General features: G+C 66.0%; 55 protein-coding genes and 1 pseudogene (2 of these 56 only partly in view). 32 read left to right on the top strand and 24 right to left on the bottom strand.

Translation table 11 applies throughout. The features are described from left to right. Positions 1-888: the 5' portion of an MFS transporter gene (locus AC5RU7_RS08755; RefSeq protein ID WP_494051919.1), read on the bottom strand. 477 nt of this gene lie to the left of the window's left edge; only the first 888 of its 1,365 coding nucleotides appear in the window; the start codon lies at positions 886-888; the stop codon falls past the left edge of the window. A 261-nt stretch (positions 889-1,149) separates the two neighbouring features. Further along, entirely contained in the window at positions 1,150-1,992 is an 843-nt protein-coding gene (locus tag AC5RU7_RS08750; RefSeq protein ID WP_494051918.1) for an ACT domain-containing protein, read from the bottom strand. A gap of 170 nt (positions 1,993-2,162) precedes the next feature. On the opposite strand from AC5RU7_RS08750, the gene AC5RU7_RS08745 reads away from it, so the two are divergent. Then, the gene (locus AC5RU7_RS08745) at positions 2,163-3,227 is read left to right on the top strand and encodes an FUSC family protein (protein ID WP_494051917.1); all 1,065 of its coding nucleotides are present in this window, start codon (positions 2,163-2,165) and stop codon (positions 3,225-3,227) included. Positions 3,228-3,301: 74 nt separating this feature from the next. Here the strand turns inward: AC5RU7_RS08745 and AC5RU7_RS08740 are convergent, their stop codons facing one another. Continuing rightward, a complete protein-coding gene (locus AC5RU7_RS08740) occupies positions 3,302-3,838 on the bottom strand; it encodes a TetR/AcrR family transcriptional regulator (RefSeq protein WP_494051916.1) in 537 nt (178 codons plus the stop codon). A gap of 55 nt (positions 3,839-3,893) precedes the next feature. Here AC5RU7_RS08740 and AC5RU7_RS08735 point away from each other — a divergent pair. Together AC5RU7_RS08735 and AC5RU7_RS08730 are read left to right on the top strand one after the other, a co-directional pair. Next, positions 3,894-3,959: pseudogene (locus AC5RU7_RS08735) on the top strand (hypothetical protein); the annotation flags it as partial. 394 nt (positions 3,960-4,353) lie between these two features. Further along, positions 4,354-4,947 carry an FAD-dependent monooxygenase gene (locus tag AC5RU7_RS08730; RefSeq protein WP_494051915.1) on the top strand — a complete coding sequence of 198 codons (594 nt, stop codon included), beginning with the start codon at positions 4,354-4,356 and terminating at the stop codon, positions 4,945-4,947. Here the strand turns inward: AC5RU7_RS08730 and AC5RU7_RS08725 are convergent, their stop codons facing one another. The 4 genes from AC5RU7_RS08725 to AC5RU7_RS08710 form a co-directional block, all read right to left on the bottom strand. Then, on the bottom strand, positions 4,948-6,768 hold the full coding sequence (locus tag AC5RU7_RS08725) for an ABC transporter permease (protein WP_494011503.1): 1,821 nt from the start codon (positions 6,766-6,768) through the stop codon (positions 4,948-4,950). Beyond that, positions 6,765-7,832 carry an ABC transporter ATP-binding protein gene (locus AC5RU7_RS08720; RefSeq protein WP_494011504.1) on the bottom strand — a complete coding sequence of 356 codons (1,068 nt, stop codon included), beginning with the start codon at positions 7,830-7,832 and terminating at the stop codon, positions 6,765-6,767. Before AC5RU7_RS08720 ends, AC5RU7_RS08725 begins: the two co-directional genes overlap by 4 nt. 61 nt (positions 7,833-7,893) lie before the next feature. Beyond that, entirely contained in the window at positions 7,894-8,967 is a 1,074-nt protein-coding gene (locus tag AC5RU7_RS08715; protein ID WP_494051914.1) for an extracellular solute-binding protein, read from the bottom strand. A 372-nt stretch (positions 8,968-9,339) separates the two neighbouring features. Then, entirely contained in the window at positions 9,340-9,843 is a 504-nt protein-coding gene (locus tag AC5RU7_RS08710) for a GNAT family N-acetyltransferase (RefSeq protein ID WP_494011506.1), read from the bottom strand. A gap of 154 nt (positions 9,844-9,997) precedes the next feature. Here AC5RU7_RS08710 and AC5RU7_RS08705 point away from each other — a divergent pair, with 154 nt between their 5' ends. The 3 genes from AC5RU7_RS08705 to AC5RU7_RS08695 all read left to right on the top strand — a co-directional run bounded on the left by AC5RU7_RS08705 (position 9,998) and on the right by AC5RU7_RS08695 (position 11,788). Beyond that, a complete protein-coding gene (locus tag AC5RU7_RS08705) occupies positions 9,998-10,513 on the top strand; it encodes a MarR family winged helix-turn-helix transcriptional regulator (protein WP_494051913.1) in 516 nt (171 codons plus the stop codon). A 73-nt stretch (positions 10,514-10,586) separates the two neighbouring features. Beyond that, on the top strand, positions 10,587-10,859 hold the full coding sequence (locus AC5RU7_RS08700; RefSeq protein WP_494051912.1) for a hypothetical protein: 273 nt from the start codon (positions 10,587-10,589) through the stop codon (positions 10,857-10,859). Further along, positions 10,856-11,788: a serine/threonine-protein kinase gene (locus AC5RU7_RS08695; protein WP_494051911.1), complete on the top strand. Its 933-nt coding sequence runs from the start codon at positions 10,856-10,858 to the stop codon at positions 11,786-11,788. The genes AC5RU7_RS08700 and AC5RU7_RS08695 overlap by 4 nt, the downstream gene beginning before the upstream one ends. Here the strand turns inward: AC5RU7_RS08695 and AC5RU7_RS08690 are convergent. Together AC5RU7_RS08690 and purB are read right to left on the bottom strand one after the other, a co-directional pair. Beyond that, positions 11,785-12,462, bottom strand: coding sequence for a histidine phosphatase family protein (locus tag AC5RU7_RS08690; protein ID WP_494051910.1), 678 nt, complete (start codon positions 12,460-12,462; stop codon positions 11,785-11,787). The two genes, AC5RU7_RS08695 and AC5RU7_RS08690, sit on opposite strands and share 4 nt — an antisense overlap. A 125-nt stretch (positions 12,463-12,587) precedes the next feature. Next, on the bottom strand, positions 12,588-14,030 hold the full coding sequence (gene purB / locus AC5RU7_RS08685; RefSeq protein WP_494051909.1) for an adenylosuccinate lyase: 1,443 nt from the start codon (positions 14,028-14,030) through the stop codon (positions 12,588-12,590). A 167-nt stretch (positions 14,031-14,197) separates the two neighbouring features. Between purB and AC5RU7_RS08680 the strand changes: the two genes are divergently transcribed. Continuing rightward, entirely contained in the window at positions 14,198-14,497 is a 300-nt protein-coding gene (locus AC5RU7_RS08680) for a hypothetical protein (RefSeq protein ID WP_494051908.1), read from the top strand. Between the two features lie 17 nt (positions 14,498-14,514). Continuing rightward, a complete protein-coding gene (locus AC5RU7_RS08675; protein ID WP_494051907.1) occupies positions 14,515-15,867 on the top strand; it encodes a hypothetical protein in 1,353 nt (450 codons plus the stop codon). Between the two features lie 14 nt (positions 15,868-15,881). Here the strand turns inward: AC5RU7_RS08675 and AC5RU7_RS08670 are convergent, their stop codons facing one another. After that, complete coding sequence (locus tag AC5RU7_RS08670; protein ID WP_494051906.1) at positions 15,882-16,310, bottom strand: phage holin family protein; 429 nt, start codon at positions 16,308-16,310, stop codon at positions 15,882-15,884. Positions 16,311-16,375: 65 nt separating this feature from the next. Here AC5RU7_RS08670 and AC5RU7_RS08665 point away from each other — a divergent pair, with 65 nt between their 5' ends. The 5 genes from AC5RU7_RS08665 to AC5RU7_RS08645 all read left to right on the top strand — a co-directional run bounded on the left by AC5RU7_RS08665 (position 16,376) and on the right by AC5RU7_RS08645 (position 21,985). Beyond that, the gene (locus tag AC5RU7_RS08665) at positions 16,376-17,494 is read left to right on the top strand and encodes a histidinol-phosphate transaminase (RefSeq protein ID WP_494051905.1); all 1,119 of its coding nucleotides are present in this window, start codon (positions 16,376-16,378) and stop codon (positions 17,492-17,494) included. Between the two features lie 148 nt (positions 17,495-17,642). Then, positions 17,643-18,884 carry a pyruvate dehydrogenase (acetyl-transferring) E1 component subunit alpha gene (gene pdhA, locus AC5RU7_RS08660; RefSeq protein ID WP_494051904.1) on the top strand — a complete coding sequence of 414 codons (1,242 nt, stop codon included), beginning with the start codon at positions 17,643-17,645 and terminating at the stop codon, positions 18,882-18,884. Next, positions 18,884-19,864, top strand: coding sequence for an alpha-ketoacid dehydrogenase subunit beta (locus AC5RU7_RS08655; protein ID WP_494051903.1), 981 nt, complete (start codon positions 18,884-18,886; stop codon positions 19,862-19,864). Before pdhA ends, AC5RU7_RS08655 begins: the two co-directional genes overlap by 1 nt. A 7-nt stretch (positions 19,865-19,871) precedes the next feature. Then, on the top strand, positions 19,872-21,362 hold the full coding sequence (locus tag AC5RU7_RS08650) for a dihydrolipoamide acetyltransferase family protein (protein ID WP_494051902.1): 1,491 nt from the start codon (positions 19,872-19,874) through the stop codon (positions 21,360-21,362). A gap of 5 nt (positions 21,363-21,367) precedes the next feature. After that, positions 21,368-21,985, top strand: coding sequence for a phosphatase PAP2 family protein (locus AC5RU7_RS08645; protein ID WP_494051901.1), 618 nt, complete (start codon positions 21,368-21,370; stop codon positions 21,983-21,985). Here AC5RU7_RS08645 and AC5RU7_RS08640 read toward each other — a convergent pair. From AC5RU7_RS08640 to AC5RU7_RS08620, 5 genes are all read right to left on the bottom strand, one after another. After that, positions 21,964-22,311 carry a hypothetical protein gene (locus tag AC5RU7_RS08640; RefSeq protein WP_494051900.1) on the bottom strand — a complete coding sequence of 116 codons (348 nt, stop codon included), beginning with the start codon at positions 22,309-22,311 and terminating at the stop codon, positions 21,964-21,966. The two genes, AC5RU7_RS08645 and AC5RU7_RS08640, sit on opposite strands and share 22 nt — an antisense overlap. 154 nt (positions 22,312-22,465) lie before the next feature. Next, positions 22,466-22,894: a universal stress protein gene (locus tag AC5RU7_RS08635; RefSeq protein WP_494051899.1), complete on the bottom strand. Its 429-nt coding sequence runs from the start codon at positions 22,892-22,894 to the stop codon at positions 22,466-22,468. A gap of 45 nt (positions 22,895-22,939) precedes the next feature. Next, on the bottom strand, positions 22,940-24,229 hold the full coding sequence (locus AC5RU7_RS08630; RefSeq protein WP_494051898.1) for an aminotransferase-like domain-containing protein: 1,290 nt from the start codon (positions 24,227-24,229) through the stop codon (positions 22,940-22,942). Between the two features lie 65 nt (positions 24,230-24,294). Further along, positions 24,295-25,116, bottom strand: a complete 822-nt coding sequence (locus tag AC5RU7_RS08625; protein ID WP_494051897.1) for a GerMN domain-containing protein — start codon at positions 25,114-25,116, stop codon at positions 24,295-24,297. A gap of 173 nt (positions 25,117-25,289) precedes the next feature. Beyond that, positions 25,290-25,847 carry an NAD(P)H-dependent oxidoreductase gene (locus AC5RU7_RS08620; RefSeq protein WP_494051896.1) on the bottom strand — a complete coding sequence of 186 codons (558 nt, stop codon included), beginning with the start codon at positions 25,845-25,847 and terminating at the stop codon, positions 25,290-25,292. A 123-nt stretch (positions 25,848-25,970) separates the two neighbouring features. On the opposite strand from AC5RU7_RS08620, the gene AC5RU7_RS08615 reads away from it, so the two are divergent. The 6 genes from AC5RU7_RS08615 (at position 25,971) to AC5RU7_RS08590 (ending at position 34,013) form a co-directional block, all read left to right on the top strand. Continuing rightward, entirely contained in the window at positions 25,971-26,579 is a 609-nt protein-coding gene (locus AC5RU7_RS08615; protein ID WP_494011523.1) for a TetR/AcrR family transcriptional regulator, read from the top strand. A 264-nt stretch (positions 26,580-26,843) separates the two neighbouring features. Next, complete coding sequence (locus AC5RU7_RS08610) at positions 26,844-27,827, top strand: ABC transporter permease (RefSeq protein WP_494051895.1); 984 nt, start codon at positions 26,844-26,846, stop codon at positions 27,825-27,827. Positions 27,828-27,829: 2 nt separating this feature from the next. Next, positions 27,830-28,834 carry an ABC transporter permease gene (locus AC5RU7_RS08605; protein ID WP_494051894.1) on the top strand — a complete coding sequence of 335 codons (1,005 nt, stop codon included), beginning with the start codon at positions 27,830-27,832 and terminating at the stop codon, positions 28,832-28,834. Then, positions 28,831-31,074, top strand: coding sequence for an ABC transporter ATP-binding protein (locus tag AC5RU7_RS08600; protein WP_494051893.1), 2,244 nt, complete (start codon positions 28,831-28,833; stop codon positions 31,072-31,074). Before AC5RU7_RS08605 ends, AC5RU7_RS08600 begins: the two co-directional genes overlap by 4 nt. 40 nt (positions 31,075-31,114) lie before the next feature. Further along, the gene (locus tag AC5RU7_RS08595; RefSeq protein ID WP_494051892.1) at positions 31,115-32,833 is read left to right on the top strand and encodes an ABC transporter family substrate-binding protein; all 1,719 of its coding nucleotides are present in this window, start codon (positions 31,115-31,117) and stop codon (positions 32,831-32,833) included. A gap of 118 nt (positions 32,834-32,951) precedes the next feature. Then, positions 32,952-34,013: a Gfo/Idh/MocA family protein gene (locus tag AC5RU7_RS08590; protein WP_494051891.1), complete on the top strand. Its 1,062-nt coding sequence runs from the start codon at positions 32,952-32,954 to the stop codon at positions 34,011-34,013. 9 nt (positions 34,014-34,022) lie between these two features. On the opposite strand, the gene ald is transcribed toward AC5RU7_RS08590, so the two are convergent. Next, positions 34,023-35,141, bottom strand: coding sequence for an alanine dehydrogenase (gene ald / locus AC5RU7_RS08585; protein ID WP_494052014.1), 1,119 nt, complete (start codon positions 35,139-35,141; stop codon positions 34,023-34,025). Positions 35,142-35,373: 232 nt separating this feature from the next. Between ald and AC5RU7_RS08580 the strand changes: the two genes are divergently transcribed. After that, positions 35,374-36,591: a PucR family transcriptional regulator gene (locus tag AC5RU7_RS08580; protein ID WP_009357948.1), complete on the top strand. Its 1,218-nt coding sequence runs from the start codon at positions 35,374-35,376 to the stop codon at positions 36,589-36,591. On the opposite strand, the gene AC5RU7_RS08575 is transcribed toward AC5RU7_RS08580, so the two are convergent. Then, complete coding sequence (locus AC5RU7_RS08575) at positions 36,588-37,034, bottom strand: helix-turn-helix domain-containing protein (RefSeq protein WP_494051890.1); 447 nt, start codon at positions 37,032-37,034, stop codon at positions 36,588-36,590. The two genes, AC5RU7_RS08580 and AC5RU7_RS08575, sit on opposite strands and share 4 nt — an antisense overlap. 48 nt (positions 37,035-37,082) lie before the next feature. Between AC5RU7_RS08575 and AC5RU7_RS08570 the strand changes: the two genes are divergently transcribed. Beyond that, positions 37,083-37,865 carry an alpha/beta fold hydrolase gene (locus tag AC5RU7_RS08570; RefSeq protein ID WP_494051889.1) on the top strand — a complete coding sequence of 261 codons (783 nt, stop codon included), beginning with the start codon at positions 37,083-37,085 and terminating at the stop codon, positions 37,863-37,865. Here the strand turns inward: AC5RU7_RS08570 and ptsP are convergent, their stop codons facing one another. Continuing rightward, entirely contained in the window at positions 37,866-39,551 is a 1,686-nt protein-coding gene (gene ptsP / locus AC5RU7_RS08565; protein ID WP_494051888.1) for a phosphoenolpyruvate--protein phosphotransferase, read from the bottom strand. It lies immediately after the preceding gene. 160 nt (positions 39,552-39,711) lie between these two features. Between ptsP and AC5RU7_RS08560 the strand changes: the two genes are divergently transcribed. The 4 genes from AC5RU7_RS08560 (at position 39,712) to AC5RU7_RS08545 (ending at position 44,460) form a co-directional block, all read left to right on the top strand. Next, positions 39,712-40,437 carry a TetR/AcrR family transcriptional regulator gene (locus AC5RU7_RS08560; protein ID WP_494051887.1) on the top strand — a complete coding sequence of 242 codons (726 nt, stop codon included), beginning with the start codon at positions 39,712-39,714 and terminating at the stop codon, positions 40,435-40,437. Positions 40,438-40,534: 97 nt separating this feature from the next. Next, positions 40,535-42,568, top strand: coding sequence for a PTS mannitol transporter subunit IICBA (locus AC5RU7_RS08555; protein WP_494051886.1), 2,034 nt, complete (start codon positions 40,535-40,537; stop codon positions 42,566-42,568). Next, positions 42,568-43,731: a mannitol-1-phosphate 5-dehydrogenase gene (locus AC5RU7_RS08550; RefSeq protein ID WP_494051885.1), complete on the top strand. Its 1,164-nt coding sequence runs from the start codon at positions 42,568-42,570 to the stop codon at positions 43,729-43,731. The genes AC5RU7_RS08555 and AC5RU7_RS08550 overlap by 1 nt, the downstream gene beginning before the upstream one ends. Positions 43,732-43,938: 207 nt before the next feature. Further along, positions 43,939-44,460, top strand: a complete 522-nt coding sequence (locus tag AC5RU7_RS08545) for a GNAT family N-acetyltransferase (RefSeq protein WP_494051884.1) — start codon at positions 43,939-43,941, stop codon at positions 44,458-44,460. A 55-nt stretch (positions 44,461-44,515) separates the two neighbouring features. Here the strand turns inward: AC5RU7_RS08545 and AC5RU7_RS08540 are convergent, their stop codons facing one another. From AC5RU7_RS08540 to rraA, 3 genes are all read right to left on the bottom strand, one after another. Beyond that, a complete protein-coding gene (locus tag AC5RU7_RS08540) occupies positions 44,516-45,955 on the bottom strand; it encodes a sugar porter family MFS transporter (protein WP_494051883.1) in 1,440 nt (479 codons plus the stop codon). Between the two features lie 199 nt (positions 45,956-46,154). Then, complete coding sequence (locus AC5RU7_RS08535; RefSeq protein WP_494051882.1) at positions 46,155-47,813, bottom strand: MDR family MFS transporter; 1,659 nt, start codon at positions 47,811-47,813, stop codon at positions 46,155-46,157. A 96-nt stretch (positions 47,814-47,909) separates the two neighbouring features. Further along, positions 47,910-48,407 (bottom strand): ribonuclease E activity regulator RraA, encoded by a 498-nt coding sequence (gene rraA, locus AC5RU7_RS08530; protein ID WP_494051881.1) that lies wholly within the window; start codon positions 48,405-48,407, stop codon positions 47,910-47,912. Positions 48,408-48,523: 116 nt separating this feature from the next. On the opposite strand from rraA, the gene AC5RU7_RS08525 reads away from it, so the two are divergent. From AC5RU7_RS08525 to AC5RU7_RS08505, 5 genes are all read left to right on the top strand, one after another. Continuing rightward, on the top strand, positions 48,524-49,810 hold the full coding sequence (locus AC5RU7_RS08525; RefSeq protein WP_494051880.1) for an MFS transporter: 1,287 nt from the start codon (positions 48,524-48,526) through the stop codon (positions 49,808-49,810). A gap of 139 nt (positions 49,811-49,949) precedes the next feature. Further along, positions 49,950-50,558 carry a TetR/AcrR family transcriptional regulator gene (locus AC5RU7_RS08520; protein WP_494051879.1) on the top strand — a complete coding sequence of 203 codons (609 nt, stop codon included), beginning with the start codon at positions 49,950-49,952 and terminating at the stop codon, positions 50,556-50,558. 291 nt (positions 50,559-50,849) lie between these two features. Further along, positions 50,850-52,049: an NAD(P)-dependent malic enzyme gene (locus AC5RU7_RS08515; protein ID WP_494051878.1), complete on the top strand. Its 1,200-nt coding sequence runs from the start codon at positions 50,850-50,852 to the stop codon at positions 52,047-52,049. 92 nt (positions 52,050-52,141) lie between these two features. Further along, a complete protein-coding gene (locus AC5RU7_RS08510) occupies positions 52,142-52,645 on the top strand; it encodes a DUF456 domain-containing protein (RefSeq protein ID WP_494051877.1) in 504 nt (167 codons plus the stop codon). Positions 52,646-52,685: 40 nt separating this feature from the next. Further along, positions 52,686-53,060 (top strand): nuclear transport factor 2 family protein, encoded by a 375-nt coding sequence (locus AC5RU7_RS08505; RefSeq protein WP_494011542.1) that lies wholly within the window; start codon positions 52,686-52,688, stop codon positions 53,058-53,060. Positions 53,061-53,070: 10 nt separating this feature from the next. Here AC5RU7_RS08505 and AC5RU7_RS08500 read toward each other — a convergent pair whose 3' ends face one another. After that, positions 53,071-53,277 carry a hypothetical protein gene (locus AC5RU7_RS08500; RefSeq protein ID WP_494051876.1) on the bottom strand — a complete coding sequence of 69 codons (207 nt, stop codon included), beginning with the start codon at positions 53,275-53,277 and terminating at the stop codon, positions 53,071-53,073. Between the two features lie 113 nt (positions 53,278-53,390). Here AC5RU7_RS08500 and AC5RU7_RS08495 point away from each other — a divergent pair, with 113 nt between their 5' ends. Next, positions 53,391-54,368 (top strand): hypothetical protein, encoded by a 978-nt coding sequence (locus tag AC5RU7_RS08495; RefSeq protein WP_494051875.1) that lies wholly within the window; start codon positions 53,391-53,393, stop codon positions 54,366-54,368. On the opposite strand, the gene AC5RU7_RS08490 is transcribed toward AC5RU7_RS08495, so the two are convergent. Then, positions 54,355-55,011, bottom strand: coding sequence for a LysE family translocator (locus tag AC5RU7_RS08490; RefSeq protein WP_494011545.1), 657 nt, complete (start codon positions 55,009-55,011; stop codon positions 54,355-54,357). The genes AC5RU7_RS08495 and AC5RU7_RS08490 overlap by 14 nt on opposite strands. Positions 55,012-55,117: 106 nt before the next feature. On the opposite strand from AC5RU7_RS08490, the gene AC5RU7_RS08485 reads away from it, so the two are divergent. Then, positions 55,118-55,573, top strand: coding sequence for an Lrp/AsnC family transcriptional regulator (locus AC5RU7_RS08485; RefSeq protein WP_494011546.1), 456 nt, complete (start codon positions 55,118-55,120; stop codon positions 55,571-55,573). A 7-nt stretch (positions 55,574-55,580) separates the two neighbouring features. Here the strand turns inward: AC5RU7_RS08485 and AC5RU7_RS08480 are convergent, their stop codons facing one another. Further along, positions 55,581-55,609, bottom strand: the 3' portion of a protein-coding gene (locus AC5RU7_RS08480; RefSeq protein WP_494052013.1) for a hypothetical protein. The gene runs 634 nt beyond the window's last position; only the last 29 of its 663 coding nucleotides appear in the window; the start codon falls outside the window, past its right edge; the stop codon is at positions 55,581-55,583.

Genomic DNA, 55,609 nt, shown 5'->3' with positions numbered 1-55,609 from the left:
ATCGAAGCCCTTTGCCTGTGCCAGGTAGAGGGGTCCCCAGGTCAGCAGGCCGTAGAACACGCCGTTGAACCCCAGCCATCCCAAGCACATGGCCCAGAAGGAACGGAATTTGAGGTAGGGGAGCAATGCGCGCTTGCCCTGGCTGCCATCCAGTTTTGCCTCGGCATCCTCTTCGGCGTGGGAGGCCTCGATGTAGGCAGCCTCGGCCTCGTTGACCCCACGGTGCTCCCGGGGATTGTCGCGGACGTACCACCAGACGGCCACGCCCATGAGTACCGTGGCGGCGCCGGCGATGACGAACGCCCAGCGCCAGCTGCCGGTGGCCGCGATGAGCCCGGCGATGATGATGCCGCCGAGCCCGGCACCCAGGGGAGCGCCGGCGTCGAGGATGGTGGCACCGCGGCCGCGTTCGGATTTGTGCATCCAGATGGCGTTGAGTTTTCCGCCGGCGGGCATCACGCCCGCCTCGGTGACGCCGATGCCCATCCGGGCGATGAACATGCTGAGGAAACCACCTGCCATGCCGGATGCGGCAGTGGCCGCACCCCAGCCGACGCATGAGGCGGTCATGACCTTGCGGGGTCCGAACTTGTCGATCAGCCAGCCAACCGGAATCTGCATCAGGGCGTAGGTCCAGAAGAAGGCGGAGAGCAGGAGGCCCACCAGTTCAGGAGCGAGATTGAACTCCTTTTGGATGATGGGGAGGGCAACCGAGATGGAGCCCCGGTCAATGTAGTTGACGGCAACGAGGACCAGCAGCAGGAGGAAGAGCTTCCAGCGGACGGAGGTGCGCCGTTGCACGCCGTCCTTGCGGGTCTCGCCCGGGGTCTGGTCTGGGGAAGTATCGCCGGCGGACGCCGCCGTTGTCTCGGTGTTTGGAATGGACACAGCTTCTCCTTCACGGGGAAGTATACGGATGGGGAAAGTGCGGGATGGGCGGGCCGGCTCTGAGATGGCGGGTTCCGCGGAATCAGGGGCAACGCGTCGGCCAGCGATCCGGAGCGCCGGCTGTTCAGTTTTGGGATCCCGCTTTGGGATCCCAAAAACAACGGTAGGAGTGACCCGCACCACTGTCAAGGACTTTCCCGAAATCCCCGCCGGAAACTGCTGCAAACGGATTGTGACCGCCGCGGAGCCGGGCTGGCAGTGCTATTCCGGTGGCGCGGGCGACCGGTATGCCAGGATTTCGGCGAGTTCTGCGAGCCGGTGGGCCCGGGCGGACTCTGCCGGTGTGAACGGTTCGCCGGGCCGGGCGAAGGTGATGGGGCCGTGCCATGCGGTGGGGATCTTGAGCCGGGTGCCGGCGTCGTTCGCGGCGGGGGCCGCAGCCTCTTCGGCCGGGGTGAGGATCCGGGCCCGCAGCAGTTCCGCCACGGCAAGCGGCAGTTCATCAGGTGCATCGGCGATCCGCGCGGCAAGGCTCAGCGCGCGGGTCTGTCCGTCAGCCATCGCCAGGCTGGTTGTCGGCCACACCTGCGGGGCGGAGCCGCCGGCGTCCCGTAATGCGTCCAGAAGCTCGCGCTCGCCGATGCCGCCGGGTGCCGCAAGGACAAACTCGTCCAGGACGCCGCCGGGCACCGGATGCACGTGGATGCTCAGGATGTTGGTACCTGTCCGGGCCAGCGCCCTGGTGACACGCTGCAGCGAGCCGGGCTCATCGCGCAGGACGGTGCGCGCCCGCCACAGCGCGGGTGCGGTGCCCAGCTTCCTGCGCAGCCGCAGGGCGGGAGCGTGCAGCCAGCCGCGCAGGATCCTGCTGGCCGAGGGTTCCGCCACCCAGATGACCAGGACAGTGGCGGTGACCGCCAAGGCCAGTACTTTTGCCAGGTATGGAAGCTCGGTGCCCACCACCAGAGCATGCACCAGGAGTTCGATCGGGAGCATCACGGCCACGTTCGCCAGGGTCAGCCGCGCCTTAGTCGGCTGGGGCATCAGGCCGCAGACTTCACAGCTCAGTTCGGCCGCGGGGGAGTTCCGTGCACTGGGCTTCATGGCATAAGCATCACGGGCCGCTGTTTCAGTCGCATTGCCTCCTCGTTCCATTCAAGGGAACGCGCCGGATGGTTTCCGGTGTGTGCCCCTTAGGATTTAGCAGGAACGTCAGCGCGGCCGCCCGTAAGAAACCTCCTCCCGGAAACTGCAGGAAAGGCGCCACTGTCCACGTGAAGATGCTCGCGGAAATGTTCAGCATTGCCCCTGGCAACAAGGACCACCACCCTGCCCTGAGGTGCGCTGTGGGAGTCTTCGTTCCACTGCTCACCCTGGTGCTCCTGGGACGGCTGGACCTGGCGATCTTCGCTTCCTTCGGCGCCTTCACCGGGATCTACGGCCGCGGCGAACCCCATGGCGTCCGCTTCGGGCTGCAACTGCGGGCCGGCCTGCTCATGCTGCTGGTCATCCTCCTCGCCTCGCTGGCCGCGAGGATGCAGGCGGCGTGGGGGCTGGACACCGCAACCACCACCTGGCTCCTGGTGCTCGCCACCACCGTCGTGGCCGGCGCCTGCTCGATGGCCATCTCCTGGTTCCGGCTGCGGCCTGCCGGCTCCCTGTTCCACATCTTCGCCTTCGCCGCCATCGCATCCATCCCCAACCAGCCCCCGCTCTGGCAGGGGATGCTGGTGTCGGTCCTCACCACGGCGCTGTGCCTGCTGATCGGGATCTCCGCGAGGATTCTGCCCTGCCACCGCACCCCCTGGACCCGCCCCCGGCCCATCCGCCGGACCACCGACGAAAAGCGAGCGGCCTGGCTGGAGGGCCTCGGCTACCTGGTGGCTGCCGGACTCGCCGGAGCGCTCGCCACCTGGGCCGGGGAGCGGCTGGGATTCGGCCACAATTACTGGGCCATGGTGGCAGCTGTGGTTCCCCTGGTGGGGCACACCACCCGCCACCGTATCCGCCGCGGCATCCAAAGGATCATCGGCACCATGCTGGGCCTGGTGATCCTTGCCGGCGTCGTGCTCCTGGAGCTGCAGCCGTGGCAGACGGTGCTGGTCATGGCACTCTGCCAGTTCGGTGCGGAGATGTTCATCATCCGCCAGTATCTGCTGGCCCAGGTCTTCGTGACACCGCTTGCCCTGATCTCCACGCTTCTGGTGGTCCCGTCCTCGCCGGCCATCCTGCTCCGCGACCGCATCATTGAAACGGTGATTGGAGCCGCCGTCGGCATTGCCGTGGTGCTGGCCCCGGTTGCCTGGCGCCGGTTCCGGGAACGGACGACGGCGGGCTGACCGCTGCCCGGTACGCTGGGTGCCGGACCATTGGCGTACTTCGCGGAGGCCTACACGGGGTGGCCGGGCGCACGCTAGCCGATCAAGCGCCCTATGGCGGCCGCAACGGCGGCCGCGTCCGGCTCGTCGTCGCGCCGTACGGTCAGCAGGTGGAGCAGGAGGCCGTCGCCATAGTCCGCCACATCCCGTGCCCGGGACGGTGCGTCCGGGACGCCCATCGCCACCAGCATCTGTTCCAATCCGCCCACCAGAAGCCGATGCCCGGCCATCACGGCCTCGGGGTGGTCCAGGGAAAGGGCCATTCGGGCGCGGGTCAGCCCGGTGTGCTGCCTGGCCAGGCCCAGTACCATCGCGGCGAGTTGTCCGGCCAGTTCGGCGATGTTCGACGGCGGGCCGGCCGGGCCGACGTTCCGCAGGAGTTCGGCATCCAGTTGCAGCAGGCGGTTGAGGACTGCATCAACCAGGGCTGCGCGGTTGCGGTAGTAGTTTGACGTTGTCCCTTCCGTCAGTCCTGCTGCGGCATCCACTGCCCGGTGGGTGAGGCCCTTCATCCCCTTGTCCGCTACCACGGTCAGTGCGGCATCGAGCAGTTGGGTGCGGCGGTCCGGCATGAAGCCAGTCTAGTGACCCGCTCCGGTTCTACTACAAAAGTAGTAGGATTTGCGCATGGAAACGATCTCGATCGTCGGAGGTGGCATCGCCGGGCTGGCGCTCGCGGCCTGCCTGGATCAAACCCGGTTTCGGGTCACTGTCTATGAGAAGCGGCCGGAACTGCCCGCCGTCGGGACTGTGCTGGCGATGTGGCCGAACGCCCAGCGTGCCCTGGCCCGCATTGGCATCCTAGCGGAGGCGCGGGCGGCCAGCCCGGTGATCGGCAGCGGTTCCGTCCGTAACGCTGCTGGACAGCCCTGGGTCACGGTGGACGGCCGCGGGATGTTCGGCATCTCCAGGACCCATCTGCTCCGGTTGCTTGATTCGGCCATGCCGGCAAGCGTCCGCCGCAACACTGCGCACGTCCGGCATCTTCCGGCGGAGGGCGGCCTGGTGGTGGGTGCCGACGGTGTTCACAGTGTTGTCCGCCGCGACGTGTGGGGCGGGGCCAGCAATGCCCGGCTTATGCCCTACCTTGCCGTACGCGGCACGGTCCCTTCCCGTCAATCCCGGGGACGTTGGGGAGTACTGGGGGCGCGGCGACCTGTTCGGAATCGCGGCCGCGCCGGGCGGCACCAACTGGTACGCCAGCTGGTGCTCCGGGCTCGGCCCGACCGGGATCGACGTGGCAGAGGCACTGGAGCAGGCACGGCAGCGTTTCGCCGGGCATGCGCCGGCGATCCGCCAGGTGCTGGCTTCTGCCGTTCCGGACTCCTCCCTTGCCCAGAGGATCTGGACCACTCCGCCGCTTCGCAGCTTCGTCCGCGGCCGCGTTGTCCTCATTGGGGACGCGGCGCACGCAATGACCCCCAACCTGGGCCGCGGTGCCTGTGAGTCGCTCGTGGACGCGGTGACACTGGCAGACCTGCTCAACAGCCTTCCGCCAAGTCAGGCACTCGCCTTGTACAACAGGCAGCGACGGCTGCGCACCCGTGCCCTCAGCATGGGGTCGATGGCATTGATGCGGCTTGCCCTGGCAGACGCTGCCCAGCCCTTCCGGGACCACCTGCTGAACCTGGCCCGATGGCGGAACGGAAGGGCCGCCGTCGGAAGCGGCACAGCGGCCTGATCAGGGCACGGGCGCGGCTGGAAGCTTGCTGTCCTCCCCTGAGGCGGACGCGGCGGCCGGTGGCGGCTCTGCCCCGGGGGAGGCTGGAGCAACTGCAGGCAGGCGCTTCTTTCCCGCTCCTCGGCGGCCGGACCGCCCGTACACCAGGTACATGGTGATGCCGGTAATCACCATCAGGAGCACCGTGTAAACGAAGGTGTTGGCGATCCCTTCCACGCCTTCGGCGCCGTCGGTGTTGGCCTTGATGACTAGGCCCAGCGGCTGGACGAGCGGGTGTGCCAGGAAGATGGCGGTGTCGTAGTCGTCCAGCAGGCTGTTGAAGTTCAGTGCGGTGATGGCGGCGGCCGCGGGAAGCACCAGCGGCAGGAGGATCCTCCGGAACACATAGAGCGTTTTTGCCCCCATGATCGCCGCGGCTTCCTCCAGCGAGGAGTTCACCGACGCGAAGGACGCCTTGAGCATGCGCAGCGTGAAGGGGATCTTCACGGTGACGAACGCGATCAGCAGGATCACCGTGGTTCCGGTGAGAACGGCACCGCCCACCAGCGGATTCGGGTGGTCGTAGCTGATGATCAGGCCCAGGGCCAGCAGTGCCGAAGGAAGGATCCAAGGGATGTGGAGCAGGTATTCGAAAACTGAAGACACCCAGTTCCTGTACCTCTGAAGCAGCCGGGCCACGAACAGCAGGCCGCCGACGGCGATCAGGGCAGCCAGGGCACTGTACACAACACTGACAATGAAGGGCCGCAGCCCGGACTGCTCGGTCAGGACCCGGACGTAGTTGTCCAGGGTCAGGCTCCCCAGGGAGAGCTGACCGGTCTGGATGGCCGCTCCGTCGGCGAACGAGTACAGCACAATGAGCACCACCGGAAGGGTGTACACCGCAAACAGCAGATATGCCACCACATGGACGGCGGCGTTCGCCAGCGGGTTGGTGATCTGCTGCTTCTGCAGCGCCGAGGACACCTTGGACACCGAAAAGTACGTGCCGCCCTTCTCCATGCGGGTCATGACGGTAAGCATTAACACGGTAGCCAGGCCCAGGATCACAGCCAGCAGTGCGGCAAGGTCACGGGAAGTGGGGCTGTTGGTGAACGTCAGGATCATCGGGGTGATGGTCTGGAAGTCCCGGCCGCCCAGCACCTGCGGGGCGCTCAGGGCACCAAGGCCGGTGAGGAAGGACAGGATGGTCACCGCGAACAGCGTGGGCTTGAGCATGGGAAGCACGATGCGCCGCAGGATGGTCCAGGTGGATGCACCAAGGTTCCGCGCTGCCTCGATGGTCTGATAGTCGACGCCCTTCAGCGCGTTGGCCACGAACAGCATGTGGTTGGTGGTGGTGGCAAAGGTCATGACCACCAGGACGGCAAAGAAACCGGAAAACCACGCAGGATCCATGCCCGGGAACACTTTCACCAGCAGCGAGGTGACGATTCCCTTGTCGCCGTAGATGAACTTGTACCCGGCCGCCAGCACGATGCCGCCGTAGATGAACGTGGAGGCGTAGCCCAGGAACAGGATCCGCGAACCCCGGATCCGGAAATAGTGGGTTACCAGAACTATGAAGATGCCCACCACATTGACGGTGATGGAGAGTGCCACCGCCAGCAGGAAGCTGTTGCCCAGCGCCTTCATGGCCCGCTCCGATGAAAACAGCTTTTCCGCCGCCCGTCCGGAAAAGCTGCCGTCGGGAAAGAAGGTGGCCATCAGCACGTTCACATTGGGCCAGACCAGGAAAGCGGCTATGAACCACGTGAGCACCACGCCCACCACCAGCACGAACGGGGAGCGGGCCATGCCACGGACGGACGTGCTGCTCATGGCAGGGCTACCGCAGCATCCTGCTGCCGCAGGGCAATCCCCGTTTCCGGGTGGTACTGGAGGACGTGGGCCGGCTGGAGGTAGATGGTGGTTTCGGTCCCGGCCTCGGGGTGCGCTCCGCCGTCCTCCCTCACCAGCAGGCGGATCTCCGTGCCGTAGCTTCGCACCACGTACCGGCTGTGCAGGCCGTGATAGGTGCGGGATACCACCTTGCCGGAAATCCCGACGCCGGCGCCCCCGTTGGCAGGAGCGTCCAGGGACGCCTTTTCCACCCGGAGGTAGGACTTGGCGTCCGTGCTGAGCCCGGCCCCTGAGAGCCGGTTCAGCTCTGCGACAAATTCCGGTGTAAGGGCCGAGCTGTCACCAATGAAGTTGCATACGAACTCCGTGGCGGCATGGTCGTAGATCTCCTGTGGCGTCCCGACCTGTTCCACCACGCCCTTGTTGAACACTGCCACCCGGTCGCTCATCGCCAGGGCCTCATCCTGGTCGTGCGTGACATAGACGGTGGTGATTCCGAACTCGCTCTGAAGGTCCTTGAGCTGCTGCCGGAGCTGGTGGCGGAGCTTGGCGTCCAGGTTGGACAGCGGCTCGTCCAGCAGCAGGATCTTGGGCCGCAGCACCAGTGCCCGCGCCACGGCCACGCGCTGCTGCTGCCCGCCGGACAGCTCCGCCACGTTCTTGGCCAACTGCTCGTCGCTCAGCTCCACCCGGCGGGCAATGTCCCGCACCAGGCGGTCGCTGTCGGCCGGCTTCTCCTTTCGGACCCGCAGGCCGAAGGCAATGTTCTCCCACACGCTCATGCTGGGGAAGAGGGCGTAGTTCTGGAACACCATGCCCACCTGGCGTTTGTCGCTGGGAAGCCGGGTGACATCCTTGCCGTCCACCCTGACCGTTCCCTTGGCCGGCTGGATGAAGCCGGCCAGGGTGCGCAGCGCCGTCGTCTTCCCGCATCCGGAGGGCCCCAGCAAGGTGAAGAATTCACCCGGCTGGACGTGCAGGTCCAGGTTGGGAATGGCGGTGAAATCGCCAAAGGTAACTTCGATGTTGTCCAAGCGGATCATGGCAAACCTGTCTGGTGGAGCGGCCCAAGCGGAACGGAACGGAAAGCTGCCGATAACCGGACTACGTCATGTACTCCAGTTCAATCTTTTCCACCCAGGCGCCCATGTTTTCCTGCACGAACTCCCAGTCGATGTCCTGCTGCTTGAGGTCAGCGAAGAAGTCCACCACCTCGGGGTTGGCCTGGGCCGCGGCACCTTCGTTGACCGGCATGGAATTGAACTGTTTGGCGAACTGGCCCTGAACGTCCGCGCTGCCGAACCAGTCAATGAACTTCTGGGCCTGGTCCTTCTTGTCCGTGCCCTTGACGAGGGCAATCTGTTCGACCGCGAGCGGGACACCCACGGAGGGGATCACCGTCTCAACGTTCACATTGAAGGATTTTTCGCGGTCCGCGATGATCGAGGACGGCATCTGCCCCATGTCCACCTCGCCGGAGGCAATGCGGGCAAAGAGGTCGGTCTTCGCCACCGCGGGACTGCCGTTCTGGAAGTACTGTTCCACCTGCTTCCAGCCCTCATTCGAGATGCCCAGGTCTCCGGAATCGTCCCGGTAGCGGCTGAGGATGCCGGCGAATACGAGCTGCGCGGTGGCGGTGCCCAGGCCTGTCACGCGCTCGTAGCGCTCCTTGAACTCGTCCTTGGTCCACAGGTCCGTCCAGTCCTGCGGGGCAGCATCCTTGGAGATCTTGTCGGAGTTGTACCCCAGCAGGATGGCCTGCTTGACCAGCGGCCAGTACGTCTCGCCGTCGGCCAGTTCCTCGTCCACCTCGCCTGCCCAGGAGGGCTCATAGGGTTCCAGCACGTCCTCGGCCTTGATCTGCGAGAAGTACATGTTGTTCAGCCCGAACGCGACGTCAGCGATGGGATTGTTCTTTTCTGCAATGAGCTTGTTGGTGGCGTCTGCACCACCGGCGCCAACGATCTCGATCTTGAACCCGGCCTCGGCGGCTTTGGTTGTCACCCATTCGCCGCGGCCTTCGCCGTTGGAGTTCGTGTACACCACCAAGGTTTCGCCGGAACCGTCGGCAGGGGAGGAAGCTTCGCCGGAAACGCCCGGGGAAGGGGCACCCCCGCCGCATCCGGCAAGGAGGGTGACGGCGACGGCGGCGGCAACCAAAGTCTGCAATTTACGCACGATCAGGACTCATTTCTGCTGGAACCGGAGCATGTCCGCACAGCCTATAGCCGGGCATGCGGAATAAGGGGCTGTTATTGCTATCGATTCGATAAACAGCCCGGCTGTCCAATGTGGTCCAGTCGAGAGAACTGATGGAAGCGGCGGGGTGAACGCCGGATGAAACGTCACTCCTGGCTGACGGTCTCCGTCAGGTGGTGCGTGGGAATGCGGACCCGGTCGTAGGTGAACTCCGTGTGGCCGGAGATGTACTTGCGGCGGCACGGCCGTTGCCCCGTTGGAGAATGGCGTAGATCTCCGCTTCCTCGTCGATCCACTTCAGCAGGCTGCCGCCAAACAACGTCCCGTTCGCATTCAGGTCCGCGGCCGCTCTTACGCCATGGCGGTATGGGCGGCGCTGCGCGCGTGGATGCTTTTGGCGTAGCAGTAGGAATGCTCCAGACCAACATAAGGGCCGAAATTCGGTACCGGCTCGAACCCGGAATTCTGGTAGAAGTTCCGGCCGTCCGGCTGCGCGGAGCCGGCTTCCGCCTTGATTCGCGTGATTCCCTGCTTGAAGGCCTCCGCCTCCAGTGCCGCAAGGATGGAGCTGGCCACGCCCGAGCCGCGCGTGTAGGGGACCACATACAGCCGTTTGATCTCTGCGGTGGTCGGGTCCAGGAGTCGCAGGCCCCCGCACCCCACGGGTTGGCCCGAGCCTTTGTCATAGGCGACGATGAAGACGGCGCAGTCAGCGCTCGACGGCGGTGTGCCTGGTTCGTGGTCCGTGGTGCCGAAGCGGGCGTCAAGTTCCGCCTGCTGCGCCCGGCGCAGGTCTGCCCCGACGGGATTCGACCAGGAAACCTGGCGGATGTTCAGCCTTGGATTGGTCTGCATACGTGCCTCGTTTCGCCGGAGGGTTATGCACTAAAAAACTAGAAGCATGTGGTTACGCTGGTGTTTCTTCCGGGTAAGGGGCTGGATAACACCGAGGGCTAGCAATAAGCAGGTTACTTGGCGGTCTAGTTATCAGGCAGTCTAAACTATTCCTATGGTTTCCACAGGTAACGAAGGCTCCGGCTACTGGTACGGTCCGGACGGGCAGCTGGACTACGGCGCTGCCGTTTTGAAGTCCCTGCGCGATTACCGCTCGGCAGAAACCACCATGCGCCGTTCCACCAGGGATTCCATGGGGATGGGGGAAACCGACCTCCTGGCGCTGCGGTACCTTCTGCGGGTGCAGGCCTCGGGCGAGGCCGTGGTGCCCAAGGACCTGAGCCAGTTCCTCGGCATCACCAGCGCCTCCACCACCTCGCTGATCGACCGGCTCGTGGCGAGCGGCCACGTCCGGCGCGAGGCCCACCCGTCGGACCGCCGGTCCGTCGTGATCGTCCCCACGGTGGAATCCGACAAGGAAGTGCGCGAGACGCTGGGTGCCATGCACCGCAGGATGATGGCCGTGGCGGAAAGCCTGACCGCGGAGGAGGCGCGCGTGGTAGTGGAATTCCTGAAGCGGATGACCGAGGCGGTCAGCGCGCAGGAGGCCAGCCATGCAAAAAGTAGCTAGTTGGACTAGCTAGCCTGACTAGTAATATGTAAGCTTACGATCGGTCCTTTGAATGAAACTGCCCGATGGAGTCGTGAGCCTGTTGATTACTTTTACCGAAGTTTTGCCGCAGCAGAGCAACGGAATGCACTGCGGTATGCCCATGGAACTGGTGACTCCTGCCATCCGGGGTGGCGCCGCGGTCTACACCTTCGAACCGGAAGGACCAGGAGCGGTGGAACTGCCGCCGGTCTGGCGCTGCCAGTGCGGTTTCCAGCTTGACGCCTGGCAGCCTTCCACTTCCTCCGACTGGCACGCCACGGCGGCGGCCACTCCCGTCGAGGCCGCTGCGCCGTACGCCGCATGAACTCGCCCGCCCTTGCACCCCCGGTTCGTGGGCGCCGCGAAACGCTTCCTGCCGCAGACGGCGTCCTCGCCGGACGGTACCTGCTGCGGGAGCGCCTTGGACGCGGTTCCGGTGCGGAGGTGTTCCGGGCTGTTGACATCAACGGCGGGCCGGATGTTGCGGTCAAGCTGGCAGTGGAGAACTCGGACAAGCAACACGGGCGCATCCGGAACGAAGCGGCTGTCCTGGCAGCCCTTCATCACCCGTCCATCATCAGGTTCATTGCACAGGGCCTCATGCCGTCCGGCGGGCCGCACGGCGGACTGCCGTTCGTTGTGGAGGAGCTTGCACTGGGAACCAGCCTTGCAGAGGCCGTCCGCAGCAACAGCAAACAACCCGGGGAGGTAGCCGGCTGGGCGGTCGGGCTGTTCGGCGCGCTCGCCCATCTGCATGGCCGTGGGCTGGTGCACCGCGACATCAAGCCCGCCAACCTGATGCTGAGCGGAGTGCGGCGGAGTCCGGTGCGGATCATCGACTTCGGGATCGCTGCGGCGGCGGGGTCGGCGCCGGAACCCGGCATATCCTCCGGCACCGTGCACTACATGAGTCCAGAACAGGCATCCGGCGGGGAAAGCGAACCGTCCTGGGACGTTTACTCGATGGGGCTTGTCCTCTTGGAACTCCTGACCGGGGCCGAGGCATTTCCCGGGACCGCCATCGAGTCACTGGTGGCCCGGACGCTCCGGAGCCCCCATATTCCGGACTCGCTGCCGCCCGCCTGGCAGTCCTTCCTCCGCTCCCTGACAGCGATGGACAGTGCAGAGCGGCCGACGGCGGCAGAGGCCGCGCGGATGGCGTTCCGGCTTCTCCCCGTACCCGCCCCTGAGGCCATCAGCCCCTGCCGCAGGACGGCTGTTTTTCCTGCCCGCAGCATCCGACAGCTCGTCTAGGGGCCGGTTACGTCCCTGCCCATGGGGTCTTCCGCCGTCGGGTCTGCCAGGGCCAGCCCGCCGATCGGGCTTCCATCCCAGTGAATCAGCTTCCAGCCGGCATCGGGATCGCCTTCGAGGGCCACGATTCCCGTGTTGGCCAGCACATGGCGGGCAGCGAATTCATGGTCGGCGTCCTCGGCACGGCGGCCCGCCCAGGTTCGGATCGCGGCGCCATGGCTTACCAGCGCGGCGGTTCCATGCTTGCCCCGGAAGGCACGTTCCACTACCTGCTTGATAGCGGCGTCAAAACGTTCAAAGAAGGCATGGCCGTCAGGTCCCCCCGGCATGCGCCGGCCAAGGTCGCCGGCGGCCCAGGAGATGACCGTTCCCATATACCGCTTGTGCGACTCGTGGTCCGTAAGTTTCTCCAGCGAGCCGGCCTCGATTTCATGCAGGCCATCCAGCACTTCGACGTCAAGGCTGCGCAGCCTGCCCAGTGGAGCAGCTGTGATTTGGGTCCTGATCAGCGTGGACGCGTACAGGGCACCAATTGGCTCATTGGCCAGGGACCGCGCCATGGCTTCGGCCTGCCGCTCACCGAGTTCTGTCAGTCCGGGCCCCGGATGGGCGGTATCCAACTGGCCGAGGACGTTGCCGGGGGTCTGTCCGTGGCGGATGAGCAGCAGCTTCATGCTCTCCAGTTTCGCACCCCGGGGACCTGGCTGCGGACCCGTCAGCTGCCCCTGATAACGCGAAGGCGCCGGGCCTTTCCAAGCCCGGCGCCGCCGTCGTAATTCTCCTGCGCCCCGCGGCGGACCTACTTGAGGTGGTCCACCAGCTGGTCCGCGATGCCCGTGTACTTGCCCGGTGTCAGCGCGAGCAGCCGTGCCTCCGCATCGGCGGAAAGGCCAAGGCTCTGCACGAACTCCCGCATGCGCGCGGCATCCACGCGCTGGCCGCGGGTGAGGTCCTTGAGCCGCTCGTAGGGGTTCTCCATGCCCTTGACGCCGGCAACGGCCTCGGCACGCATGACCATCTGGATGGCTTCGCCCAGCACTTCCCAGTTCGTGTCCAGGTCGCCGGCCAACACGTCCTCGGCAACGTCCAGGCGCTCAAGGCCCTTGGCCACGTTGGAGATGGCCAGCAGCGAGTGCCCGAACGCGACGCCGATGTTGCGCTGGCTGGAGGAGTCCGTGAGGTCGCGCTGCCAGCGGGAAGTAACCAGTGTCGCCGCCAGGGTGTCCAGCAGGCCGTTGGAGATCTCCAGGTTCGCTTCGGCGTTCTCGAAGCGGATCGGGTTCACCTTGTGCGGCATGGTGGAGGAGCCGGTGGCCCCCGCAACCGGGATCTGCGCGAAGTAGCCGATGGAGATGTAGCTCCAGATGTCGGTGCAGACGTTGTGCAGGATGCGGTTGAAGCGGGCCACGTCGGCATACAGCTCCGCCTGCCAATCGTGGCTTTCAATCTGGGTGGTAAGGGGGTTCCAGGTCAGTCCCAGACCCTCTACGAAGGACCTGGAAACCTGCTGCCAGTCGGCGCCGGGAACGGAGGCAACATGCGCGGCGTAAGTACCGGTGGCGCCGTTGATCTTGCCGAGGTACTCGGTCCTTGCGATCCGGTCCAGCTGCCGGTTCAGGCGGTGAGCGGTGACCGCGAGCTCCTTGCCCAGGGTGGTGGGCGTGGCCGGCTGCCCGTGCGTCCGCGAGAGCATGGGGACCGAACGGTTGTCCTCTGCCATCTTGCTGATCTGGGCCACCAGGGCGCGGGCGGCGGGGAGCCACACGTCCTCCACAGCACCCTTGACGCCGAGGGCGTAGGACAAGTTGTTGATGTCCTCCGAGGTGCAGCCGAAGTGCACCATGGCCGTCAGGTTTTCGATGCCGATGCCGGGGAGGCGCCTGCCGATGTAGTACTCCACGGCCTTCACGTCGTGAACCGTCACGGCTTCGATTTCCGCGAGTTCGGCCACGGAAGCGGCATCGAATTCGGTGACGATGGCACGGAGCTGATCCTGCTGGTCCTGGCTGAGCGCGCCGGCGCCGGGGAGCACGTTGTTACTGGTCAGGTGGATAAGCCATTCAACTTCGACAGCCACACGGTCGCGGTTCAGGGCAGCTTCGGACAGGTAATCCACCAGCGGCGCGACGGCGGACTGGTAGCGGCCGTCCAGGGGACCGAGGGCGATCTTTTCCTGTGACGCGGCGAGGGCCAGGCGTCCTGAGGGCGTACGTGTATCAGCTGTGGCGGCAGTTTCAGGCATGTGCTGATTCTTTCACGAACTCCGTTGGCCCCCGAAGCGTGCCTGCCCACGTTACTTGTCCACATAGCCGACGGCGGTGCTGGGGATGGTGCCGGGCTTTCCTTAGCGTTGGCGCATCAGTAAAGCGATGCGGGCCGGCGGGAGCTGCCCGGGATGGGGAATGTGTCATGGGGAACGTGTTGGGGGACGGCATGCCGGGAGCTGCAGACCATGTCGCCGCCGATCTCATGCCATTGGCCGGGCGGCTTGCATCCTGCGTGGCAGGAGTCGAGGAAGTCATAGCCGGACTGCGTGAGATCCAACTGCTCGACTGGCAGTCGCCGGCCGGCCAGGCTTACCGGAACACCGTCGCCCGGCAGGGTGCTGCCCTGCGTCAGGCGTCGGACTGCCTGGAGGAAGCCAGGGCCGCCGTTGCACGCCACGTCCAGGAGAGCTTCACGGCTGCCCTTGCCAAAGGCCAGCTGTAACGCACGCCGGACAATCCATGGACAACGACCGCATCCAACTGTTCGGCCCTGGCAGGGACGGACACCTGACGATCCGGGGCGGCAGCAGTGGCATCAGCGTCCAGCTCGAAGAGCTGACGGCAGGCGCGGAGAAACTGGATGCCCTTGCCCGGGACCTCGTTGCCGTGGAGCAGGAAGCGGGACGGATCCTGGACCACCTCTGCTGGGTTGACCGGCAGCCGGCGTGGTCCGGGTCCGCGCACCTTGCTGCCGTCCGGAACAGTCAATGGCGCGTCCAGGCCGCCAGGGCGGAGTTGCAGCGCATCAGCAGCCAGATTCGTGCCTGCCTCCGCGACTACGAGGACGCCGAGTGGCGTGCCAACGTGGGACGGTTCTTCGGCATCACCAGGGTGGAGGAGTTCAGCAGCTCGTGGGACACCATGGCGGCAGCAGGAGTCCCGGACCGGCGAACCACGGAATCCATCATCACCATGCTGGGACTGGCGGCTCCCGACGTCCGGGCAAGAATTGACCAGGAACCCTTCGTCCGGGACGCCCTGATGTTCCTCGTGGCAAATTACGTCCCGCGGCCTATCGCTGTACGGCCGGAAGAACCCGTCCGGGTGGAGCTGGATACGTCGCCCGCCGGCCTTCTGGAGCGGATCCGGGACGTAGATGCCCGCGGTCCCGGACACGTTGAGGTGCTGGAGGTGGAGAACGGCGGGGAGGCGACGTACGTGGTGGTCCTTCCCGGCACCCAGGCGTCAGGAAGATACGCGGGCGGTGACAACCCCTTCGACGAAGCCGGCATTCTGGAAGGAATGCTGTACGGCTCGGAGGAACTGAACCAGGCCGTCCTTGATGCTTTGGCATTGGCCGGGGCGGAACGTGGCGCGGCCGTGGTCGCGGTGGGCTACAGCCAGGGCGGAATCCATGCCATGAACCTGGCTGCCGATTCCCGCGTCCTGGAACGGTACGACGTCAAGTATGTGCTGACGGCGGGCTCCCCGGTGGCCGGAACCAGGCCCGGAGAGGAAGTCAGCGCACTGCATCTTGAGCATGAAGCCGACTGGGTGCCTGGAAGCGATGGTGTGGCCAACCCGGAAACCCGGAACCGGGTCACCGTCTCCACGTCCACGCCTGTCTCGTCCCGGGAGGATAAGGGGCTGGGCCCTGGCCACAGCTTCGATGGGTACCAGGAAGCCGCGCGCCTCGTGGCGGACAGTAACGATCCGTCCCTGGTGCACTCCACAGCGGTGCTGGCCGGCGTCCTCGGAGCCGGCGGTACGGCTACGGCCACCCGGTTCTCCCTGTCGCGCACGAAGGGCCCTGCGCAAACGCTCACCCCGCAGGACCCCCGCGCCCATGAGCGGGGACACGGCGGTCGCTAGCCCCGGCGCCGCGGCTAGCGCTTCCGTGCCCCAGGCAGCACGCCGGCCACAACCGAAACCAGCGAGATGATGATTGCGGCCAGCACAGCGGTCCAGAAGAAGGAGTCGATGGTGAACTCCACCGGTGTGTAGCTGCTGATCCAGGACGTCAGGTAGAGCATGGCCGCATTGATGATGATGGTGAACAGCCCCAGGGTCAGGATGGTGATGGGCAGGGCGAGGAACCTGACCAGCGGCCTGACGAAAGCGTTCACAATGCCAAAGAGGGCGCCAATGAACAGGTAGGCCAGGACAAGCCCGACGGCGTCGGTGCCCGCCGTGACGCCGCTTTCCGCAACGGCTTCGGAAGCGGCGGAGCTGGAGATTTCCAGTCCCGGCAGAAGCCAGCTCGCCACCCACAGCGCTGCGGCGTTAATGATGATCCGAAGAATGAAGGAGCCCATTGACCCATGCTTGCACAGGGCCTTGCACACGGGAGGGCGGGACGGAGAGAAGTAGGCTGGGTTGCATGACGTCTTCAGATGCCCTGGCCGGCGGGATTCCGCCGCGCCCGGTGGTGGGCCGGCTGCCCCGCTATGCGGCGGGGAAGCCGCCAGTCGCCGTCGAAGGCTTGGCCAGCTACAAGCTCTCCTCCAATGAGAACCCGCTTCCGCCGCTCCCCGCCGTCGTTGAGGCCATCGCGCGCCAGCAGGACTTCAACCGCTATCCGGACCCGCTCAGCAGCCGGTTGCGGGCGGCCCTCGCCGAATTCCTGGACGTCCCGGCGGATGACATCGTCACCGGAGCCGGCAGCCTGGGCGCGCTGAACCAGGTCCTGGCCACGTTTGCGGGCCAGAATGACGACGGCAAACCCGATGAGGTCATCTACGCGTGGCGGTCGTTCGAGGCCTATCCCATCAGCGTCGGACTGGCAGGCGCCGAGAGCGTCCCGATCCCGGTCACCGCCGATGGCCGGCACGATTTGGCAGCCATGGCCGCCGCAGTCACCGCCCGCACCAAAGTGATCCTCCTGTGCACGCCCAACAACCCCACCGGTCCTGCACTGGCAGCAGCCGAAACTGAAGCCTTCATCCGCTCCGTGCCCTCCAACGTAGTGGTGGTCATCGATGAGGCGTACCAGGAGTTCGTCCGGGCAGCTGACGCGGTGGATGGCCTGGTGCTCTACCGCAAATACCCCAACGTGGTGGTGCTCCGCACGTTTTCCAAAGCCCATGGTTTGGCAGGGCTCCGCGTGGGCTACAGCGTGTCGAATCCGGGGCTCACGCAACACCTCAGGGTGGCCGCCACCCCGTTCGCCGTGTCGCAGATCGCAGAAAAAGCCGCAATGGTTTCGCTGCAAAATTTTCCGCAGGTTGTAGAAAGGGTACAAACGCTCGTGGATGAGCGGACCCGGGTGGAAACCGGCCTGCGGGACCTGGGCTGGGCCGTTCCCGATGCCCAGGGAAACTTCGTCTGGTTGGCCCTGGGTGCTGACAGTACACGCTTTGCAGACCTCGCCGCCGCACGGGCCCTGTCCGTCAGGGCGTTCCCAGGGGACGGGGTCCGGGTCAGCATCGGAGAGCAGGAGGCCAACACCCGGTTCCTGCAGTTGTGTGCGGACTATACAAAGCCCTCAGGTGCTTCCTAGCGCTTAACAAGTACCCCCGCGCCTACCTACTGAAGATAAAGTTAGGATCAGTAAGCCAATGTATATGCCGCAAGAGGAATGTATTCCCTAAGAGGCATATATCCCAGCGACATGCATTGCATCCGGATGCGGCAAGCAAGGAGACGGTATGGGCACACATCTGCCTTCCACCGAGTTTGACGGAACAGCGGTAGACGACCAGCGGGAAGCTGATGCGGAGGCCGTCATGGGCGAGCCCGCGGCGCAGATGGTGCAGCTGCTGGGACCTGATGGCAAGCTCGGCGCCGACCCGATCTACAGCAAGTACGCGGACAAGCTGACGCCGGACCGCCTGCGCGGGCTGTACGCGGACATGGCCGCGATCCGCCGGTTCGATGTTGAGGCCACCGCCCTCCAGCGGCAGGGGCAGCTTGCCCTGTGGGTTCCGCTGACCGGACAGGAAGCAGCGCAGATCGGCTCGGGCCGGGCGAGCCAGCCGCAGGATTACATCTTTCCCACCTACCGGGAACACGGCGTCGCACTGACCAGGAACGTGGACCTTGCGGAACTGCTCCGCCAGTTCCGCGGAGTGTCCAATGGCGGCTGGAACCCGAAGGACACTAATTTCCACCTGTACACCCTGGTGCTCGCCGCCCAGACACTTCACGCGGTGGGCTACGCCATGGGCATCCAGCGGGACCAGAAGCTGGCCGCGACGGGCGGCGCGGCCGGGCAGGAACCGGACGCCGCTGTGATTGCCTACTTCGGCGACGGCGCCAGTTCCGAAGGCGACGTCCACGAGTCCATGGTCTTCGCCTCCTCCTACAACGCCCCCGTGGTGTTTTTCTGCCAGAACAACCACTGGGCGATTTCCGTCCCCACCAACGTGCAGACGCGCGTTCCGCTGTCCAACCGGGCTAAGGGCTACGGCTTCCCGGGCATCCGCGTGGACGGCAACGATGTGATCGCGGTGCACGCCGTCACCGAGTGGGCCCTGGAGCACGCCCGGCAGGGCAAGGGCCCTGTCCTGATCGAGGCCTTCACCTACCGCGTTGGTGCGCACACCACCGCTGACGATCCCACCAAGTACCGCCATTCGGCTGAAGAAGAGGCCTGGCGTGCCAAGGATCCGCTGCTCCGGCTGGAGAAGTACCTCCGTGCCGAGGGCCTGGCGGATGATGATTTCTTCGCCAGGGTCAAGGCCGACGGCGACGAACTCGCGGCCTATGTCCGGCGCACCACCCATGACCTAGAGACTCCGGACATCCGCTCCGCCTTTGCCAACACCTATGCTGAGGCCCACCCCCTAGTGGCCGAGGAACTGGCATGGTTCGAAGAATACGAGGCCGGGTTTGCCGGTCTGGACTCCTCGGCGGAACAGGGACAGGCAGCAGCAAAGGCAGGCCACTGATGACCACCATGACCATCGCCAAGGCGATCAACCAGGGCCTGCGTGCCACCTTGGCCGGCAATTCCAAGTCACTCCTGATGGGCGAGGACATCGGTCCCCTCGGTGGCGTGTACCGGGTGACCGACGGGCTGATCGGCGAGTTCGGCCCGGACCGGGTGGTGGATACCCCGCTGGCTGAGTCCGGCATTATCGGCACCGCCATCGGCCTGGCCCTGCGCGGCTACCGGCCGGTCTGCGAGATCCAGTTCGACGGGTTCGTCTTCCCCGGCTTCAACCAGATCACCACCCAGCTGGCCAAGATGCACGCCCGCAGCAACGGCAACCTCACGGTGCCGGTGGTCATCCGCATCCCTTACGGCGGCGGCATCGGGTCCGTGGAGCACCATTCAGAATCGCCCGAAGCGCTGTTCGCCCACACCGCAGGGCTCCGGATCATCACCCCGTCCAATCCCCACGACGCCTACTGGATGATCCAGCAGGCCGTGGACTGCCAGGACCCGGTGATCGTCTTCGAGCCCAAGCGCCGCTACTGGCTCAAGGGCGAGGTGGACACCCACGCACCTGGCCACGCTGCCGACCCCTTCAAGGCCCATGTCCTTCGCGAAGGCACTGACGCCACCGTCGTCGCCTACGGGCCGCTGGTCCCCGTCGCCCTCGCGGCCGCCAACGCCGCCGAGGAAGACGGCCGCAGTGTGGAAGTCATTGACCTCCGCTCCATCTCGCCGCTCGACTTTGACACCGTCACCGCCTCCGTCCAGAAGACCGGCCGCCTGATCGTCGCCCACGAGGCGCCCACGTTCGGCGGAATCGGCGGCGAGATCGCGGCCCGCATCAGCGAGCGGGCCTTCCATTCGCTTGAAGCCCCCGTCATTCGCGTGGGCGGCTTCCACATGCCGTACCCCGTCGCGAAGGTGGAGGAAGACTACCTTCCGGACATCGACCGCATCCTGGAGGCGCTGGACCGCGCCCTCTCCTACTGAGGACCCCATGACTCTCAACAAGTTCAACCTGCCCGACGTCGGCGAGGGCCTGACCGAGGCCGAGATCGTCTCCTGGAAGGTCAAGCCCGGCGACGCCGTTGCCATCAACGACGTCCTCTGCGAAATCGAAACGGCCAAATCCATCGTGGAACTGCCGTCCCCCTTCGCCGGGACCGTCACCGAACTGCTGGTTCCGGAAGGGGTGACCATCGACGTCGGCACGGCCATCATCAGCGTCAGCGACGAGGTGGAAGGCGATCCAACGCCCGCTGACGTGCGCGCCCCGGAAGTGCCCCTGCAGCCGGTGTACGGCACGCTGCCGGCTGGTGAAGAGGGCGCGGAGGACGACGCCGGCGCCCAGGACAATGCCCCGGCCGGCGGTCCGCTGGTGGGTTCCGGCCCCAAGGCCGACGCCGTCAAGCGCCGCCCGCGCAAAACGCAGCCCTCCGCCGCCGTGACCGTCAACGCCCCGGAGGTGGAACCGGTCCAGCCACGCACGCCGGCTGAGGTCGTCCAGTCCCCGCGCCCCGCCGCTGCGTCCCCGGCAGGAGGTATCGACAACCGGCCTACCCTGGGCGGCACCATCACCGGGCTGGTCAACCGTGTCCTGGCCAAGCCTCCCGTCCGCAAAATCGCCCGGGACCTGGGCATCGACCTGGCGGATGTGGTGGCCACCGGTTCCCGCGGCGAGGTGACCCGCGAGGACCTGGTGAGCTACCAGGCCCAGCGCGACGCCGAACTGGACAAAGCGGACGGATTCTGGGGCAAGGTGGGCAAGCCGCAGGACCAGCGGATTGAACGGATTCCGGTCAAGGGCGTCCGCAAGGCCACGGCCAGGGCGATGGTGGAGTCGGCCTTCTCCGCTCCCCATGTCAGCATCTTCGTGGACGTCGATGCCAGCCGGACCATGGAGTTCGTCAAGCGGCTCAAGTCGTCACGGGACTTTGAGGGCATCCGGGTTTCGCCGCTGTTGATCCTGGCCAAGGCCGTCATTTGGGCTGCCGCACGGAATCCCAGCGTCAATGCCACATGGGTGGACAACGCCGACGGCAGCGACGCCGCCGAGATCCACGTCAAGCACTATATGAACCTGGGCATCGCCGCAGCAACACCGCGCGGCCTGATGGTCCCGAACATCAAGAACGCCCAGGACCTCTCACTCAAGGAACTGGCCCTCGCGCTGAACAACCTTGCCACCACGGCACGGGCCGGCAAGACCCAGCCCGCTGAAATGCAGGGCGGCACGCTGACCATCACGAACATCGGGGCACTGGGCATCGACACGGGGACGCCCATCATCAACCCGGGCGAGGTGGCCATCGTGGCGTTCGGCACCATCAAGCAGAAGCCCTGGGTCCTTGACGGTGAGGTCATCCCGCGCTGGATCACCACCCTCGGCGGCTCCTTCGACCACCGGGTGGTGGATGGTGACCTGTCCGCGCGCTTCATGGCCGACGTCGCTGCCATCCTGGAAGAGCCGGCGCTGCTCCTGGACTAAGGGACGTGGTTGTCAACAGCAATACCATCCGGGCGAAGAACAGGACAGCCAGGTGGCTGACCGAGGCGTTCCAGCCGCCTGTGGTGGTCAGCGTCCAGCTGCTGATCAGCCCCCTGACGGAGGACGGGTTCCCCGGGACCATGGTGTACGGGGCGCTGGCAGCCCTGTTCGTCTGCGTGCTCCCGCTGATCCTGCTGCTGGTCCTGGTGCGGCTTGGAAAGGTCACCGACCACCACGTCAGTGACAGGAGGCAGCGTGCGCCGGTCCTGCTCATGGCGCTGGTTTCGATCCTGGCCGGGCTGCTGGTCCTGGAGGTGGCCGGGGCGCCGCGGAGTGTTGTTGCCATGGTCCTCGCCGTTGTGGGCGGGGTGGTGGTCCTGGCCGCTGTGAGCCCGTTCTGGAAAATGAGCGGCCATGCCGCCGCCATCTCCTGCTCCGCCGTTATCGCCGTCCTGATGCTGGGGCCGGCGTGGGCGCCGCTGCTGCTCCTGGTGCCGGCGGTCGGCTGGTCCCGCGTGGTGCTTCGCGCCCACACCGTTGCTCAGGTGGTGGCAGGCTCACTATTCGGCGGGGTGGTGATGGCGGGCATCTGGTGGATGCTTCAGGGCCTGATGGCGCCGTAGGACATCGTGGTGAACATCTCGAGGGCGGCCGGATCGGCGGTGTCCCCCAGGGCCACAGCCGCTGCCGTCAGCAGCACACCCATCGCGGCCGCTATTCCGGCCCACGCGGTCAGCAGCTTCCAGTCCTCGCGCAGCACGCTGCCCACGGTTGCGGGAAGCTGCAGGTCCGGGGCGATGAGGTTAGGGGCGCTGTCAACGCTGCCGTCATCCAGCAGCGCCACAACGGTGCCGTTGCTGCGGTCAACCCGCATGGAGCAGATGTGGTTTCCGTGGCGGGCCAGGAGGATGTCGTGACCTACGAGCTGGCGGCGCTGGAGAGTGATCAATGGTGCCCCTTGATAGTGGTGTCTGCGTTGTCCGCACCGTTGGGGCCTGATCCGATTTTATCCTTGCGCTCAGGGCTTAAATGGCGTAGAGGGGGTGAGAACGAACACCCCCCGGCGCGACGTTGGCCACCAGGGGGAGTGTCCGCGGTAACTCCTAGTCGGCGTCGTAAGTGTTGGCGATGTAGACATCGCAGGGCGCGTTGTGGGCCACGCTGTTCGCCACACTGCCCAGGACCCGGCCGATGCCCTGCATCCTGCGGTTTCCCACTACGATGATGCGGGCCTCCATCCGGATGGCCTCCTTGATCAAGGCGTCAGCGGGCCGCCCGCGGGCAGCCGAATACGTTACCTTCCCGCCGCCCCCCAGTGATTCAGCCACTGTCCGCGCCACGTGCTCGGCAGCATCGGCATCTGAGACGATCCACTGGTCGCTGCCGCTGCCAAACACCTCTGTCCTGTCACTGTCGAAGGCGCTAACGACGTGGAGTGAGGCATCCAGGGCCAAGGCCAGGTCCCGGGCAGACTCTGCCGCCTTCTTTGCGGTTCCGCTGCCGTCAACTCCCACAACGATGATTCCGCTCATATGTTTGCTCCTTTGCTTGGTTCCGCGGCACTGGTGAGGCCAACGCTACAGCGCGGCGATGGCTTCCTGAAGCACCGGGGCCAGCCGGCGCACGCCCTCGGTAATTGCCTCGGGCGGCACGGCGCTGAAGGCGAGACGCAGCTTGTTGGACGGATCGTCCGACGGCGTGAAGGCGGCACCGGGTATAAAGACCACGCCCGCGTCAATCGCCTTGTGCAGCAGCGGGTAGGTGTCCAGTCCTTCCGGCAGCGTCACCCAGACAAAGAAGCCGCCCTCCGGGCTGGTCCAGCTAGTCCCCGCGGGCATGAACTCCTTCAACGCGGCCAGCATCGCCTGGCAACGGTCCGCGTACAGGCTCCGGTAGGTCTGGATCTGGCCCTGCCAGTCGTATTCGCGGAGATAGGCGGAGACGAGCATCTGGTTCAGGGTTGGCGGGCACAGCGTGACGGATTCGGCGGCAAGGTAGTACCGGCGCTGCAGATGCTCCGGCACCAGGGCCCAACCGATGCGCAGGCCGGGAGCGAAAATCTTGGAGAACGAACCCATGTAGATGACGTCGTCCGGGTTTCCCGCACGCAGCGGTGGCAGGGGCTCGCCGCTGTACCGCAGCAGGCCGTAGGGGTTATCTTCGAGGATCAAAATATTCGCGTTGCGACATATGTCGACCACCTGCTGGCGGCGTTCCTTGGCGAGGGTGATTCCGGAAGGGTTGTTGAAGTTGGGGATGGTGTAGAGGAATTTGATGCTCTTGCCGGACAGCTGGAGCGCCGCGATCTTCGCTTCCAGCACCTCCGGGACCAGGCCGGATTCGTCCATGTCCACTGTTTCCACCTGGACCTGGTACGACTCGAACGTGTTCAGTGCTCCCACATAAGTGGGATCTTCCACCAGCACCACGTCACCTGGATTGCAGAAGACTTTGGTGGCCACATCCTGGGCTGACTGGGAACCGGCGGTGATCACCACGTTCTGAGGCAGGGCATCCAGGATTCCCTCGGCGGCCATCACCTCGCAGATTTGTGTCCGCAGCTCCAGGGTCCCCTGGCCGGTCCCGTACTGCAGCGCGGTCAGGCCGTCCTCTGCAATGATCCGGGCCGTCGTGGCCGCGAGCCGGTCCAAGGGCAGGGACTGCAGGTAAGGGCTTCCGCCGGCAAGGGAGACCAGGCCCGGGCGCATGGAGATGTCAAAGACGTCGCGCACCGCCGACTGCCGGATATTCGCGGCCCGGTCCGAGAATAGTTCCTCGTGCCGGTGGGCGGACGTGGCGGCCCGTTCGATTGCATCTATTGCTTCCGCTGGCAGCGTCCCTGCTGCGTCGATTGTTTCGTGGCTCACACGGACAGGATACAGCTGAAGGTTGCCTGAAAAGCAACACCTGTTGCGCTACCGTGCCCTGCCGACTAATCCTGGCGCAACACTTCAGCGAGGGGTTGTCCGTTCACGTAGACCTCTGCCCTGATGGCGCCGGCGGCGGCCACCGCGGTCTGGGTCAGCTGGGCTTCCACGCGCAGGATGTCACACGCGCCGCCAAGGGTAAGCGTGCCGGCCAGGTAGACCGTGACAGTGGTCCCGTCAAAGCTCCCGGACAGGAAAGTCAGGTCGGAGCCGTCCAAGGCGTTGTAGACGTCCGAGACCTCGATCGGCTCCAGTGGAATGTCACCGCCCCCTGCCCCTTCGAGCAGGGCGTTCATCGCGGCAGTCAACAGGGGCTCGGTCCCTGGCGCGGCCCGGGACAGTCCCACCAGGCTGTCGTTGCAGCCGAAACGCACGCCGCTGCTGCCGCCGTCGTCAAGGAGAACGTAGTAGGCGGTCAGCATTCGCGGTGCCGCCGGGATTACCGGGGGATTCGAAGCAGTGGGGGAGGGGGTCTGTGTTGCCGGCGTTGCCCGTGGTTTCCCCGCCTCCGGGACGGACATGCCTTGAGGTGGCGCCATGGCCGGCGGGCTGGTGGGTGGCCGGCTTGGGGTTGGGGCGAGGGTGGGTCCGGGCGGCATGGCGGGAGTGCCGGCCGAGGCTGGTTCCTGCGGCTGTGGCGCAGGAACGGTGGGGGCGGGAGGCGGCGCAGGGCTGCTGACGGAACCGCTGCCTGGGTTGGGGGAAGCGGCGGAGGGCGTCTGCGGAGCCTGGTCCACGCAGGAGGCAAGGAGCAGCGGAAGGGCGAGGGCTGCCGCCGCCCAGCGCTTCCTTGCGGGGCGCCTCCCGGCGCTCTGCTCTGCTGCCATGACTGCACCGCGATTCCGTTCCGGTACTTTTTCGTGGATCAATGCTACGGCTGGCTCTTCCGGCCGCGTATGTCCGGTAGGTACCGGTTGGGACAAGAGTTGGTCACGGTGCCGGCATGCGGCAACGCCCGGTCCGCTGGCGGGCGGACCGGGCGTTGCGGGCATTTCAAGCCTTAGGCTGCAGGTGCGGCAGCAGCAAGGACATCGAACACGCCCTTGATCTGCTCAACAACCTCGGCGTCGTCCTTGGGGTGAACTTCGGCGAACCGGACCATCGAGCCGGGGACGGCCAGCTTCACGTCCTCGAGGACCTGGGCGCCGGCAATCCCGGCGGCCTTGCGGGCCTCGTCCTGGGCCCACACGCCGCCATACTGGCCAAACGCCGTACCGACGACGGCCGTGGGCTTGCCGGCCAGGGCGCCGGCGCCGAAGGGGCGGGACAGCCAGTCAATGGCGTTCTTCAGGGCTGCGGGCACGGTGCCGTTGTGCTCGGGGGTCACCAGGAGGACGGTGTCGGCTTCGCTGGCTGCGGAACGGAGGGCGGCGGCAGCGGCGGGAACCTTGCCTTCAACGTCGATGTCCTCGTTGTAGAAGGGGATATTGCCCAGGCTTTCGTGGATGACGACGTCCACCTGCTCGGGGGCGTTGAGTTGGATTGCCTCCGCCAGTTTCTGGTTCGTGGATTCGGCACGCAGGCTGCCGACGAGAGTCAGTACTTTGCTCTTGGTCATAAGAACTCCTTGTCTTGGTGGCAGCGGGACGCCGCTTGCCGGTTTTCGCTCAGGCTGGTCATGCCTTCCACCAGACTAAACGGACCGTGGTCCGGTTCTATTCCCGGGGGCTAGAATGACGCTGTGAGCCTGATCCCACTGCGGCCGGGAATGCCGGCGACGGCAGCTGAACGGAGTGACGCCGCCCGCAACCGGGAGCGGCTGCTGGTGGCCGCCCGGGAAATCATCCGGGAGGGCGGCGCCCAGGGGCTCACCATGGACCGTCTGGCCGAGCGCGCCGGTGTGGGCAAGGGCACTGTATTCCGCCGTTTCGGCAGCCGGGCAGGCCTCCTGCTGACGTTGCTGGACGATTCTGAAGCGGCGTTCCAGGAGCGCTTCCTGTTTGGCCCGCCGCCTTTGGGGCCGGGCGCGCCCGGCCTGGAGCGGCTGGTTGCCTTCGGTGCCGCTCGGATCGCCTACGTGGTGGAGTTCGGCGACCTTGTGCTCGCGGCGGAGAACGCCTCCCGCAGCAGCCGTTTTGAGGTGCCCGCAGCGGCGCTGTGGCACCGGCATATCGAAGTGCTGCTCCGGGAAGAAGGCTTCACCTCCGACCCCTGGCTCATGGCGGGCTCCCTGGGTGCCGCCCTGGACCCCGGGCGGCTCCTCAACCTGGTCCGCGTCCACGGGATCACCGCTGACAGGTTGGCCGCGTCGTGGCGGGATCTTGTCACACGGGTGGTCAAAGGCGCATAGATTACGCGGGCAGAAGCCCCAGCGTCCAGTCAAATCAACTTCACAGAATTGTTCATAACAATCTGATACGCCCGGGTAGTTTTCCCCGCGTCCGCCCCCATTTTCGCTGATGGCCTGTGGTAGTTTCCTCTGGAATGTGACCCGCGACATAGTCCGCCAGGACGCCCGGCCAGGGCTGCGGGACGCCAGCTATCCGCTGGCACTGGTCCCGGTGACGCGGTACAACTCCCGCTGATCCGGGGAGGACGGAAGGATCCAGATAGCGTGCTCAGGTACCTCGCAAGGCGCGGCCTCATCTATGTGGTCATGATTTTCCTGACCACCTCCGCGGGCTACTTCCTTGCGGTGGGTTCCCTGAAGCCTGCACTGCTCGAACAGGAACGCATTCCGCGCCCAACTCCTGAACAGGTTGCCACCTCGATGCGACTGAAGGGACTTGACCCGGACCTGAGCCCCTGGGAGCGCTATGTCGACTGGCTGACCGCCATCGTCACCCGCTGGGACTGGGGCAGGAGCCCCAACGGGGCCTTCATCAACGCGGAGTTCGGCGACAGAGTCTGGATCTCCACCAGGTTGTTCCTGGCATCCATCGTCTTGACCCTCGTCATTGGTGTGGCCCTAGGGGTCTACTCCGCCGCCCGGCAGTACAAGTTCCAGGACCGGGTCATCACCTCCTACAGCTATCTTGCCTACATCGTGCCCGCACCCATCGCCTACTTCCTGGTGCAGCTCGGAGCCATCAACATCAACGAGTCCGTGGGTGAGCGCATCTTCTTCGTCACCGGAATCTCCACACCCGGGATAGAACCGGGCTGGGCGCAATTCGTGGACATGCTGGCGCATTACGCGGTACCCACCGTCGCCATCACCCTGGTGGGGTGGGGTTCCTACCAGATCGCCCAGCGCCAGTACCTGCTGGACAACGTGAATGCTGATTTCGTCCGGACGGCCCGTGCCAAGGGCCTCAGCCGCAACCAGGCCATAACCCGGCATGCCCTGCGGGTTTCCTTCATCCCGGTGGCACAAAGCATCGCCTTCACCATCCCGGCCATCTTCGCCGGTGGATTCTTCGCGGAAAAGATCTTCGCCTGGCCCGGCATCGGTTCCTGGAGCATTGACGCCATTTCGCTGCAGGACGTGAACGCCGCCACTGCCACCCTCGCCTACGGTTCGGTCATTTTCGCGCTTGGCGCCATCCTGGCCGACTTCGCCACCACACTGGTTGACCCGAGAGTGAGGGTGCAGTAGCCGTGACCAACCTCAATGCCGTCGATCCGGCAGCCGCGGCGCAGGACGCCCACCTGGAGGGCGCCGACGCCGTCATCGGCAAGTCCACCATCATCTTCCGCCGCTTCATGCGGAACAAGACAGCCGTGGCCGGCCTGGCCATCTTCCTTGCCCTGACCCTGTTCTCCTTCGTGGGCGGGTACTTCACGCCCTGGGACAAGGAAACCATCGACCCCTTTAACATCGGGATGCCGCCGTCCGCCGTGCACTACCTGGGCACCTCCCAGGCCGGCATCGACCTCTACGCCATGACCGTGGAAGGAACCCGGATCTCCATCCTGATCGGCCTGGTGGTGGGCCTGGTTTCGGTCCTCGTAGCCGCGGTCTACGGCTGCACCATGGCCTACTTCGGCGGCAAAGTGGACAAGCTGATGCTCTTCGTCCTCGAAGCGCTCATCATGATGCCGGCACTCCTGGTTGTCGCCGTGGCCACCAGCGGCGGCGGAGCGGGACTCAAACAGGACCTGCCATCCTGGCTGCTGCTGATCATCGTGCTGCTGGTCTTCAGCTGGATGGGAACCGCACGCCTCATCCGTTCGCTGTCCATGTCCCTCATGCAGCGGGACTTCGTCAAAGCAGCCCAGTACATGGGTGTGCCGCCGCTCCGGATCATCTGGCGGCACCTGGTGCCGAACATCGGCTCGCTGCTGGTCCTGGACATTACCCGCGGGGTCACCGCCGCCATCCTGGCCGAGGTTGCCTTCTCCTTCATCGGCATCGGCATCAAGCTCCCGGACGTAAGCCTTGGCGTGCTGATCGGCGGCGCCACCTCCCAGGTCCAGACATTCCCGTGGATGTTCTGGGTGCCCCTGACTGTCATGTTCCTCCTCACCGGGTCCCTGGCGATGATGAACGACGGCCTGCGTGACGCCTTCGACCCCAGCTCCAGCTCCAGCGGCAAGGCGCGGAAAAACAGAGCCCGCAACAACGGAATCCAACAGGCACCTGTGCAGAAGAAGGCGTCATGAGCAGCGAAACCACCGCCGGGCCGGCGGAGTCCACGGGGTCGCCGGCGGAGCGGCTCCACGTAGCAGGGCTCTCCGGCCCCACCGACGCCGTACTGTCGGTCCGCGACCTGCACGTCCGGTTCAACTCTGAAAACGGCGTTGTCCACGCAGTCCGCGGCATGGACTTCGACCTGATGGCCGGCAAGACGCTCGGCATCGTGGGAGAGTCCGGCTCCGGCAAGTCCGTCACCTCCCTGGCCATCATGGGCCTGCTGCCCCCAGCCGCCGAGGTCTCCGGCTCCGTCCGCCTCAACGGCCGTGAACTGCTCGGCCTTAGCGACAAAGCCATGGGCGGTTACCGCGGCAACGAACTGGCCATGGTCTTCCAGGACCCGCTTTCCTCCCTGACGCCCGTGTACACAGTGGGCACCCAGATCATTGAAGCGCTCACCATCCACAACCCCGGCATGAGCAGGCAGGCGAAGGAAGCGCGCGCCGTCGAACTCCTGGCCATGGTGGGGATTCCCAGCCCCAAGCACAGGCTGAGGGCCTTTCCGCATGAATTCTCCGGCGGCATGCGCCAGCGCGTGATGATCGCCATCGCCATCGCCAACAACCCTCGGGTCCTGATCGCGGATGAGCCGACGACGGCGCTGGACGTGACCATCCAGGCGCAAGTCCTTGAGGTGCTCCACACGGCACAGGAAGAGACCGGTGCCGCCGTCGTCATGATCACCCACGACCTGGGCGTGGTGGCCGGCATGGCAGACGACATCATGGTGATGTACGCCGGCAAGCCTGTGGAGACAGGGGCGGTGGATGACATCTACTACAACCCGCGGATGCCCTACACCATGGGCCTGCTCGGCGCCGTGCCGCGCGTTGACGCTGCGGAGAAGTCATCGCTGATTCCCATCGAGGGCATGCCGCCCAACCTGATCCATACCCCCACCGGTTGTTCGTTTGCGCCCCGCTGCCCGCTGGCCTCCGAGGCCTGCCTGGACGGCGAACCCGCGCTGGCACCAGTACCGGGAAGCGCCCTTCACCGCGCCGCCTGCATCAAATCCGGGGCCTTGGGCGGTGACGTGGACGTCCGCGACGTCTTTTCCGCTCCGCCGGTGCCGGTGTCCCGCTTCGATGCCATTCCCCGCGGGGAGCGCACAGCTGTCCTGGAGCTCAAGGACGTGCGCAAGCACTTCCCGCTCACCAAGGGAGCCCTGATAAAGCGCCGCATGGGCACCGTCAAGGCCGTGGACGGGATCAGCTTCGACATCCGTGAGGGGGAGTGCTTCTCGATCGTGGGCGAGTCAGGTTCGGGAAAGACCACCACCCTCCTGGAGATCATGGAGTTCCACAAGGACCAGGACGGCGAAGTGGTCATCGGCGGCCTGAGCAACAAGCAGGCCGCGGATGCCAGGACCAAGGGCGCCATGCGCCGGGAACTGCAAATGGTGTTCCAGGACCCTACCGGTGCCCTGGACCCGCGGTTCACCGTCTACGAAGTCCTCGCCGAACCGCTGCAGAACGCAGGCATGGACCGGCAGGCCGCCAAGAAACGGATCATGGAGCTGATGAGGCTGGTGGGCCTGCAGCCGGACCACGTCAACCGCTTCCCCAACCAGTTCTCCGGCGGCCAGCGCCAGCGGATCGGCATTGCACGCGCGCTGGCCGTGAACCCCAAACTGGTGGTTCTTGACGAGCCCGTCTCGGCCCTCGACGTTTCGGTGCAGGCAGGGGTCATCAACCTCCTGGACAGGCTCCGTGCCGAGCTGGGCCTGAGCTACCTCCTGGTGGCGCACGATCTCTCCGTGGTCCGGCACATCTCCAACCGGGTTGCCGTGATGTACCTGGGCAAGATTGTGGAGATCGGCGAGGTTGACCGGGTGTTCGGCAACCCCCGCCATCCGTACACGCGGGCCCTCCTGTCCGCCATTCCGGTACCTGACCCCCAAGTGGAACGCACCCGCGAACGCATCATCCTCAAGGGCGACCTGCCCTCCCCGCTGGACGCTCCCAAGGGCTGCAACTTCGCCACGCGGTGCCCCGTCTTCGCTGCACTGCCGCCCGCAAAGCAGGAAAAGTGCTTCACCCTGGAGCCGCCGCTGGAGCCCGTAACGCCCTCAATGGCGGCACGGACCCTGGAGGCTGCCCCCGTGCCGCTGCCGGACCAGCGCTTTGCCTGTTTCTTCCCGGACGGACCGCTGGATGAGGACATGCTGGTGGTCCACGACACAGCGGACCACCATGCACCCCAGGATTAGCCGACCCATCACTCCACCAGCACCAAACGAAGGGAAAACCATGAGGAATCTGAACAGGATCGGCGGGGCAGCTGCCATTGCTGCTGCCCTGGCGCTGACGGCCTGCGGCGGTGGTGGCGGTGCCACTGGCCCCGAAACGGCCAAGGGGCAGGAGGCAGGCAGCGACCTGTCCAAGCTCATCAGCATCAACGAGAAGCCTGCAGCCGATCTTGAACAGGGCGGCAAGGTGACACTTCCGCTGGGCAGCATCGGTCCGGACTTCAACGGGTTCTCCAACAACGGCAACAGCTCGGACAACTCCGCGCTGATGGCTCCGATCAATCCGGTTGCGGTGTCGGGCGGCGGAATCGGCGGCTGCTGGAAGGTCGATTTCGAGGGCAAGGCGAGCCCCAACAAGGACTTCTGCGAGTCCGTGGAAAGCGAGATGGTTGACGGCAAGCAAACCGTCACCATCAAGGTCAACGAAAAGGCAACCTACAACGACGGCACGCCGATCGACATCAAGGCCTTCCAGAACACCTGGAACATCCTGAAGAGCCCGGACGCCGGCTACGACATCGTGACCTCCGGTTCCTACGCTTTCGTGGAGTCGGTCGAGGCCGGCAGCAGCGACAAGGAAGTCATCGTCAAAATGACGCAGCCGGTCTATCCCCTGGAAGACCTGTTCTTCGGGCTGATCCACCCGGCCGTCAACACGCCGGAGATCTTCAACGAGGGCTTTGTCGGCGAGATGCACCCGGAGTGGATGGCCGGCCCGTTCAAGGTGGACCAGTATGACCCGGCCGCCAAGACCCTCTCCCTGGTCCCCAATGAAAAGTGGTGGGGCACAAAGCCGGTCCTGGAGAACGTGGTCTTCCGCCAGCTGGAAACCAGCGCCCAGATCGCAGCCTTCAAGAACGGCGAGATCGACGCGATGTCCGCCAACACCATCGCCCTTTACAAGCAGCTGGAAGGCACCAAGGACGCCGAGGTCCGCCGCGGCCAGCGCCTGTTCGCCGGCGGCCTGAACATCAACGCCCAGCGGATCACCGACGTCGCTGTCCGGGAAGCCATCTTTGCCGCAGTGGACCGCGAGGCCCTGCGAAAGGTCCGGTTCAACGGCCTGAACTGGGAGGAGCCCAGCTCCGGTTCCATGATGCTCCTGCCGTTCTCGGACTACTACCAGGACAACTACCCCGTGAAGGAGACCGGCCCGGACGCCGCCAAGAAGGTCCTGACCGACGCCGGGTACACGGAGAACGCCAGCGGCGTCATGGAGAAGGACGGCAAGCCTGTCTCCTTCAAGATCAGCAACTTCGGTGACGATCCCACCACGCTGGCCTTTACCCAGACCCTGCAGAAGCAGCTCCAGGCCGGCGGCATGGACGTGGGCATCGACCAGCGGGCCTCGGCCGACTTCGGAAAGGTCATCGGCGGCCGCGAGTTCGACCTGAGCGTCTCCGGCTACACCGTTGGCGCCGACGCGACGTCCGCCGTCAAGCAGTACTACGACTCCAAGACCAACGAAAACGGCCTGGGAGACGCTGAACTGGACAAGAGGATCGCCGAGCTCGCCTCCATCGAGGACAACGCCGAACGGAACAAGGCAGCCATGGAAGTGGAGAAGGAGCACATGGCGAAGTACTTTTCCATGGGCGTGGTCATGAACGGCCCGCAGATCTCCTTCGTCCGCACCGGCCTTGCCAACTACGGCCCGTCCCTGTTCCAGAGCCTGTCCCAGGTTCCGGACTGGACCACCCTTGGCTGGGAAAAGAAGTAACTGCTTCATAATCGCCAAGGCCGGCATTCCCGCCAGGGGGTGCCGGCCGCGGCGTTTAAGTAGCAGCGGATAAGGACAGCCGGCGCGCCCGGCAAGGCAGCGGAGTAGCGTAGCTTCCATGACCGGAACTGCTGCTGAACGCCCCATCCGCACTGCCGTCGTCGGGTACGGCCTGGCAGGGAGCGTCTTCCACGCCCCGCTGATCGCGGCCGACCCCAGTTACTCGCTGGACGTCATTGCAACGTCCGACGCCGGCAGGCAGGCGGCTGCCACCGCCCGCTATCCGGGGGTCAAGACAGTCCGCGACGGCGACGCCGTCCTGGACGTTGCGGACCACCTGGACCTGGTGGTGCTGGGAACCCCGCCGGCCACGCACTACCCCCTGGCCAGGGCTGCCCTGGAAGCGGGGCTGGACGTTGTGGTGGACAAGCCTTTCGCTGTCACCAGCGCGCAGGGGCAGGAACTGATCGAACTGGCCCGGAAGCTGGGCCGGGTGCTGACGGTCTTCCACAACCGGCGGTGGGACGGCGATTATCTGACCCTGCGGAAATTGCTGGCGGTGGACGCCGTGGGCACCGTGACCAGGTTCGAATCGCGCTTCGAGCGCTGGTCCCCCATCATCGCCAAAGCCTGGAAGGCGCGCGCCACGGCCGCCGACGGGGGCGGTGCGTTGTTCGACCTGGGCAGCCACCTCATTGACCAGGCGCTCCAGCTCTTCGGCCCGGCCGCGGTGACCCATGCCGAGCTGCGGGCTCGGCGCTCTGAGGAGCGGGCGGATGATGATGTGTTCGTGGTGCTGCGCCACGAGACGGGGGTCCTCAGCCACCTGCACATGAACATGCTCTGCGCGCAGCAGGCCCCGCGGTTCCGCGTCCTGGGTTCGGTGGGCGGCTTCACCAAGCACGGCGTGGACCCGCAGGAACCTTACATCGTGGCCGGAGGCAGCCCGCTCGACGAGGAATACGGGGTGGAGTCACCGGAATGGGCAGGGCTCCTGGGCCGTGACGGCCACCTGGATGCCCTGCCCACCGAGCGGGGGGCCTATCCCGAGTTCTACCGGCTGCTGGCCGGGAAGATCCACGACGGCGGTGCCGCCTCCGCGGCGCCCCTTCCCGTGGACCCAGCAGACGCCGTCGAGACCCTCAAGATCATCGAGGCGGCACGCGCTCTGGCCCGGTAGCGCCTCCTGTTACGCCGAGACGAGTTCGTGCCAGTCGGCCACGAGGGGCAGGTTGTGGGCTTCCGAAACCGAGTGGTGTGCAACGTGGCCGGCGGCGATGTTGAGCCCTGCCGCCAGGGCAGGATCACGGTCGAACGCGGCCTTGACGCCGAGGTTGGCCAGGGCCACCGCGTAGCGCAGGGTGACGTTGGTCAGCGCGTACGTGGAGGTGTTGGGGACGGCGCCGGGCATGTTCGCCACGCAGTAGAAAATGGTGTTGTGCACCTTGTAGGTGGGTTCCTGGTGCGTGGTGGGGTGGGTGTCCTCAAAGCAGCCGCCCTGGTCAACGGCGATGTCCACCAGGACCGAGCCGGGCTTCATCCGCGCCACGAGGTCGTGGGTCACCAGTTTGGGGGCCTTCGCGCCGGGGATCAGGACCGAGCCGATCACCAGGTCCGCGTCCACAACGGACTTCTCGATCTCGTATTTGTTCGAGGCCACCGTCTTCAGCCGGCCCTGGTACTGGGCGTCCAGTTCGCGGAGCCGGTTGATGTTGATGTCCAGGATGGTGACGTCTGCGCCGAGTCCCAGCGCCATGGCTGCAGCGTTGGTTCCGGCAACGCCGGCGCCCAGCACAACAACCTTGGCAGGGCGGACGCCGGGCACGCCGCCCAGCAGGATGCCCTTGCCGCCGGCGGGTGCCATCAGCGAGGAGGCGCCCACCTGGACGGACAGCCGGCCCGCGACCTCGGACATGGGCGCGAGCAGGGGCAGGGTGCGCCCCTCCTGCACGGTTTCGTAGGCGATGGCCGTGACGCCGGAGTTGATGAGCTCGCGGGTCAGTTCCGGCTCGGCGGCGAGGTGCAGGTAGGTGAAGAGGATCAGGCCCTTGCGGAAGCGGTGGTACTCGGCCTTGATCGGCTCCTTGACCTTCATGACCATGTCCGCACGGGCCCAGACGTCGTCCGCCTCGTTGACGATTTCCGCACCGGCGATCGAGTATTCCTCATCGGTGATGCCGGAGCCGAGGCCCGCGCCGCGCTCCACCAGGACCGTGTGGCCGTGGGTGCGGAACTCGTGGACGCCGGCGGCAGTGATGGCCACCCGGAATTCGTTGTTCTTGATTTCTTTGGGGACACCGATGATCATCGTGGGCTCCAGGTTCTCGGCCGTGTGGGCCGGAAAGTGCGGAAGGTTCTGTGTTTCCACGATAAATCCGGCTGTGAGCCAGCCGACATGGAGTAGTGGTGGACGTGTGGGGAGAACCGCGGAATTCTGCCGATTTTATCGGCTTTCATTCGACAGATGTCGAGCCTTGGAACGTCAGGTGTCGCCTGCTGTCCGTTCGTCCGCGCCCGCTCAAAAGCAGTAGTGTTGCCCCATGCAGCAGGGTGTGGAGCAGCTCGTGGAGCAGGTGGCGCAGAAGCTCGGCCGCGGGCTGTCCCTCGAGGACCTGGACGGGGTGCTGCTCGCCTACAGCTCCAACCAGTCCCACGCGGACCGGGTGCGGGTTAACTTCCTGCTCAGCAAGAAGGTGCCGGCGGACGTCAGCGCCTGGCAACTCTCGCACGGCATCGCCACCGCCGTCCGGCCCGTGGTGGTCCCGGCCAACCCGGACCTGGGGATGCTGGGCCGCGTGTGCGTCCCGTTGATGGTCCGCGGTTTCCGCGTGGGATACCTGTGGGTGCAGCAGGACTCGGCGGAGGAAAATCCGGCTGCAATCCTCACCCAGCTCCCGGCAGTCAACCACGAGCTGGAACTGCTGTCCGGGCTGCTGCTGGATTCCAACACGGCCGAATCGGAGTACCGGCGGAGCCGTGAGCGGGAGTTCCTGGCTGCCTGCGCCGGGGAACCAAACGCGGTGGCTGCCGTAGCCGGGTGGAAGGAAGTCCAGGGGAAGGGGCCCTGGCAGATGGTCACGGTCCTCGACGCCGACGGCTGGGCCAGCGGCCCCGATCCCATTGCCGCCACCCTGACCCACCGCTCCACCGCGCTCCAGGCCACCGTGGGTGTTGATGCCGCCCTGTTCAGCGCCGGCACCGAGACGCATTCGGTGGTGCTGTTCCGCGAATCGACAGGCCGGGCCAACCACGCCCAGGTGCTGGTGCACTACCAGCTGGAACTGGCCAAACGCTCGGGCCGGCCGGTCCACCGCATCATCCTGGGCATCAGCGAAGGCTTCAGCCGGACCCGCCAGCTGTCAGAGGCGTACCGCCAGTCCAGGGTTGCGGCGCAGGCTGCGGCGGTGGACCCGCAACTGGGCGAGCTGGTGGACTGCCGGGCCGCCGGCGTGTACCAGCTGCTGGCCTCGGCCGGGGGAGGGGTTGGCGCCTGGGCGGACTCCGGCTCGGTCTACTTCCGGATGCTGGAGGACCACGACCGCAACGGTGAGCTCATTCCCGTCCTGGAACTCCTCTATGACAACGACGGCTCGGTGCAGGACGTTGCCGCCCGGCTGCACCTGCACCGCAGCAGCATCTACAACCGGCTGGGCCGGATCCGGCAGCTCCTGGGCGTGGACCCGCTCAAGGGGCTGCCCCGGCTGGAACTCCACGCAGCCCTGAAGATGCGGCGCTGGGCAGGCCGGCCAAGGATCTAGGCGTCCTGCCCGTCCACCGCTTCCTGCGGGCCTGCCTTCCTCCTGGATTCCTTCTTCTGCTGCTCCAGTTTCTGTTGTTCAAGCTTCTGCTTGTCCAGCCAGGCCATGATGGCCGCCAGCGGGATGCGCCGGTGTGAGCCGCGGTATTCCACCGGGATTTCGCCGCGGTCCGTCATGTTGCGGAGGTAGGTGTGCGAAATGCCGGCCAGTTCCGCCGCCTTGGAGGTGGTCAGCATTTCCTCAACGCTGCTGACGGTCACCGCTTCGCCGCGGCCGAACCGGTGGAGCAGATCGACGACGGCGTCCCGCGCCAGGGGCGGCAGCCGGTGGACAGTGCCGTCCACGAAAACAGTGATGTCATCGCTGCCCGCAAGTGCCCGCTGGAGCCTGTCGGCATCTTCCCCTGGAAGGGCGCCGGTCATCCGGGGAGCTATCAGTGCCATGATTTCAGCCTACCCGTGCCCTGCTGCGGCGGACGGTATGCTCGGCTGATGGAATTGAGTGGCGGACAAGATGTGGAACACGGCGGCCTGCATGGAAAGCTCTATGCTTCGGTCCTGCCTGCCGCTGTCGGGGCCAGGCCTACGTACGTGCTGCTGCACGGTATCGGCGTCTCCCACCGCTACCTGGCCCGGCTGCATCAGGAGCTGGCCAAGACAGCGGACGTCTACACCCTTGACCTGCCGGGCTTCGGCAATGCGGACCGCCCCCGCCGGAGGCTGGAGGTTGAAGACTATGCTGCCTTCGTCACTGCCGTCCTGGCCAGCGCCGGGGTGCGAAGCTATGTGGCCGTGGGCCATTCCATGGGAACCCAGCTGGCAGTGGACCTGGCCCTGCAGGAACCCGGCCAGGTGTCCGGCGTCGTCCTGATGGGGCCGGTGGTGGATGACAGCCGGAAGTCGGTGGCGCGGCAGTCCTTGGCACTGACCAGGGATGCGATGTTCAGCGAATCCCTGTCCGCCAACGTCATCGTGTTCGGCGACTACTTCCGGGCCGGCCTGCGCTGGTACCTCACGGAGCTGCCGGTGATGATGGAATACCCCATCACGGAGCGCCTGGCAGGCGTCAGCCAGCCCGTGCTGGTTCTCCGGGGCGAAAAGGACCCGATCGCCCGGCGCCCGTGGTGCGCACGCCTGGCCGGCGTTGCCCCGCAGGGCACCGCCGGCGAAATCCCCGGGCAGGGCCACGTCTTCCAGCACACCGCCCCCGAAGCCGCAGCGGAAACCATCAGCGGATGGGTCCGTGCGGTGGACGAGTTCGGCGTCAGCGCCTGATCAGAGCCCCAGCTCCTCCAGGACGGGCAGCTTCTCCCGCACCCAGGCCCGGGCCTCAGTGGCGCTCGGTGCGGACAAGGCCAGCTTGGCAAGTTCCTGCGCCTCGGAGAGCGTAACGGTCTTCAGGACGGCGGCCACGGCCGCGATGGAGCGCGCGGTCATGGACAGCGTATTCACGCCCAGGCCCGTCAGCACGACGGCGAGGGCGGGGTCCGCGGCAGCCTCGCCGCAGACGCCCACCGCCTTGCCGCTGCCTTCTGCCCGGGAGCCTTCAACGGTGAGCCCCACCAGGCGCAGGACGGCCGGCTGCCACGGGGTGTTCAGGTTGGCGAGCGGCCCCAGCTGTCGGTCGGCCGCCATGGCGTACTGGGTGAGGTCGTTGGTGCCCAGGCTGGCGAAGTTCACCTCGCGCAGAATGGACTCGGCCGTCAGGGCAGCGGAGGGGACCTCCACCATCACCCCGGGGTTCCTGATTCCGGCGCCTGCACACATGGACGCGAAGTGGGCAGCCTCCTCTGCCGTGGAGATCATGGGTGCCATCACCCACACGTCAGCCTCCGACTGCTTCTCCGCCAGGGCGATTGCTTCCAGCTGGCGGTCGAGGACCCCGGGCGTGGTGAAGTCGGTGCGGTAGCCGCGGACACCGAGGGCCGGATTGGGTTCAGTGGAGTCAGTCAGGAACGGCAGCGGTTTGTCCGCGCCGGCATCAAGGGTGCGCAGGACCACTTTTTTGCCCGGGAAGGCATCAAAAACACTCTTGTAGGCTGCGGCCTGTTCTTCAACGCTGGGCTCGGTGTCCCGCTCCAGGAAGCAGAATTCCGTGCGGAACAGGCCCACGCCCTCGGCGCCCAGCTTGGCGGCCGCCTCGGCGTCCTTGCCGCCGCCCACGTTGGCGAGCAACGGCACAAGGTGGCCGTCCGCCGTCGCGCCCGTACCGCTGAACTCGGCCAGCAGGGAAGCCGTGGCCGCCCACGCTTCCGCTGCAGCGCGCAGGGATCCGTCGGGCTGGGAGGTGATGTTGCCGGCGGCCCCGTCCACGTAGACTTCGGTGCCGTCCGGGAGTTCGTCCACGCCCACCGCGGCGACCACGGCGGGGAGGCCAAGGGAGCGGGCAATGATGGCGGTATGGGACTGCGGGCCGCCGCCGGAGGTCACCAGGGCCAGGACCTTGTTGGGGTCCAGGGTGGCTGTGTCGGCCGGGGCAAGGTCCTCGGCCACCAGGATGAATGGTGAGTTGGCGCTGGGGATGCCCGGCGCGGGGACACCGCGGAGTTCAGCGACGATCCGGGCACGTACGTCCAGGACGTCGGTGGCCCGTTCGGCCATGTAACCGCCCAGGTTATGCAGCATTTCCGAAACTGAGGAGCCGGATTCCCAAATGGCGCGCTCGCTGGACACCCCGCGGGCAATGAGCTTGCTGGCGCCCTTGATCAGCATGGTGTCCTTGGCCATCAGTGCGGTGGCTTCGAGGACTGCCTTGCCATCGCCGGTTGCGTGGGCGGCGCGTGCCTTCAGTTCATCGTGTACTGCCTGGGATGCCGCCTTCAGGGCTGCAGTTGCTTCCTCGGCCGTCGTGCCCGGTGCCAGCTGTTCACCGGCGGGAGGTTCGCTGATCGGTTTCGGCATCTGCCGGATGAGTCCGATGACGCGGCCTGGACTGACGCCTACTCCTGGGAAGTTCTGCACTGAAGGTCCTCATTCTCTTCCGGTAGCCAGGCGCGTCATGATCTCCGGCGCCGTGCCGGCACCACCCGGGGACTGCTACGTCCAGGGCGGGAAACGTGCCTGAAAAAATTGTATGTGATTCAGTTCATATAGCAATGCTATAGGTGCTAGGGTAGCGGTTATGAGTTTGGATGGCCAGCTTCCCCCCAAAATGCGACTGCTGCGTGCGGCGGCCGAATTGCTGGCAAAGTCCGCGGGAGCTCCCGTCTCCACCCGCCAGATCACACAGCTGGCAGGGGTTTCGGCTCCCACCCTGTACCACCACTTCGGCGACAAGGAAGGCTTGTTTGACGCCGTCGTCGCCGCGGGTTTTGAGGAATATGTCGCGGGTGAAAGGGATTTCGCCCCCTCCGGGCATCCGCTTGAGGACATCCGGAGAATGTGGGACAACCATGTGCAGTTCGGGCTGAACCAGCCGGAGCTGTACCTGGTGATGTTCGGCAATATCCGTCCGGAGAGCCGCCCCGCCATCGTTGCCGATGCCGAGGCCCTGATGGAGGAGATGCTGAACAAGGCAGCGGCGGCGGGCCAGCTGAACGTCCAGCCCCGGGAAGCGGCCAGGTCCATCCTGGCGGCCAACGTGGGCGTGACGCTGATGCTGATTGCGGAGCCCGCCTCCGAACGGAACCTCGAACTGTCCACCATGACCCGGGACGCCATGATCTTCGCGGTGTCCGCCGAGCCCTCCACGGGCCCGGTTCCGGGCGAGACCGGGAAGTCCTCGGTAGTGGTGGCTGCGATCGCCCTGAACGCCGCACTTCAGGCCTCGCACTCAGACCAGCTCTCGAGCTCGGAACTCAAACTCTTCCTCGAATGGCTGCACAGAATTTCCACCAGCCCGTCCTGAGGCAGCCTCCTGCGCATTACCCCGCTAGACAGCAATACGTCGCTCGTCACCATCGGACCATCCTGCACAGCAGCAGGACAGACGGTTAGGAAATCACATGGCAACAGAAACAGTTGCGAAACCCCGCACCAGCATGCGGGTGGGCGTCCAGAAATTCGGAACGTTCCTGTCCGGAATGATCATGCCCAACATCGGTGCATTCATCGCCTGGGGCCTCATCACGGCGCTCTTCATCGAGAAGGGCTGGCTGCCGGTTCCTGAACTGGGCGGCTTCGGCACCAACGCCGAAGGCGAGCCCAACACCGGCCTCGTGGGACCAATGATCACCTACCTGCTGCCCCTGCTGATCGGCTACACCGGCGGCAAGATGGTCTACGACACCCGCGGCGGCGTGGTGGGGGCCATCGGCACCATGGGCGTGATCGTCGGTGCCGGCATCCCAATGTTCATCGGCGCCATGATCATGGGCCCCCTGGGCGGCTGGACCATGAAGAAGATCGACTCGATCTGGGACGGCAAGATCCGCCCCGGCTTCGAGATGCTGGTGAACAACTTCTCGGCAGGTATCTGGGGTGCCCTCCTGGCCATGCTGGGCTTCTACGGCATCTCACCACTGGTGTCCGCCTTCAGCACCGGCGCGGGCAATGTGGTGCAGTTCCTGGTCAACAACGGCCTGCTGCCGCTGACCAGTATCTTCATTGAGCCGGCCAAGGTGCTCTTCCTCAACAACGCCATCAACCACGGCGTGCTGACCCCGCTGGGTGTGCAGCAGTCCCTGGAGCAGGGCAAGTCCATCCTGTTCCTGCTCGAGGCCAACCCCGGCCCGGGCCTGGGCATCCTGCTCGCCTACATGTTCTTTGGCCGCGGTGCCGCCAAGGCCTCCGCCCCCGGTGCCGTGATCATCCACTTCTTCGGCGGCATCCACGAAATCTACTTCCCCTACGTCCTGATGCGCCCGTTGCTGATCCTGGCCGCCATCGCCGGCGGCATGACCGGCGTCGCAACCCTGGCTATCACCAACTCCGGCCTGGTTGCACCGGCAGCCCCGGGATCCATCATCGCGGTGCTCGCCCAGACCTCCCGTGACAGCTATGTGGGGGTCATCCTCGCGGTCCTGCTCGCGGCAACAGTGTCCTTCCTGGTAGCCGCGATCATCCTTAAGACCACCAAGCACAGCGACGAGGTCGACCTCAATGACGCCACCGCCAGGATGGAGCAGATGAAGGGCAAGAAGAGCTCCGTTGCCTCCACCCTGACGGGCACGGGAGCCGGCGGTGGGCTTGCAGTGCTGGCCGGACCGGTGAAGAACATCGTGTTCGCGTGCGACGCCGGCATGGGCTCCAGTGCCATGGGCGCCTCCGTGCTCCGGAACAAGATCAAGGCGGCCGGCTTCCCGGACGTCAAGGTCACCAACGCCTCCATCGCCAACCTCAGCGACACCTACGATGTGGTGATCACGCACCAGGACCTGACCGAACGGGCCAAGCCCGCCACGTCCAGCGCTGTCCACTATTCCGTGGACAACTTCATGAGCAGCCCTCGCTACGACGAGATCGTTGAGCTGGTCCGGGAAAGCAACGCCGGGGACGGTACTGTGCCGGGCACCGAGCCTGCTGCCGGAACCTCCGGAGGGGCGGCAGGAACAGGTGCGGCCGCGGGTGCTGCGGCAGGTGCGGATACTGGAACGGCGTCCGGCGGAGGCGAGATCCTGGCCCGCGAAAGCGTGGTGCTGGACGGCTCGGCCACAACCCGTGACGCTGCCATCGACGAAGCCGGCCGGCTGCTGCTGGCCCGCGGCGCCGTGGATGAGGGCTACATCTCGGCCATGCATGAGCGCGAGGCGTCCGTCTCCACCTACATGGGCAGCTTCCTGGCCATCCCGCACGGCACAAACGCCGCGAAGGACCACATCCGCAAATCCGCGGTGTCCGTGATCCGCTACCCCGAGGGCATCGACTGGAACGGCAAGCAGGTGAAGTTCGTGGTGGGCGTTGCAGGCGTCAACAACGAACACCTCCACATCCTGTCCTCCATCGCGAAGGTCTTCACCAACAAGGAGCAGGTGGCCCGACTGGAAGCCGCCCGATCCGTGGACGAAGTCCTGGAGCTCTTCGGAAAGGTCAACGCATAGTGAAGGCTGTACATTTCGGTGCCGGGAACATCGGCCGCGGCTTTGTTGGACTGCTCCTGCATGACGCAGGGTACGAGGTGGTCTTCGCGGACGTGGCTGATGCCCTCATCGCGCAGCTCGCGGAGGCGGACAGCTACCAGGTCCACGAAGTGGGGGAGAACCCCGCCGTCCGGACCGTGGACAACTTCCGCGCACTGAACTCGAACACGCAGGAAGCCGAACTCGTCGCGCAGATCTCCACGGCCGATATCGTCACCACGGCCGTGGGCCCGCACATCCTCAAGTTCGTGGCGCCGGTCATCGCCAGGGGCATCGCCGCACGCGAAGACGGGATGGCGCCGCTGCAGGTCATGGCCTGCGAGAACGCCATCAATGCCTCGGACATCCTGGCCCGGGAGGTGGCCTCCCGTCCGGAGGCTGCCAACGGGGCACTGGAAGGGCGTGCGGTGTTCGCGAACACAGCGGTGGACCGGATCGTTCCCAACCAGGAAGCCGGCAAGGGCCTTGATGTCACAGTGGAGACCTTCTACGAGTGGGTCATCGACAGGACGCCTTTCGCTGGTGCCGCCCCGTCCATCCCGGGGGCAACCTTCGTGGACGAACTCTCGCCCTACATCGAGCGGAAGCTGTTCACGGTGAACACGGGCCACGCCTCAGCAGCCTATTTCGGGTTCGAGGCAGGCATCGAAAAGATCTCCGATGCGATGGCCGACCAGGACGTGGCAGAGGACGTCCGTGCCGTGCTGGAGGAGACCAAGCAGCTGCTGGTGACCAAGCATGGCTTCAGCAACGACGAGCAGGAGGCCTACGTCCAGAAGATCCTGGCCAGGTTCTCCAACCCGCACCTGCCGGACACCGTCAACCGGGTGGGCCGTGCGCCGCTGCGGAAGCTCGGCCGGCATGAACGGTTCATCGGCCCGGCCGCTGAACTGGCGGAGCGCGGTATGGTCCCGGAAGCCCTGCTCGGTGCCATCGCCGCTGCCCTGCGCTTCAACGATCCGGCAGACACCGAGGCAACGGAACTGGCCGGCATCCTGGCTGCCAACGGCCCCGCGGACGCCACGGCGAAAATCACCGGGCTGGAGCCCGGGCACCCGCTGTTCAGCGCCGTCGCCACCCTGGTGGAGGAGCGGCAGGCGGAGGTGGCGCGCACGCCCGCCTGACCCCGCTCCTGCGTCCGCAGCGCCCGACGTATTGCTCAACGCACGACGCCGGCACTTCCGCAAGTGCCGGCGTCGTCGTTGTGATTCCACCACCTATCAGCCTAAACAGCGATCCTCTCTCAGCTTCGGCGGGTAGAAGCCGGACGCCCGCTCACTTCTGGCGGGTATGAGCCGGACGCCCGCTCACTCCTGTGCAAGGCTGGTCCGGTGACTTCCGCCCCTGATGCCCTGCCTCCTTTGCTGACCGCCGACGTCGACGGCGGCACCTTCCGCCTCCGCCGCGCCACGCGTGCCGACCTTCCCGCCGTCGTATGCCTGCTGGCTGACGACGCACTGGGCGCGGGCCGTGAAACCGGTGGGGATATGGCTCCCTACGAGCGGGCCTTCGAAGCGATCGACGGCGATCCGGCCCACCTGCTGGTGGTGGGCGAAGTGGTGCCGCGCGGCGAAGCTGCCGGTCCGGTCATTGCCACGTTCCAGCTGAGCTTCCTCCCGGGCATATCCCGGCAGGGTGCCTGGCGCTCGCAGATCGAAGGCGTCCGGGTGGGTGGCGGCTGGCGCGGTCGGGGCATCGGAGAGCTCATGGTGCGCTGGGCCATTGACGAGTCCCGGCGGCGGGATTGCGCGCTGGTGCAGCTGACCACCCACAAGTCCCGGACCGACGCACACCGTTTCTATGAGCGCCTGGGATTCGAGGCAAGCCACGAAGGCATGAAGCTGGCGCTGTAATGCCGCGGGAAGTGAGCGGGCGTTGGCTCCAGAACCGCCGGAAGTGAGCGGGCGTCTAGGCCTTCACGGAGCCCTTGGGTACGAACAGCGTCTCGGCCTGCTCCAGGGACATCCCGTTGGTTTCCGGCACCTTGAACATCACGAAGAAGAACGACGCCGCCGCGAACAGCGCGTACATGGCGTACGTCAGCGGCAGGGAACCGGCAGCCATCACGGGGAAGCTGAGGGTGATGGCGAAGTTGGCCACCCACTGGGCTGCCGCGGCCAGGCCCAGGGCGCGGGCACGGATCCGGGAGGGGAAGATTTCGCCCAGGAGCACCCATACCAGCGGGCCCCAGGAGGCGCCGAAGCTGATTACGAACACGTTCGCGGCCACCAGGGCAACCGGGCCCCAGGCGCCCGGAAGGGTCAGTTCGGAACCCGTGCCAACAGCGGAGGCGAAGGCCAGAGCCATGGCGCCCAGGGACACGGCCATGCCCACGGAACCGGCCAGAAGGATGGGCCGGCGGCCGATTCGGTCCACCAGCGCAATGGCCACCAGGGTGACCAGGATGTTGGTGACGGACGTCGCCACGGAGATGGTCAGCGAGTCCTTCTCCTGGAAGCCTACGGCCTTCCAGAGAGTGGTGGAGTAGTAGAAGATCACGTTGATGCCCACGAATTGCTGCAGGACGGAGAGGATGATACCCACCCAGACCACCGCCTGCAGCCCGAACGCCTTGCCGCGGAGCGAGCCCTTCTGGCCGGCCAGCTTGTCTTCCTCGATGGCTTCCCGGATGTCGCGGATGTGCCGGTCGGTGTCCTCTGCGGGAGCGATCGCGTCAAAGACCTTGCGGGCCTCGTCCTCCTTGCCCAGGAACACCAGGAAACGCGGGGACTCCGGGAGCGTGTAGGCAACCCAGCCGTAGACCACGGCCGGCAGGGCCGCGGCCAGGAACATCCAGCGCCAGGCCTCGATGCCCAGCCAGAACGCCTGGTCCGCGCCGCCGGCGCTGGTCGCGAACAAGGCATCGGAGAGCAGGGCGGCGAAGATGCCGGTGGTGATGGCCAGCTGCTGAAGTGACGCGAGCCGGCCACGGATCTTGCGCGGCGAGATCTCGGAAATGTAGGCCGGCGCGATCACGGAGGCCAGGCCGATGCCCAGTCCGCCCACCAGGCGCCAGAAGATCAGGTCCCAGATACTGAACGCGAATCCGGTGCCGAGGGCGCTGACCAGGAAGAGCAGGGCGCCGAGCTTCATGGCGGGGATGCGGCCGTACCGGTCTGCCACCTTGCCGGCGAGGTAGGCGCCGGCGGCACAGCCCAGCAGGGCAATGGCGACAGCAAACCCGGTCACCGCCTCGGACAGCGCGAATTCGTCTTTCATGGCGTCGACGGCACCGTTCACTACGGACGAGTCGAAGCCGAAAAGGAATCCGCCCACCGCCCCTGCAAGCGCCAGCCAGATCACCCGCTGCGGTATCCGGGCGGTGGTCTGCTCCTGGGCAGTGGGCATGGTTCTCCCTGGGTTTGGGTTTGGTGGAATGCGGTGCGGACGTCGTCGGCTGCGGTACCGGCAAGAAGGGCCGGCGCACACGCGCTAAACAGTGTGGCACGTCACCGCCCTAGGTTCCACTTGGCAGCCTGCGCCCCTTAATAGGGGACGACGACGGCGGGCCGCGCCGCCGTCGTCGTCCTCCTTCTGCCGGGGGCAGTTAGTGCGCTGCCGCGGCTGCCGCCTCCGGAGAGGCCGCCCTCTGGTCGGTGAGCTTCTTGTTGGGGAGCGCGAAGCTGATCAGGAACGCGATGCCGGTGAGGGCCGCGGCGGTGAACATCACCACATCGATGGAGTAGGCAAAGCCCTCGGTGATGGGCCGGGTCAGCACGCTGTTCGCGGTGTGCAGCCAGCTGGTGTCGTTCAGGGACTCGTTGGAGGCGCCGTCACGAAAGAACTCGTAGAGCTTGGCGTTGGCCGGGTCCGCGGCGACGGCCGGGTCCTGCAGCACGGCCAGGTAAGCGGGATCGGCCATCGCTGACTTCATGCTGTCAGCGATCCGGCGGGCAGCCAGGCTGAACAGGAGGGAGATGAACACGGCCGTTCCCACCGCGCCGCCCATGGACCGGAAGAAGGCCGCGGAGGAGGTGCCCACGCCCATGTCCCGCGGCGGAACCGAGGTCTGCATGGCCAGCGTGAGCGGCTGCATGCAGAAACCCAGCCCCACGCCGAAGAAGACGGCGATGACGCCCGGAACCCACAGGGCGGTGTCCACGCCTAGCGAGAAGCCCATCACCACGGCCGCCGCGGTGAGGATGCCGGTGCCCATGACAGGGAAGATCCGGTAGGTTCCCGACGCCGAAATGGTCCGCCCGGCCGTGATGGACCCGGTCAGGATGCCCACGGTGAAGGTGATCATCATGAGGCCGGCCTCGGTGGGCGTCAGCCCCTTCACCAGTTGCAGGTACAGCGGCAGCATGGCGATGGCACCGAACATGCCGATGCCGATGATGAAGTTGAGCAGCGAGGACAGCCCGAAGGTGGTGTTCCGGAAAAGCCGCAGCGGGATCAGGGCGGAGTCGCCGGCCCGCTTTTCGGCCAGCAGGAACCAGGCGATGCCCGCCACGCCGAGTCCGTAGCAGAGGAACGAGTTCAGGGACGTCCAGCCCCAGCTGCGGCCCTGTTCGGCCACGAGCAGCAGCGGCACAATCGCCAGGGTGATGGCGGCGGCGCCCCAGTAGTCGATCTTCTGCTTGACGTGCTTTGCCGGCAGGTGCAGGAACAGGAACACCACGGCCAGTGCCGCCAGGCCGATGGGCAGGTTGATGAAGAACACCCAGCGCCAGCCGTCAAAGCCCAGGATGTTCGAGGAACCGGCGAACGCGCCGCCCACCACCGGACCGAGCACCGACGAGATGCCGAACACGCTCATGAAGTAGCCCTGGTACTTGGCCCGGTCCTTGAGCGAGACGATGTCGCCGATGATGGTCAGCGCCAGCGCCAGCAGGCCGCCCGCACCCAGGCCCTGGACGCCGCGGGCGAAGGCCAGCTCGGTCATGGAGTTGACCGAGCCGGCGTACAGCGAGCCAACTAGGAAGATGGCGATGGCAATGAGGTAGAGGGGCCGCCGGCCAAAGATGTCACTCAGCTTGCCGTACAGCGGCGTGCTGACCGTGGACGTGATGAGGTAGGCAGTGGTTGCCCAGGCCTGCAGCGACAGGCCGTCCAGGTCATTGGCGATAGTGTAGATGCTGGTGGACACGATGGTCTGGTCCAGCGAGGCGAGGAACATGCCCAGCATCAGTCCCACCATCACGGTCACGATCTGGCGCTGCGTCAGCGCTTCTCCGGCAGGTCGCGCCGCGGGGGCTTTGGGCATGGAAACTCCAAGGGTGGGGAAATGGCCGGCAGGGATAGTTGCTTTCAGTAACTATCGTACGCCCGCCGGTTATTCCCCATGCTGGAGATTCTTTTGCTAACGCTCCACGAGGATGCCGTCCGGATCGCACCACACCATGGCGCCGGGCCGGAAAGTCACGCCGTCCACCACTACGTCCACGTCCACCTCGCCCGCGCCGGCTTTGGCGCTCTTCCTCGGGTTGCTGCCCAGCGCCTTCACCCCGAGCTCAAGTTGTGCGATGGCCTCACGGTCCCTGATGGCCCCGTGAATCACGACGCCGGCCCAGCCGTTCGCCACGGCGCTTTCGGCGATCATGTCCCCCATCAAGGCCGTGCCCAAAGAACCGCCGCCGTCCACTACCAGCACATTGCCGTCGCCCGGCGTGGCTAAGGTGGACTTGACCAGGGCGTTGTCCTGGAAGCAGCGGATGGTCCGGATGCGCCCGCTGAAGTGGGAGCGTCCGCCCAAGGACTGGAACTGCAGTGCCACGGACGCCAGCTCGTCGCCGCGCTCGTCGTACAGGTCCGCGGTGTTGACGGTGGAAACTGAGTGTTCTTCTGCTGCTGGAGCCATCGGTTCTCCTGGTCTTGTGGCGGGGTTGCGGGCTGCCGCCGGGGCGGCACGCGGCGCTGTTGCTGCCCACGATAGTCTGATTCCGTCGTCAGCCGTCCGTCCCGGGGGAACAAGTCATGAACAGGTCCGATATACCCGCGCCACTGGAACGCGGTGCCGGGCCTGACGGTCCGGCGGCGGCGCTCGCCGAGCCCACGCAGAGGGTCACAGCCCGGTGGGTCACCGGGCTGGTGCTGGTCAACGTCGGCATCAACGCAGCATTCTTCGGCCCCATCAACGTCTTCATCGGGCAGCAGGCCATCAGTATCGATGCGCCCAGCAAGGAAGCCATCCTGTCGCTGGTCACGGCCTGCGGTGCAGCGGTGTCCCTGGTGGCGAATCCGCTCTTCGGCGCACTCTCGGACCGCACTACCTCCCGCTTTGGCCGCCGCGCCCCCTGGGTGCTGGCGGGCGCAGTGCTGGCAGCCGCCGCGCTGCTGGCCATGTCCGTGTCCCCAACTGTTGCCCTCATGGTGCTCTTCTGGTGCCTGGTCCAGCTGGGCGCCAACGCCGCCTACGCGGCCATCACCGCGGCAGTTCCGGACCGCGTCCCGGTACTCCAGCGGGGCGGAGTGGGCGGACTTGCGGCCATGGGCCAGACCCTCGGCATCCTCACCGGAGCGGTCTTCGGCGCCGTCGTCTCCGGAAACTTCATGGTGGGTTACTGGCTGTGCGCCGCCGCCCTGCTGCTGTCCGTGCTGCCGTACCTCTTCCACCGGAACGATCCCGTCCTGCACAAGGGGGTGCTGCGTCGGTTCCGGATCAAGGAGTTCCTTGTGGGATTCTGGATCAGCCCCCGGCTGTATCCGGATTTCGCCTGGGCGTGGCTGACCCGATTCCTGGTCAATGTCGGCAACCAGCTGACCATCGTCTACCTGCTCTTCTTCCTGCGGGACATCATCGGCCACGAGGACCCGGCCACCGGTGTGCTGGTCCTGACGGGAATCTACGCGGTCATGGTGATGGTCACCGCCGTAGTAGCCGGTCCCTGGAGCGACAGGGTCGGCAGGCGGAAGCCATTCGTTATCGGATCCTCCGCCATCATTGCCATGGCGGGCCTCATCATGGCGTTCTTCCCGGTCTGGCCGGGCGCACTGGCCGGCGCAGCCGTCCTCGGCGTCGGCTTCGGCGCGTACCTGGCCGTGGACTTCGCGCTGCTGACCCAGGTTCTGCCGCAGGCCCTGGACCGCGGCAAGGACATGGGCGTGATCAACGTTGCCAACTCGCTGCCCCAGGTGGTGGCGCCCACCCTGGCACTCCTGGCCGTCACCCGGTGGGGCGGCTACTCAACACTCTTCGTCATGGCAGCCATCATCGGCCTTCTGGGGGCCGTCTTCGTGATCAAGATCAAGAGCGTGGCCTAACCGGCGGAAGACCGGGTAGTAAGGCCACTGACAAATACGTCATACAACCGTGTCGTATAGTTGATCCCTGACTGCAGGCGGACTCGGGATGGGGACGCTCCCGGCTGCTGCACTACAGGATCACAACCCCGGAATGCTGATGCCCGAAACCATTTCAGACCATCCGCCCATGGCCGCCAGGCCCTCCGCTCCTCGCCAACGGCTCCGCTATACCCGCATTTTGGAGTCCGCGGCCGCGTTTGCCCGCAAGGGCTTGGAGTCGGTGGAACTCGCGGAGGTGGCAGCCAAGGCTGATGTGCCGCTGGGCACGCTGTACCGGTATTTTCCGTCCCCCACCCACCTGATGCTGGCGTTGTACCGGCACCAGCTGGATGAATTACAGGCCGGCACCCGAAGTGGGTCTGCCCGGTTCCGCGGCCGCGCCCTGCCCGGACTGGTAATGGAAATCTTCCATATGCGGGTCATGCAGCCAGCCGTGGAACAGTGCCTGAGCCGCGGTATCTACGATCCGGACCGCGACACCACCGCGCTGCTGCGGGAAATCGACGTGCTGGGCGAGAAGGTGGTGGGCGCTGCGGCCACGGACGCTGTTGCTGCGCGCGTCCTGCTCCTGACTGTCACTGGTCTGGTCCAGTCCGTCCGGAACCGGCGCCTTTCCCTCTTCGAAGCCGAAGAGGACCTCAAAAAGGCCTGCGCCCGCCTCTCTCCGGGGGCCGAAGCCGGGTTCACACTGTCCCAAAGCGCGTAACCGGCCTAGACCAATCAGCCAATAAGTACGCCTTTATCTCGTGACGTGAGTCACAACTTTTCCCGATCAAGCGTTTTGGCACGCGTTGGCCGTGTCAAATCGTCGCGGAACCCGGAAAACCGCTGCCTACCATGGGGTCACCGGAGCAACAGGGAGGAACAAAACATCCCCACGCTCCCGCGGACCCGCCACCCCTGGGTTTCCTGTCGCACCATTCCCTTTGCCTGCGCCCGCCCGGGCGCCGGGCTTCCATGTGCCGTGTGCGCACGGCGAGCACCAGGAGACAACGACGTGTCCATTGACGCAATCACAGCCATTGACGATTCCGCTGCCACCCCGTTGACCGAGGATGAGATCTTCAGCGCCCACCAGGGCGGCAAGCTGACCATCGGCACCACGGCGCCGCTGTCCAACAAGCGGGACCTGTCCATCGCCTACACGCCCGGCGTGGCCGAAGTAAGCCGTGCCATCCACAAGCAGCCGGAACTCGCCCGCACCCTGACCTGGGCCGAGCGCCTGGTGGTCGTGGTGAGCGACGGCACCGCTGTCCTGGGCCTGGGCAACATCGGCCCCAGTGCCTCCCTGCCCGTCATGGAGGGCAAGTCCGCACTGTTCAAGACCTTCGGCGACCTGGACTCCATCCCCCTGGTCCTCAACACCAGCGATGTTGACGAAATCGTGGAAACCCTGGTCCGGCTCCGCCCCAGTTTCGGCGCCGTCAACCTTGAGGACATCGCCGCCCCGCGCTGCTTCGAACTCGAGGAAAAGCTCATCGAAGCACTGGACTGCCCCGTCATGCACGACGACCAGCACGGCACCGCCGTGGTGGCCCTCGCCGCGCTGACCAACGCCGCCAAGGTCACCGGCCGCAGCCTGGAAAGCCTCAAGGTGGTCGTATCCGGTGCAGGTGCCGCCGGCATCGCCGTCGCCGAGATCCTGCTGGCCGCCGGCATCAGCGATGTCGTCCTGCTGGACTCCCGCGGCGTCATCAACAGCCAGCGCGCGGAGCTGGCCGCGGACACCACCAGCAAGAAGGCCGATATCGCCGGCCGCAGCAACCCGCGCGGCGTCTCCGGCGGCCCGGCTGAGGCACTCGCCGGCGCCGACGTGTTCATCGGTGTCTCTTCCTCGAAGCTGGACGAGGACCACCTCGCGCTCATGAACCAGGACTCCATCGTGTTCGCCCTTTCCAACCCGGATCCCGAGGTGCTGCCGGAGGTGGCCGTGAAGTACGCCGCCGTGGTGGCCACCGGGCGCAGTGATTTCCCGAACCAGATCAACAACGTCCTGGCCTTCCCCGGCATCTTCCGGGGTGCCCTGGATGCCGGCGCCCGCCGCATCACCCCCGCCATGAAGCTGGCGGCAGCGCGGGCCATCGCCGAACTTGCCGCCGAGGACCTGTCCGCGGACTACATTGTCCCCAGCCCGCTGGATCCGCGGGTTGCCCCCGCCGTCACCGCGGCCGTTGCTGCCGCTGCGGCAGCAGGGTAATTCCTCCCTTGTGAAGTAACGACGGCGGTGCCTCCTTGCGACAGGAGGCACCGCCGTCGGGGGTTAAGGGCAGCGGCCATAAACTGGGGTGCATGAGCTCCGAGACCGTGGTGACCATCCTGTGCGGCCTGGCCATCCTGGTGGGTGTGGCCGGCACCATTATCCCGGTGCTTCCAGGCAGCATCCTGATCGGAGCGGGCCTCCTGGCCTGGGCCATCTGGGGCGGCGCGGGGATGGCGGGCTGGGTGGTCTTTGCGGTTGCCATTCTGTTCGTTGCCGCCGGCATGGGCGCCAGCGCCGTCCTCACCGGACGGAAGCTGAAGGAGCATGCCATCCCGAGCCGCAGCATCGGGGCCGCGCTGGTGGCCGGGGTGGTGGGCATGTTCATCGTCCCTGTGGTGGGACTTTTCGTCGGTTTCGCGGCGGGCCTGCTGATCAGCGAGTTCCTCCGCACCCGCAACATCGGCCGGGCGGCCAAGTCCAGCTGGGCTGCCCTCAAAGCCACCGGGCTGGGCATGCTGGCCGAGTTCGGGCTTGCGTCCCTCGCGGCCAGCACCTGGGTCATCGGGGTGTGGATTGCAGCGGCCGGCGGCTGAACAGCTTGCAGCCGGGATTTCTGCCGCGTAAAACGGAGGCATGATCGAGCCAAGTTCAGCTCTGGAACAGGTCCAGGCGTGGGTGGAAAAGTATCAGGCGGCCTGGAGCAGCAACCTGCCCGAAGACATCCGCGCGCTGTTCACACCCGACGCCCGGTACGAGACCCGGCCCGCGGACCCGGACCCCTGGGTGGGCCGGGACGACATCGTGGACCGCTGGCTGGCCGCCCGGGACGAGCCGGGGGACTGGACGTTCAGCTGGGAACTGCTGGGAACCGACGGCAATACCGCCTTCGTCCAGGGGCTCACCACCTATTCGGGCGGCCGGCCCACCTATGACAACCTGTGGGTGATCCGGTTTGACGGCACCGGCCGTGCCAGCTCATTCACCGAGTGGTTCATGGAACGGGCCTGACCGGCGCCCGCTACAGTCCCAGGCCGCCGAGCTTGTCCCCCAGCCCGCCCGGAAGCTTGCCCAGCAGGTCAGCCGGGTTGATGCCAAGCTTCGCCAGCAGGTCCGAGTGCTGGTCCGTATCCACCTGGTCCGGAAGTTCCGTGTCCGCCCGGTCTGCCTTTTCGTGGTCTCCCTGGGACCGCAGGAACTCAAGGATCTGGGACTTGTCGATCTGCATGGCATTCTCCTTTACTGGTGTCCACAACTGCTAAGGATGCTTATTACCTTTCCCCATATCAGGAAGCGGGACAAGGGGCCAATCCGCCGCTTCGTCCCGGTTAGCATGGAAAGATGACCGCCGGGGACACTGCACCGATCTACTGGGACAGCCGGGACCTCACCCCTTTCGGGAACCCGCAGCTCCGTACTCCCGTCCACGATCTGGCCGGGGGAGTGGGAGGCCTGCTCAGCGGCGTGCTGGGAGGCAGGAACCCCGCCCTGCTGTCCATCGACGGCGACGTCCCCCGCCTGAAGCTCCTCCTGCCCAAGCCCGCCAAGGCCGTCCACGAGGCCGTCTTCGCCAGCCGGGAGCCTGAGCGGCTGATCACGCTGGCGCGCGCCTATCCCGGCTGGGCCGGCCTGTGCTACCTGATGGCCGGGCTGCTGGCCTACAAGCACGGCGGCTACCTGCGCGCCTCCGAGTTGCTGCACCGCGGGCTCACCATCCGCAACGACGAGGAGGCGAACCGCTACTCGTCCACGTACCTCACCAGGATTGTTACCCAGATCGAACTTGCGGAGCGCGTGGAGATACCCGTCCTCTTCAGCGAGGAATCCGTGTTCCTGGCCTTGTCCCACTCGCTGCGCGAAACCGGCCGAACGGAAGCGGCGCTGGACGCACTGACCGGCCTGCCGCCCTCGCTCCCCATGGCCCTGGCGCGCTGCTCGCTGGCGCTGACGCTGGGACGCAGCCGGACCGTGATCGACTGGACGGAAGGACTGCTGAACGCGGATGACCTCTCCGCGGCGCTGCTCCTCGTGCGGGCGCGCGCCCTGCGCCGGGAGGGCCGTTATGGGGCCGCGCATGAGGCCATCGGCGAGGTCCTGCGCCGGCGCAAGACGCACATGGTGCTGCGCAACGATGCCCTGACGGACCGGGCACTGCTGGTCCTGGAGTCCAGCCGCCGGTCGCTAAACCCGCGCGACTGGGGCAGGCGCCGGCCGGATCCCGAGCCGCAGCGCGAGATCGCCGCACCCATTCCCATCCGCAAGGACGAGGAGATGCGCAGGATCTGGGAACAGGACTGGAAGAAGCTCAGCGGGGACTAGATGCGGCGGCGAGCAGCGGCACCAGCTGTTCGCCCAGCAGGACCACAGCCAGCAGCACCATGATGACCCCACTTGCCAGGGTCACGGCACGGGCTGCCCCGGGTCGGCTCTGCAGCAGCGTCCGGGAAAGCAGTGCGACGGCGGTGTACACGAGGCCGGCCAGCGCCACGAAGGTCATGCCCAGCAGTCCGGACTGCACTGGCACCGGCAAGGAGGCCTCGGCGCTGACGAACTGGGGGATCAGGGCAACATAGAAGAGGAGCCCCTTCGGGTTGATTCCGCTGGTGCCCATGCCCTGAAGGAAGGTGCGGAGCTGGCTTCCGGCAGGACGGACGACGGCGTCTGCCGCACTGAAGGAGGCGCCGCGCCACGAGCGCAGGGTGCTGATGCCCAGCCACATGAGGTAGGCGGCGCCAGCCAGGGTGATCCATCCCAGGACCCCCGGCATCCCGGCCAGCAGGGCCGCCAGTCCCGCCACCAACAGGACGGTGTGGAGGACGTACCCGCCGCAGAGCCCGGCCACCGCCGGAACGAAGCTGCGCTGCCGCAGGCCCGCGGTGATGGTGTAGGCCCAGTCCACTCCGGGGGTGCAGGCGAGGGCGGCAGCTACCAGGATGAAGGCCAGGAACAGCTCCGGATTCATGGGATTTTCTCCTGTCGGTTCTCTCAGGAGAAACGATAGGGATTTTCAGCCCGTAAGTGCTTTCTTCTTTTCGCCCGCCACCCGGCCCTTGGAGTATGATTCTTGCGTGATTGACGCTGTGGACAGGAATATTTTGCGCCACCTCAAAGAGGACGGCAGGATGACTGCCACCGCGCTCGCCGCCAAGGTGGGCCTGACGGTGGCACCCTGCCACCGGCGGCTGCGCGACCTGGAGAAGTCAGGCATCATCCGGGGGTACAAGGCGGACATCGACCCCGCCGCGGTGGGCTTGGGGTTTGAGGCGATCGTGTTCGTGACGCTCCGGCAGGTGGACAGGCCCACCATGGAGATTTTCGAGAACCGGGTGGCGGACCATCCCAACATTGTGGAGGCGCAGCGGCTGTTCGGCTCCCCGGATTACCTGCTGAAGGTCATTGCCGAGGACCTGCCCTCGTACCAGCGCTTCTACGATGCCGAACTGACGTCCCTGCCCGGGGTCGAACGCCTCACCTCAACGCTGGTGATGAAGAACCTGAAGTCGAACGCCGGCCCGCCGGTATAGCGCCCGCTCACCCGGCAGGCAGGATGTGGACGATGA

The sequence above is a fragment of the Arthrobacter sp. K410C genome, assembly GCF_059090105.1.
The sequence above is the reverse complement of the archived record's forward strand: the minus strand, read 5'-3'. Positions and strand labels throughout refer to the sequence as shown.

What these genes read in the sequence shown, in the direction of transcription:
- AC5RU7_RS08750 (WP_494051918.1), bottom strand. Translation starts at nt 1,992, where the DNA reads ATGAAGCCCAGTGCACGGAACTCCCCCGCGGCCGAACTGAGCTGTGAA.
- AC5RU7_RS08740 (WP_494051916.1), bottom strand. Translation starts at nt 3,838, where the DNA reads ATGCCGGACCGCCGCACCCAACTGCTCGATGCCGCACTGACCGTGGTA.
- AC5RU7_RS08725 (WP_494011503.1), bottom strand. Translation starts at nt 6,768, where the DNA reads ATGAGCAGCACGTCCGTCCGTGGCATGGCCCGCTCCCCGTTCGTGCTG.
- AC5RU7_RS08720 (WP_494011504.1), bottom strand. Translation starts at nt 7,832, where the DNA reads ATGATCCGCTTGGACAACATCGAAGTTACCTTTGGCGATTTCACCGCC.
- AC5RU7_RS08710 (WP_494011506.1), bottom strand. Translation starts at nt 9,843, where the DNA reads ATGCAGACCAATCCAAGGCTGAACATCCGCCAGGTTTCCTGGTCGAAT.
- AC5RU7_RS08705 (WP_494051913.1), top strand. Translation starts at nt 9,998, where the DNA reads ATGGTTTCCACAGGTAACGAAGGCTCCGGCTACTGGTACGGTCCGGAC.
- AC5RU7_RS08695 (WP_494051911.1), top strand. Translation starts at nt 10,856, where the DNA reads ATGAACTCGCCCGCCCTTGCACCCCCGGTTCGTGGGCGCCGCGAAACG.
- AC5RU7_RS08690 (WP_494051910.1), bottom strand. Translation starts at nt 12,462, where the DNA reads ATGAAGCTGCTGCTCATCCGCCACGGACAGACCCCCGGCAACGTCCTC.
- purB (WP_494051909.1), bottom strand. Translation starts at nt 14,030, where the DNA reads ATGCCTGAAACTGCCGCCACAGCTGATACACGTACGCCCTCAGGACGC.
- AC5RU7_RS08680 (WP_494051908.1), top strand. Translation starts at nt 14,198, where the DNA reads ATGGGGAACGTGTTGGGGGACGGCATGCCGGGAGCTGCAGACCATGTC.
- AC5RU7_RS08675 (WP_494051907.1), top strand. Translation starts at nt 14,515, where the DNA reads ATGGACAACGACCGCATCCAACTGTTCGGCCCTGGCAGGGACGGACAC.
- AC5RU7_RS08670 (WP_494051906.1), bottom strand. Translation starts at nt 16,310, where the DNA reads ATGGGCTCCTTCATTCTTCGGATCATCATTAACGCCGCAGCGCTGTGG.
- AC5RU7_RS08665 (WP_494051905.1), top strand. Translation starts at nt 16,376, where the DNA reads ATGACGTCTTCAGATGCCCTGGCCGGCGGGATTCCGCCGCGCCCGGTG.
- pdhA (WP_494051904.1), top strand. Translation starts at nt 17,643, where the DNA reads ATGGGCACACATCTGCCTTCCACCGAGTTTGACGGAACAGCGGTAGAC.
- AC5RU7_RS08655 (WP_494051903.1), top strand. Translation starts at nt 18,884, where the DNA reads ATGACCACCATGACCATCGCCAAGGCGATCAACCAGGGCCTGCGTGCC.
- AC5RU7_RS08650 (WP_494051902.1), top strand. Translation starts at nt 19,872, where the DNA reads ATGACTCTCAACAAGTTCAACCTGCCCGACGTCGGCGAGGGCCTGACC.
- AC5RU7_RS08635 (WP_494051899.1), bottom strand. Translation starts at nt 22,894, where the DNA reads ATGAGCGGAATCATCGTTGTGGGAGTTGACGGCAGCGGAACCGCAAAG.
- AC5RU7_RS08625 (WP_494051897.1), bottom strand. Translation starts at nt 25,116, where the DNA reads ATGGCAGCAGAGCAGAGCGCCGGGAGGCGCCCCGCAAGGAAGCGCTGG.
- AC5RU7_RS08620 (WP_494051896.1), bottom strand. Translation starts at nt 25,847, where the DNA reads ATGACCAAGAGCAAAGTACTGACTCTCGTCGGCAGCCTGCGTGCCGAA.
- AC5RU7_RS08600 (WP_494051893.1), top strand. Translation starts at nt 28,831, where the DNA reads ATGAGCAGCGAAACCACCGCCGGGCCGGCGGAGTCCACGGGGTCGCCG.
- AC5RU7_RS08595 (WP_494051892.1), top strand. Translation starts at nt 31,115, where the DNA reads ATGAGGAATCTGAACAGGATCGGCGGGGCAGCTGCCATTGCTGCTGCC.
- AC5RU7_RS08590 (WP_494051891.1), top strand. Translation starts at nt 32,952, where the DNA reads ATGACCGGAACTGCTGCTGAACGCCCCATCCGCACTGCCGTCGTCGGG.
- ald (WP_494052014.1), bottom strand. Translation starts at nt 35,141, where the DNA reads ATGATCATCGGTGTCCCCAAAGAAATCAAGAACAACGAATTCCGGGTG.
- AC5RU7_RS08580 (WP_009357948.1), top strand. Translation starts at nt 35,374, where the DNA reads ATGCAGCAGGGTGTGGAGCAGCTCGTGGAGCAGGTGGCGCAGAAGCTC.
- AC5RU7_RS08575 (WP_494051890.1), bottom strand. Translation starts at nt 37,034, where the DNA reads ATGGCACTGATAGCTCCCCGGATGACCGGCGCCCTTCCAGGGGAAGAT.
- AC5RU7_RS08570 (WP_494051889.1), top strand. Translation starts at nt 37,083, where the DNA reads ATGGAATTGAGTGGCGGACAAGATGTGGAACACGGCGGCCTGCATGGA.
- AC5RU7_RS08560 (WP_494051887.1), top strand. Translation starts at nt 39,712, where the DNA reads ATGAGTTTGGATGGCCAGCTTCCCCCCAAAATGCGACTGCTGCGTGCG.
- AC5RU7_RS08555 (WP_494051886.1), top strand. Translation starts at nt 40,535, where the DNA reads ATGGCAACAGAAACAGTTGCGAAACCCCGCACCAGCATGCGGGTGGGC.
- AC5RU7_RS08540 (WP_494051883.1), bottom strand. Translation starts at nt 45,955, where the DNA reads ATGCCCACTGCCCAGGAGCAGACCACCGCCCGGATACCGCAGCGGGTG.
- AC5RU7_RS08535 (WP_494051882.1), bottom strand. Translation starts at nt 47,813, where the DNA reads ATGCCCAAAGCCCCCGCGGCGCGACCTGCCGGAGAAGCGCTGACGCAG.
- rraA (WP_494051881.1), bottom strand. Translation starts at nt 48,407, where the DNA reads ATGGCTCCAGCAGCAGAAGAACACTCAGTTTCCACCGTCAACACCGCG.
- AC5RU7_RS08525 (WP_494051880.1), top strand. Translation starts at nt 48,524, where the DNA reads ATGAACAGGTCCGATATACCCGCGCCACTGGAACGCGGTGCCGGGCCT.
- AC5RU7_RS08520 (WP_494051879.1), top strand. Translation starts at nt 49,950, where the DNA reads ATGCCCGAAACCATTTCAGACCATCCGCCCATGGCCGCCAGGCCCTCC.
- AC5RU7_RS08510 (WP_494051877.1), top strand. Translation starts at nt 52,142, where the DNA reads ATGAGCTCCGAGACCGTGGTGACCATCCTGTGCGGCCTGGCCATCCTG.
- AC5RU7_RS08505 (WP_494011542.1), top strand. Translation starts at nt 52,686, where the DNA reads ATGATCGAGCCAAGTTCAGCTCTGGAACAGGTCCAGGCGTGGGTGGAA.
- AC5RU7_RS08500 (WP_494051876.1), bottom strand. Translation starts at nt 53,277, where the DNA reads ATGCAGATCGACAAGTCCCAGATCCTTGAGTTCCTGCGGTCCCAGGGA.
- AC5RU7_RS08495 (WP_494051875.1), top strand. Translation starts at nt 53,391, where the DNA reads ATGACCGCCGGGGACACTGCACCGATCTACTGGGACAGCCGGGACCTC.
- AC5RU7_RS08490 (WP_494011545.1), bottom strand. Translation starts at nt 55,011, where the DNA reads ATGAATCCGGAGCTGTTCCTGGCCTTCATCCTGGTAGCTGCCGCCCTC.